The sequence below is a fragment of the Pseudomonas sp. GW821-FHT10B02 genome (assembly GCF_059415665.1).
Genome location: NZ_JBWKNR010000001.1, coordinates 567,666 through 625,336, shown reverse-complemented (window position 1 = coordinate 625,336; position 57,671 = coordinate 567,666). Strand labels below are relative to the sequence as shown.

At 61.8% G+C, this 57,671-nt stretch carries 47 protein-coding genes and 1 riboswitch (2 of these 48 cut by a window edge); of the genes, 21 read left to right on the top strand and 26 right to left on the bottom strand.

All coding sequences use genetic code 11. The features are described 5' to 3' along the window. The 6 genes from AC07OF_RS02875 to putP all read right to left on the bottom strand — a co-directional run. Window positions 1–728, bottom strand: partial view of a PIG-L deacetylase family protein gene (locus AC07OF_RS02875; RefSeq protein WP_495072557.1) — the 5' portion only. The gene continues 673 nt to the left of window position 1, outside the view; only the first 728 of its 1,401 coding nucleotides appear in the window; the start codon lies at window positions 726–728; its stop codon lies off the left edge, out of view. Beyond that, window positions 725–1,621 carry an antimicrobial resistance protein Mig-14 gene (locus tag AC07OF_RS02870; RefSeq protein WP_476446106.1) on the bottom strand — a complete coding sequence of 299 codons (897 nt, stop codon included), beginning with the start codon at window positions 1,619–1,621 and terminating at the stop codon, window positions 725–727. Before AC07OF_RS02870 ends, AC07OF_RS02875 begins: the two co-directional genes overlap by 4 nt. Next, on the bottom strand, window positions 1,621–2,751 hold the full coding sequence (locus AC07OF_RS02865) for a glycosyltransferase (protein WP_495072556.1): 1,131 nt from the start codon (window positions 2,749–2,751) through the stop codon (window positions 1,621–1,623). The genes AC07OF_RS02870 and AC07OF_RS02865 overlap by 1 nt, the downstream gene beginning before the upstream one ends. After that, window positions 2,735–4,492: a carbamoyltransferase family protein gene (locus tag AC07OF_RS02860; RefSeq protein WP_157194460.1), complete on the bottom strand. Its 1,758-nt coding sequence runs from the start codon at window positions 4,490–4,492 to the stop codon at window positions 2,735–2,737. The genes AC07OF_RS02865 and AC07OF_RS02860 overlap by 17 nt, the downstream gene beginning before the upstream one ends. A 162-nt stretch (window positions 4,493–4,654) precedes the next feature. Beyond that, entirely contained in the window at window positions 4,655–5,491 is an 837-nt protein-coding gene (locus AC07OF_RS02855) for a 23S rRNA (adenine(2030)-N(6))-methyltransferase RlmJ (RefSeq protein WP_038615287.1), read from the bottom strand. Window positions 5,492–5,617: 126 nt separating this feature from the next. Further along, entirely contained in the window at window positions 5,618–7,102 is a 1,485-nt protein-coding gene (putP, locus tag AC07OF_RS02850) for a sodium/proline symporter PutP (protein WP_128321594.1), read from the bottom strand. Between the two features lie 352 nt (window positions 7,103–7,454). Here putP and putA point away from each other — a divergent pair, with 352 nt between their 5' ends. The 8 genes from putA (at window position 7,455) to yccS (ending at window position 22,796) form a co-directional block, all read left to right on the top strand. After that, window positions 7,455–11,408, top strand: coding sequence for a trifunctional transcriptional regulator/proline dehydrogenase/L-glutamate gamma-semialdehyde dehydrogenase (gene putA, locus AC07OF_RS02845; RefSeq protein ID WP_157194461.1), 3,954 nt, complete (start codon window positions 7,455–7,457; stop codon window positions 11,406–11,408). 198 nt (window positions 11,409–11,606) lie between these two features. Further along, entirely contained in the window at window positions 11,607–13,409 is a 1,803-nt protein-coding gene (locus tag AC07OF_RS02840) for an acyl-CoA dehydrogenase (RefSeq protein WP_495072555.1), read from the top strand. A 33-nt stretch (window positions 13,410–13,442) separates the two neighbouring features. Then, window positions 13,443–14,885, top strand: a complete 1,443-nt coding sequence (locus tag AC07OF_RS02835; RefSeq protein ID WP_495072554.1) for a TldD/PmbA family protein — start codon at window positions 13,443–13,445, stop codon at window positions 14,883–14,885. Next, complete coding sequence (locus AC07OF_RS02830) at window positions 14,885–16,216, top strand: TldD/PmbA family protein (protein WP_495072553.1); 1,332 nt, start codon at window positions 14,885–14,887, stop codon at window positions 16,214–16,216. Before AC07OF_RS02835 ends, AC07OF_RS02830 begins: the two co-directional genes overlap by 1 nt. A gap of 101 nt (window positions 16,217–16,317) precedes the next feature. Continuing rightward, a complete protein-coding gene (gene mdtD / locus AC07OF_RS02825) occupies window positions 16,318–17,745 on the top strand; it encodes a multidrug transporter subunit MdtD (protein WP_157194465.1) in 1,428 nt (475 codons plus the stop codon). Between the two features lie 105 nt (window positions 17,746–17,850). Then, complete coding sequence (gene dbpA, locus AC07OF_RS02820) at window positions 17,851–19,188, top strand: ATP-dependent RNA helicase DbpA (protein WP_262405456.1); 1,338 nt, start codon at window positions 17,851–17,853, stop codon at window positions 19,186–19,188. 127 nt (window positions 19,189–19,315) lie between these two features. Then, window positions 19,316–20,497: a BaiN/RdsA family NAD(P)/FAD-dependent oxidoreductase gene (locus AC07OF_RS02815; protein ID WP_495072552.1), complete on the top strand. Its 1,182-nt coding sequence runs from the start codon at window positions 19,316–19,318 to the stop codon at window positions 20,495–20,497. A gap of 118 nt (window positions 20,498–20,615) precedes the next feature. Continuing rightward, a complete protein-coding gene (gene yccS / locus AC07OF_RS02810; RefSeq protein WP_157194468.1) occupies window positions 20,616–22,796 on the top strand; it encodes a YccS family putative transporter in 2,181 nt (726 codons plus the stop codon). On the opposite strand, the gene AC07OF_RS02805 is transcribed toward yccS, so the two are convergent. Further along, complete coding sequence (locus AC07OF_RS02805) at window positions 22,797–23,534, bottom strand: substrate-binding periplasmic protein (protein WP_157194469.1); 738 nt, start codon at window positions 23,532–23,534, stop codon at window positions 22,797–22,799. It lies immediately after the preceding gene. 240 nt (window positions 23,535–23,774) lie between these two features. On the opposite strand from AC07OF_RS02805, the gene AC07OF_RS02800 reads away from it, so the two are divergent. Beyond that, window positions 23,775–24,227 carry a GNAT family N-acetyltransferase gene (locus tag AC07OF_RS02800; protein ID WP_038615308.1) on the top strand — a complete coding sequence of 151 codons (453 nt, stop codon included), beginning with the start codon at window positions 23,775–23,777 and terminating at the stop codon, window positions 24,225–24,227. 97 nt (window positions 24,228–24,324) lie between these two features. Here the strand turns inward: AC07OF_RS02800 and AC07OF_RS02795 are convergent, their stop codons facing one another. The 9 genes from AC07OF_RS02795 to tkt form a co-directional block, all read right to left on the bottom strand. Then, the gene (locus AC07OF_RS02795; RefSeq protein ID WP_157194470.1) at window positions 24,325–24,621 is read right to left on the bottom strand and encodes a winged helix-turn-helix domain-containing protein; all 297 of its coding nucleotides are present in this window, start codon (window positions 24,619–24,621) and stop codon (window positions 24,325–24,327) included. Between the two features lie 17 nt (window positions 24,622–24,638). Continuing rightward, entirely contained in the window at window positions 24,639–25,139 is a 501-nt protein-coding gene (locus AC07OF_RS02790; RefSeq protein WP_038615312.1) for a YgjP-like metallopeptidase domain-containing protein, read from the bottom strand. A gap of 38 nt (window positions 25,140–25,177) precedes the next feature. Then, the gene (locus AC07OF_RS02785) at window positions 25,178–27,298 is read right to left on the bottom strand and encodes a putative bifunctional diguanylate cyclase/phosphodiesterase (RefSeq protein ID WP_157194472.1); all 2,121 of its coding nucleotides are present in this window, start codon (window positions 27,296–27,298) and stop codon (window positions 25,178–25,180) included. 217 nt (window positions 27,299–27,515) lie between these two features. Further along, window positions 27,516–28,580: a class II fructose-bisphosphate aldolase gene (gene fba, locus AC07OF_RS02780; RefSeq protein WP_045182031.1), complete on the bottom strand. Its 1,065-nt coding sequence runs from the start codon at window positions 28,578–28,580 to the stop codon at window positions 27,516–27,518. Window positions 28,581–28,682: 102 nt separating this feature from the next. Then, entirely contained in the window at window positions 28,683–29,015 is a 333-nt protein-coding gene (locus tag AC07OF_RS02775; RefSeq protein ID WP_038615317.1) for an MliC family protein, read from the bottom strand. A gap of 51 nt (window positions 29,016–29,066) precedes the next feature. Next, window positions 29,067–29,318: a hypothetical protein gene (locus AC07OF_RS02770; protein ID WP_128321612.1), complete on the bottom strand. Its 252-nt coding sequence runs from the start codon at window positions 29,316–29,318 to the stop codon at window positions 29,067–29,069. Further along, window positions 29,318–30,481 carry a phosphoglycerate kinase gene (locus tag AC07OF_RS02765; RefSeq protein WP_038615321.1) on the bottom strand — a complete coding sequence of 388 codons (1,164 nt, stop codon included), beginning with the start codon at window positions 30,479–30,481 and terminating at the stop codon, window positions 29,318–29,320. The genes AC07OF_RS02770 and AC07OF_RS02765 overlap by 1 nt, the downstream gene beginning before the upstream one ends. A gap of 12 nt (window positions 30,482–30,493) precedes the next feature. Then, window positions 30,494–31,561, bottom strand: a complete 1,068-nt coding sequence (epd, locus tag AC07OF_RS02760) for an erythrose-4-phosphate dehydrogenase (protein WP_157194473.1) — start codon at window positions 31,559–31,561, stop codon at window positions 30,494–30,496. Window positions 31,562–31,672: 111 nt separating this feature from the next. After that, window positions 31,673–33,670 carry a transketolase gene (gene tkt, locus AC07OF_RS02755; protein ID WP_157194474.1) on the bottom strand — a complete coding sequence of 666 codons (1,998 nt, stop codon included), beginning with the start codon at window positions 33,668–33,670 and terminating at the stop codon, window positions 31,673–31,675. 260 nt (window positions 33,671–33,930) lie between these two features. Here tkt and AC07OF_RS02750 point away from each other — a divergent pair, with 260 nt between their 5' ends. The 4 genes from AC07OF_RS02750 to AC07OF_RS02735 all read left to right on the top strand — a co-directional run bounded on the left by AC07OF_RS02750 (window position 33,931) and on the right by AC07OF_RS02735 (window position 38,483). Continuing rightward, on the top strand, window positions 33,931–34,926 hold the full coding sequence (locus tag AC07OF_RS02750) for an ArsR/SmtB family transcription factor (RefSeq protein WP_157194475.1): 996 nt from the start codon (window positions 33,931–33,933) through the stop codon (window positions 34,924–34,926). A gap of 19 nt (window positions 34,927–34,945) precedes the next feature. Further along, window positions 34,946–36,136 (top strand): methionine adenosyltransferase, encoded by a 1,191-nt coding sequence (gene metK, locus AC07OF_RS02745; RefSeq protein WP_045182013.1) that lies wholly within the window; start codon window positions 34,946–34,948, stop codon window positions 36,134–36,136. A gap of 142 nt (window positions 36,137–36,278) precedes the next feature. Then, a complete protein-coding gene (gene ligB / locus AC07OF_RS02740; RefSeq protein ID WP_495072551.1) occupies window positions 36,279–37,964 on the top strand; it encodes an NAD-dependent DNA ligase LigB in 1,686 nt (561 codons plus the stop codon). A 132-nt stretch (window positions 37,965–38,096) separates the two neighbouring features. Beyond that, complete coding sequence (locus AC07OF_RS02735) at window positions 38,097–38,483, top strand: DUF1090 domain-containing protein (RefSeq protein ID WP_157194477.1); 387 nt, start codon at window positions 38,097–38,099, stop codon at window positions 38,481–38,483. 74 nt (window positions 38,484–38,557) lie between these two features. Here AC07OF_RS02735 and AC07OF_RS02730 read toward each other — a convergent pair whose 3' ends face one another. Continuing rightward, window positions 38,558–39,007, bottom strand: coding sequence for a c-type cytochrome (locus AC07OF_RS02730; protein WP_495072550.1), 450 nt, complete (start codon window positions 39,005–39,007; stop codon window positions 38,558–38,560). 129 nt (window positions 39,008–39,136) lie between these two features. Here AC07OF_RS02730 and mltA point away from each other — a divergent pair, with 129 nt between their 5' ends. Next, window positions 39,137–40,288, top strand: a complete 1,152-nt coding sequence (gene mltA / locus AC07OF_RS02725; RefSeq protein ID WP_157194479.1) for a murein transglycosylase A — start codon at window positions 39,137–39,139, stop codon at window positions 40,286–40,288. A gap of 1 nt (window position 40,289) precedes the next feature. Here mltA and AC07OF_RS02720 read toward each other — a convergent pair whose 3' ends face one another. Together AC07OF_RS02720 and AC07OF_RS02715 are read right to left on the bottom strand one after the other, a co-directional pair. Next, window positions 40,290–40,676, bottom strand: coding sequence for an MAPEG family protein (locus AC07OF_RS02720; RefSeq protein WP_157194480.1), 387 nt, complete (start codon window positions 40,674–40,676; stop codon window positions 40,290–40,292). A gap of 25 nt (window positions 40,677–40,701) precedes the next feature. After that, window positions 40,702–41,535: an EamA family transporter gene (locus AC07OF_RS02715; protein ID WP_038615342.1), complete on the bottom strand. Its 834-nt coding sequence runs from the start codon at window positions 41,533–41,535 to the stop codon at window positions 40,702–40,704. Window positions 41,536–41,758: 223 nt separating this feature from the next. On the opposite strand from AC07OF_RS02715, the gene AC07OF_RS02710 reads away from it, so the two are divergent. Beyond that, window positions 41,759–42,994, top strand: coding sequence for a cation:proton antiporter (locus AC07OF_RS02710; RefSeq protein ID WP_157194481.1), 1,236 nt, complete (start codon window positions 41,759–41,761; stop codon window positions 42,992–42,994). Window positions 42,995–43,080: 86 nt separating this feature from the next. Here the strand turns inward: AC07OF_RS02710 and AC07OF_RS02705 are convergent, their stop codons facing one another. Further along, on the bottom strand, window positions 43,081–43,482 hold the full coding sequence (locus AC07OF_RS02705) for an acyl-CoA thioesterase (protein WP_038615346.1): 402 nt from the start codon (window positions 43,480–43,482) through the stop codon (window positions 43,081–43,083). A gap of 182 nt (window positions 43,483–43,664) precedes the next feature. Continuing rightward, a riboswitch (S-adenosyl-L-homocysteine riboswitch) is annotated at window positions 43,665–43,769 on the top strand. A gap of 21 nt (window positions 43,770–43,790) precedes the next feature. Here AC07OF_RS02705 and ahcY point away from each other — a divergent pair. From ahcY to rhlE2, 4 genes are all read left to right on the top strand, one after another. Beyond that, on the top strand, window positions 43,791–45,200 hold the full coding sequence (gene ahcY / locus AC07OF_RS02700) for an adenosylhomocysteinase (RefSeq protein ID WP_038615348.1): 1,410 nt from the start codon (window positions 43,791–43,793) through the stop codon (window positions 45,198–45,200). 96 nt (window positions 45,201–45,296) lie between these two features. Then, the gene (metF, locus tag AC07OF_RS02695; protein ID WP_495072549.1) at window positions 45,297–46,142 is read left to right on the top strand and encodes a methylenetetrahydrofolate reductase [NAD(P)H]; all 846 of its coding nucleotides are present in this window, start codon (window positions 45,297–45,299) and stop codon (window positions 46,140–46,142) included. A gap of 117 nt (window positions 46,143–46,259) precedes the next feature. Further along, window positions 46,260–47,045, top strand: a complete 786-nt coding sequence (locus tag AC07OF_RS02690; protein ID WP_157194483.1) for a substrate-binding periplasmic protein — start codon at window positions 46,260–46,262, stop codon at window positions 47,043–47,045. A 223-nt stretch (window positions 47,046–47,268) separates the two neighbouring features. After that, window positions 47,269–49,161 (top strand): RNA helicase RhlE2, encoded by a 1,893-nt coding sequence (rhlE2, locus tag AC07OF_RS02685; protein WP_495072548.1) that lies wholly within the window; start codon window positions 47,269–47,271, stop codon window positions 49,159–49,161. A gap of 63 nt (window positions 49,162–49,224) precedes the next feature. Here rhlE2 and AC07OF_RS02680 read toward each other — a convergent pair whose 3' ends face one another. The 3 genes from AC07OF_RS02680 to AC07OF_RS02670 form a co-directional block, all read right to left on the bottom strand. Beyond that, window positions 49,225–49,803 (bottom strand): YceI family protein, encoded by a 579-nt coding sequence (locus AC07OF_RS02680; protein WP_038615358.1) that lies wholly within the window; start codon window positions 49,801–49,803, stop codon window positions 49,225–49,227. Between the two features lie 33 nt (window positions 49,804–49,836). Continuing rightward, window positions 49,837–50,388, bottom strand: coding sequence for a cytochrome b (locus tag AC07OF_RS02675; protein WP_157194485.1), 552 nt, complete (start codon window positions 50,386–50,388; stop codon window positions 49,837–49,839). Between the two features lie 231 nt (window positions 50,389–50,619). Then, window positions 50,620–52,437, bottom strand: coding sequence for a flavin monoamine oxidase family protein (locus AC07OF_RS02670; RefSeq protein ID WP_495072547.1), 1,818 nt, complete (start codon window positions 52,435–52,437; stop codon window positions 50,620–50,622). A 190-nt stretch (window positions 52,438–52,627) separates the two neighbouring features. Between AC07OF_RS02670 and AC07OF_RS02665 the strand changes: the two genes are divergently transcribed. Both AC07OF_RS02665 and AC07OF_RS02660 read left to right on the top strand, forming a co-directional pair. Then, entirely contained in the window at window positions 52,628–54,034 is a 1,407-nt protein-coding gene (locus AC07OF_RS02665; protein ID WP_157194487.1) for an adenosylmethionine--8-amino-7-oxononanoate transaminase, read from the top strand. A 98-nt stretch (window positions 54,035–54,132) separates the two neighbouring features. Further along, the gene (locus tag AC07OF_RS02660; protein ID WP_495072546.1) at window positions 54,133–54,852 is read left to right on the top strand and encodes a 16S rRNA (uracil(1498)-N(3))-methyltransferase; all 720 of its coding nucleotides are present in this window, start codon (window positions 54,133–54,135) and stop codon (window positions 54,850–54,852) included. Here AC07OF_RS02660 and trhA read toward each other — a convergent pair. The 3 genes in view from trhA to AC07OF_RS02645 are tightly spaced (at most 55 nt apart) and all read right to left on the bottom strand, a layout consistent with a single transcriptional unit that may run on beyond the window. Next, window positions 54,849–55,466: a PAQR family membrane homeostasis protein TrhA gene (gene trhA, locus AC07OF_RS02655; RefSeq protein ID WP_157194489.1), complete on the bottom strand. Its 618-nt coding sequence runs from the start codon at window positions 55,464–55,466 to the stop codon at window positions 54,849–54,851. The two genes, AC07OF_RS02660 and trhA, sit on opposite strands and share 4 nt — an antisense overlap. A gap of 55 nt (window positions 55,467–55,521) precedes the next feature. Continuing rightward, window positions 55,522–55,989: a chemotaxis protein CheW gene (locus tag AC07OF_RS02650; RefSeq protein WP_157194490.1), complete on the bottom strand. Its 468-nt coding sequence runs from the start codon at window positions 55,987–55,989 to the stop codon at window positions 55,522–55,524. After that, a protein-coding gene (locus tag AC07OF_RS02645; protein ID WP_495072545.1) for an Hpt domain-containing protein crosses the window boundary here: on the bottom strand, window positions 55,982–57,671 show its 3' portion. It continues 3,635 nt past the right edge of the window; the window shows 1,690 of its 5,325 coding nt (coding positions 3,636–5,325); its start codon lies beyond the right edge, outside the window; it ends in the stop codon at window positions 55,982–55,984. Before AC07OF_RS02645 ends, AC07OF_RS02650 begins: the two co-directional genes overlap by 8 nt.

The window sequence follows — 57,671 nt, the reverse complement described above, 5'->3', positions numbered from 1 at the left end:
GCAATACTGTCCCAGGCGCGCAGCCGGCCCTTCAGGCGGGCGGACTCAGCCTTGGCCATGCCCATTTGCTGGTAGTGCTCAGCCTCGATCTCGCCAGCGGTCAGGGTCACCACCCAGGCTTCTTGCGCCTGGCTATAGAGGCCGAAAGCTGCCAGTTCGGCATCATCAGCATGGGGCGCGATGACCATGACGCGCTTCTGGCGCAGATCGTTGCCTGCAACAACCCACAACTGCCCTTCGCCAGATAGACGGCACCAGCGCCCACGCAAGCGCAGCCGCCCGGCAGCAAGCGACTCGCCAAGCCCGGTCAGGTTCAGGTAACGCAGGCCCGCGACGCCGCGCTCGAAAGCCTGGCAATCTTCACCGTTCAACACCACTGCCGGGTCCAGGAAACGACCCAACCAGCTACTTTTCAGGCGCAGTGCCAGGACCAGCGTTTCATCACCGACAAGCTGCAAAGGTGCCTGAAGCCGCACAACACCGTCGACCAGCTCGACCGGATGCGCCTGGCAATCCTGCGGGAACTGATACTGGTAGTCTTCGGCAGGCGAATAAAACAGGTGATCGGCAAACCAGGCTTCATGGGCAACCCACAGCAGTGGCAGCAGCAATAGCGGCAACCACCACTGGACGAAAATACCCAGGCCCAGCAACACCACCAGGCCAGCCAGCAACCCCAGCCGCTTGTTGCGCCGGTGCCGCTTGAGCAACTGCTGCTTGCGGCTCACACCTGAAACACCGGAACAGGGTTGCACCAGCGATCCTTGTACTCGCGATCAGCGCGGCCAAAGGAGAAACGCAGCGGCTTGTTGCGCGCCCGGGCATCTTCCCAGGCGGCCTGGGTATTGAGGAAACTCAATACGCTTCCAGGACTGAAAGCCTTGGTTTGCGGGTCAACGCCACCATTGATGTACTCGACGCTGATCCACTCAGGGGCTTCGACCCGGTAAACCAGCTGGATGGCGATGGGCGCATCGTCGAGGAACAGCACCGAACCGATCAGCAGCTCACGCAGACGCTCTATGACCTCAGCCATACGTTCGGCGCCAGTGGCCGGGAATTCCCAGCGGCGCTGAAACAGATCGCAGTAGATCGCAGCCAGTTCACTGCTGGAAAACTCAGAAACCGCACGCACCTGGCCGCCCGCCTCTTCCAGCAGGCGCAACTCGCGGCGCTGGTTGTAGCGAAACTTCTTCGACAGGTCTTCAGGCGTGCGCGCCATCGCCAGCGATTCAGTCTGCAGCTTGAGGTTGGCGAAACGCCCCTGGTTGAGCTCGGACAAGTAACGTCCGGCATGACGCAGCGGCGCCTGGGCATCGGCAGCCGCCGGCAGGATCAGCTCGGCATTGCCCAGGTCATACAAACCCTTCTTGCCCTGACGCTTGAGCACGTCCTTGGACAACGCCAGGTAACGGCCCCAGGTCGGAATCGCGGCCTTGAGCTCACCATTGTGTTCCCAGCCCAGGTAGCGCACCGGAATCTGCGCCAGCTCGGCCAGTTGCTCGACCACCAGCGGGTGGGTCGCGACGCTACCACCAAAGCGCTGCCAGGCCTGGGCGTAGGCAGGCGCATCGATCACACGCCAGCCGCGCTCGCGCCAGCCTTGAATATGATTGAGCATCAAGCCTCCGCCGTCAGCGCGCGCACAGCTGGCAACTGCCAGAAGGTATCGCGCACAGCGCTATCGGAAAAACGCTCACGCAGGCGCGCAAGCATGCGCTCGGCACACTCCTGGCGCTGCGCTTCATCCAGTACGGCCAGATGTTGCAAGCCTTGAGCCAGACGCTCGGCATCGGCCAGTGGAAACAGGATGCCGACACCCTCGACCACTTCCAGGGCACCGCCGCAGGCAGTGGCGAGTACCGGCACCCCGGCGACCATGGCTTCAAGCAGGACCATACCGAACGGTTCGTGGTCGGAGCTCAGGGCAAAAGCATCGAACGCCTTGAAATAGCGTCGCGCATTGGGCACCTGACCGAGAAAGTCCACCTGCCCGGCAATTCCCAGCTCGGCGGCCAGTGTTTTCAGCGACTGCTCCAGCCGCCCCTCACCCAGGATAGCCAGGCGGGCACCCGCCGGCAGACACGGCAGCGCGAGGGCAAAGCCACGCAACAGGGTGGCCTGGTCCTTGTCCGGATGCAAGCGACCGACATTACCGACAATCCAGGCCTGCGAATCCAGCCCCAACGCTTGGCGGGCATCGGCTGCAGGCACCAGCGCGGCCTGCAGCGCCTCGATGTCGATACGGTTGTAAAGGGTCTGGATGCGCTCAGCCGGCCACTTCGGCAAGCATTTGCGCATGTCATCGCGCACCGCGTCGGAGACGCCAAGCAGACTCAGGCGCTGACGGAACAGGTTGGCAAACAGCTGACGACTGCCGCGCTGGTAATCACCAAATGCATGATGCACACCAATCACCGGCAGGCGGCTACCGAGCAAGGCGATATAGATCGGCTTGAAGCGGTGAGCGATACAGAAGCTGAAATTGCGCGTGGCGACGATCCGCCGCAATGCGCGGATCGCCCCCAGCTTCAGGCCACGGATGGCCTTGGAGCTGAACTCGAGGAAGATCACTTCATCAGAGGCGCAGCCGGCGGCCACCTGAGGGTCGGCAGCGCCGGTAAGGAACACCGTGGTGACCTTGTAGCCGCTGCCGTTGAACAGGCTGGCGTACTGCCGCGCACAGTCCAGGAACGGACCGTCATAGCCGTGGCAGAACTGCAGGACGCGTTTTTCAGCCCTGGACGTCATAACTGTTCGCGCCGTCCTTGACTACCAGAATGTCTTCCATGATCAGGTACTGCAGATCCGAGCCGAAGAACATGTTCAGGGCATCGGTCGGCGAGCAGATCATTGGCTCGCCACGACGGTTGAGCGAGGTATTGAGCGACACGCCGTTGCCGGTCAGGTCTTCCAGTGCCTTCATCATGTCGTAATAGCGCGGGTTGTACTCACGCTTGAGCACCTGGGCCCGCGAGGTACCGTCTTCGTGGACGACTTCCGGCACGCGGGTCTTCCACTCTTCGGCGACTTCAAAGGTGAAGGTCATGAAGGGCGCCGGGTGATCGATCTTGATCATCTGCGGGGCGACGGTGTCGAGCATCGACGGGCAGAAAGGCCTCCAGCGCTCGCGGAACTTGATCTGGTGGTTGATGCGGTCGGCGACGCCAGGAACGCTCGGGCAACCGATGATCGAACGACCGCCCAGCGCGCGCGGACCGAACTCCATGCGGCCCTGGAACCAGGCCACCGGGTTGCCATCGACCATGATCTTGGCGATCTGCTCCGGCATGTTCTCGAGCTTGCGCCATTTCGGCTGGCTCGGGTGACGGGCACAGGCGGCAATCACGTCCTCGTTGGAGTACGCAGGGCCGAGGTAGACGTGTTCCATCTTCTCGACCGGCACTCCGCGGGCGTGGGAAACGTATGCAGCCGCACCGACCGCGGTACCGGCGTCGCCGGAAGCCGGCTGGACGAACAGTTCCTTGAGGTCAGGACGGGCAATGATCTTCTGGTTGAGCTTGACGTTCAGTGCGCAACCGCCAGCGAAAGCCAGCTTGCCGGTTTCCTTGAGGATGTCGCCCAGGTAGTGGTCGATCATCTGCAGGGAGATTTTCTCGAACAGCGCCTGCATGCTGGCGGCGTAGTGGATGTACGGCTCGTCGGCGATGTCGCCTTCGCGCTTGGGACCCAGCCACTCGATCAGCTTCGGCGAGAAGTAGAAGCCTTTGCCTTTCTCTTTGTAGCGGCGCAGGCCAATGACGTTGGCGTAGTCGGTATTGATCACCAGCTCGCCGTTCTCGAAACTGGCCAGACGCGAGAAGTCATATTTGCTGGCGTCGCCATACGGGGCCATGCCCATGACCTTGAATTCGCCGTCGAGCATCTCGAAACCGAGGAATTCGGTGATCGCGCCGTACAGGCCGCCCAACGAATCCGGATCGAAAAATTCCTTGATCTTGTGAATCTTGCCGTTTTCGCCATAACCGAAGAAGGTCGTGGCGTACTCGCCCTTGCCGTCAATGCCGAGGATCGCGGTTTTTTCCTTGAAACCCGAGCAGTGGTAGGCGCTGGAAGCGTGAGCGAGGTGGTGCTCGACCGGTTCGATCTTGACCTTTTTCGGGTCGAAGCCCAGTTGCTCCAGGCACCAGACGATCTTCTTGCGGTAGCGCTTGTAGCGACGATTGCCCATCAGGATCGCGTCGAGAGCACGGTCCGGGGCGTACCAGTAGCGCTTGGCGTAGTGCCAGCGGGCCTCACCGAACAGGCTGATCGGGGCGAACGGAATGGCCACCACGTCAACGTCGGAAGGCTTGATGCCAGCCTGCTCCAGGCAGAACTTCGCCGATTCGTAGGGCATGCGGTTCTTTGCATGTTTGTCGCGCACGAAGCGCTCTTCTTCAGCGGCGGCAATCAGCTTGCCGTCGATGTACAGGGCCGCGGAAGGATCATGGCTAAGGGCGCCGGACAGGCCAAGAATCGTCAATGCCAAGGGTCTAGCCTCTTCAATCTGTAAATATGCGCCCTGGCCCCTTGGGGCGAGCGGCAACGAAAGAGCGGGATTATAACGTAAAGTGTAGGAGCGGGCTTGCCCCGCGATTCAGCACACCTGATACACCGCAATCGCGGGACAAGCCCGCTCCCACTCCAAAACCTATTCAGCGATCAGCCAGTCCATGCGCCAGCTACCCTGGGTCTGCGCCAGCACCTGGGACAACCACGGCAGCAGTTCACGCAACTCCTCCTCAAGCCCCCATGGCGGGTTGGCAATGGCCAGGCCCGAACCATTGAGACCCTGCGGGCTGTCCTGGGGATGCACGTACAGCTCAACGCGCAGCAACTTTGGCGCGCCAGTGCTGGTCAGGTCCTGATAGAAGCGCACCAGCTGGCGCTGATCCTTGATCGGGTACCAGATTGCCGCGACGGTCTGGCGCATGCGACTGATTGCCTCTTTCAAGGCGACTGTGCAGCGCTTGAGCTCGTCAGCCTGCTCGAACGGCGGATCGATCAGCATCACTGCGCGCTTTTCCTGCACCGGCAGCAGCGCCCGCGGCACATGCCAGCCCTCACCCAGGTGCACGGCGACGCGCGGGTCTTTCTTCATGTTGTCCTTGAGCATGCGCCCGTCTTCGGGGTGCTTCTCGTTGAGCAACACGCGGTCCTGCTGACGCGCCAGACGCCGGGCAAGTTCGGGCGAGCCCGGGTAATAGCGCAGCTCGCCGTCGGGGTTCATCTTGCGCAGGATACGCAGATAGTCAGCGGTAACCTCTGGCAGGTCATCACGCCCCCAAAGCCGGCCGACACCTTCGATCCACTCGCCGGTACGCGTCGCCTGGTCGCCCTGCAAGTCATACAGACCGAGGCCAGCGTGAGTGTCGAGGTAGGCGAACGGCTGCTCCTTGCGCGACATCAGCGCAATAAGGCGGGTCAACACAAGGTGTTTGAAGACGTCGGCGTGGTTGCCGGCGTGAAAGGCGTGACGATAGTTCATGGCAACTCCTGCAAGACCGTGCAGTTTACCTTGTCATGCCGACGGCGTCAGGCGCCGGCTGCCAAAACCACAACGGCCCGGACTCTTGCGAGGCCGGGCCGTTGTCAGACAGCAATCTAACCGCGATTACTTGCCGGCGTGGTACGCCGCATCTGCAGTTTCGAAACGCGCGACCATCGCCTTGCTCGGGCTACCGAGCTTGCTGAATACGAAGATTGCCAGGCTGGCCAGAATGAAGCCCGGAATGATTTCGTACAGACCCATGGTGTCGAATTTCTTCCACAGGATAACGGTCACGGCACCGACGATGATGCCAGCCAGCGCACCATTGCGGGTCATGCCTTTCCACAGTACCGAGATCAGCACCACAGGACCGAAGGCGGCACCGAAACCGGCCCAGGCGTAGGCAACCAGGCCCAGAACGCGGTTCTCAGGGTTGGCAGCCAGGGCGATGGCGATCAGCGCAACGGCCAGCACCATCAGACGACCGACCCACACCAGCTCGACCTGCGATGCATTCTTGCGCAGGAAGGTTTTGTAGAAGTCTTCGGTCAGGGCGCTGGAGCACACCAGCAGCTGGCAGCTCAGGGTACTCATGACGGCAGCCAGGATGGCCGACAGCAGCACACCGGCGATCCATGGGTTGAACAGGATCTTGGCCAGCTCGATGAACACACGCTCGTGGTTCTCGGTAACCGGACCGGCAACATCAGGATGCGCCGAGAAGTAGGCGATACCGAAGAAGCCAACGGCACAGGTACCGGCCAGGCACAGGATCATCCAGGTCATGGAGATGCGGCGGGCATTGGCGATGGATTTCACCGAATCGGCAGCCATGAAACGCGCCAGGATGTGCGGCTGGCCGAAGTAGCCCAGACCCCAGCCCATCAGCGAGATGATGCCGATGAAGGTTGCACCCTTGAACATGTCGAAGTTGCCAGCACCCTGGGCTTCGATGGCCAGGAAGGTGGTATCGACACCGCCGGTAGCGATCAGCACGATCACCGGGGTCAGGATCAGGGCGAAGATCATCAGTGTCGCCTGGACGGTATCGGTCCAGCTCACCGCCAGGAAACCACCGACGAAGGTGTAGGCGATGGTTGCGGCCGCACCGGCCCACAGCGCGGTTTCATAGGACATGCCGAAGGTGCTCTCGAACAGACGAGCGCCAGCTACGATGCCGGAAGCGCAGTAGATGGTGAAGAACACCAGGATAACGATGGCAGAGATGATCCGCAGCAGGCCGCTGTTGTCTTCGAAACGGCTGGCGAAATAGTCCGGCAGGGTCAGCGCATCACCGTTGTGCTCGGTCTGCACGCGCAGACGGCCAGCAACGAACAACCAGTTCAGGTAGGCACCGACGGTCAGGCCGATGGCAATCCAGGCCTCCGACAGACCCGACATATAGATGGCGCCCGGCAGGCCCATCAGCAACCAGCCACTCATGTCCGAGGCGCCAGCCGAAAGCGCGGTTACCACGCTACCGAGGCTGCGGCCACCGAGGATGTAGTCGGAGAGGTTATTGGTGGAGCGATAGGCCATGAAGCCGATCATCACCATTGCTGCGATGTAGATCACAAAGGTGATCGTGATTGGATTGCTAAAACTCATTGTTGCGCCCTGGCGTTTGTTTTTATGTAGTGACAGCCTCAGAGAGGTTGCACCCAGGCCGCGAATGCTATGCAACAACGCAAAGTAGGTGCAACCTGTTTTTGCATTCAAGTTGCACCTCATCGGTTTTTTTGCGTAACAGCGGTTTTTTGCTCCCTTTCGGAGCAAGAACCTTCGTTTAAAGAAGAAAATGCACCATAAACGCCCATTTTCTCCATGGGGTTTTACCCACCGGACGAGTTGCACTTTTTTCCTACATTATTTGGGTTGCACTAGGTTGCACCCGAATTCGCGCACGGCTAATCTTGGCGCCAGCTTAAGCCACAGCCTGTGGCAATAATGAGGATAAGAAATGGCGACGACCACCCTTGGGGTCAAACTTGACGACCCGACCCGTGAGCGACTCAAAGCAGCTGCGCAGTCCATCGACCGCACGCCGCACTGGTTGATCAAACAGGCAATCTTCAATTACCTGGAAAAGCTCGAGGGTGGTGCCACCCTGACCGAACTCAACGGTCAGTCGATCATCAATGGCGATGAAGCCGGTGAAGTGCTGGGCGATCACAGCCACCAGTGCTTCCTCGAATTTGCCGAAAGCATCCTCCCGCAATCGGTACTGCGTTCGGCCATCACTGCCGCCTATCGCCGTCCCGAGCCGGAAGTGGTGCCAATGCTGCTGGAGCAGGCGCGCCTGCCTGCGGCCATGGCCGAGGCCACCAACAAGCTGGCCGCCGGCATCGCCGAAAAACTGCGTAACCAGAAGAGCGCTGGCGGCCGTGCCGGTATCGTCCAGGGCCTGCTGCAGGAGTTCTCCCTGTCGTCGCAGGAAGGTGTGGCCCTGATGTGCCTGGCCGAAGCCCTGCTGCGTATCCCGGACAAAGGCACCCGCGATGCCCTGATCCGCGACAAGATCAGCACCGGCAACTGGCAGCCGCACCTGGGCAACAGCCCGTCGCTGTTCGTCAACGCCGCCACCTGGGGCCTGCTGCTGACCGGCAAACTGGTCTCGACCCACAACGAATCCGGCCTGACCTCCTCGCTCAGCCGCATCATCGGCAAGAGCGGCGAGCCGATGATCCGCAAGGGCGTCGACATGGCCATGCGCCTGATGGGCGAGCAGTTCGTCACCGGCGAAACCATCGCCGAAGCCCTGGCCAACGCCAGCAAGTTCGAAGCCAAGGGCTTCCGCTACTCCTACGACATGCTCGGCGAAGCCGCACTGACCGAGCACGACGCGCAGAAATACCTGGCCTCCTACGAGCAGGCGATCCACTCGATCGGTAAAGCCTCGCACGGTCGCGGCATTTATGAAGGTCCGGGCATCTCGATCAAACTCTCGGCTCTGCACCCGCGCTACAGCCGTGCCCAGTACGAGCGCGTGATGGATGAGCTGTACCCGCGCCTGCTGTCGCTGACCCTGCTGGCCAAGCAATACGACATCGGCCTGAACATCGACGCCGAGGAAGCCGACCGCCTGGAGCTGTCGCTGGATCTGCTCGAGCGCCTGTGCTTCGAACCGCAGCTGACCGGCTGGAACGGTATCGGCTTCGTGATCCAGGCTTACCAGAAGCGCTGCCCGTACGTGATCGACTATGTCATTGACCTGGCCCGCCGCAGCCGTCATCGCCTGATGATCCGTCTGGTGAAGGGCGCCTACTGGGACAGCGAGATCAAGCGCGCCCAGGTCGAAGGCCTGGAAGGCTACCCGGTCTACACCCGCAAGGTGTACACCGACGTGTCCTACATTGCCTGCGCACGCAAGCTGCTGTCGGTACCGGAAGTCATCTACCCGCAGTTCGCTACGCACAACGCCCACACCCTGTCGGCCATCTACCATATCGCCGGGCAGAACTACTACCCGGGTCAGTACGAGTTCCAGTGCCTGCACGGCATGGGTGAACCGCTGTACGAACAGGTTGTCGGCAAGGTTGCCGATGGCAAGCTGAACCGTCCGTGCCGCGTCTACGCACCGGTCGGTACCCACGAAACCCTGCTGGCCTACCTGGTTCGCCGCCTGCTGGAAAACGGCGCCAACACCTCGTTCGTCAACCGTATTGCCGACCAGTCGATCTCGATCCAGGAACTGGTTGCCGACCCGGTCGCCACCATCGAGCAGATGGCGACCCAGGAAGGCAACACCGGCCTGCCGCATCCGCGCATTCCATTGCCGCGTGACCTGTACGGCGCCGAGCGGGCCAACTCCGCCGGTATCGACATGGCCAACGAACATCGCCTGGCGTCGTTGTCCTGCGCCCTGCTGGCCACCGCGCACAACGACTGGAAAGCCGCACCGATGCTTGGTTGCGCTTCCAGCAACGAAGCCGCTGCGCCGGTACTGAACCCGTCCGATCACCGTGACGTGGTCGGTCATGTCCAGGAAGCCACCGTTGCCGACGTCGACAACGCCATCCAGTGCGCCCTCAACGCTGCTCCGATCTGGCAAGCCACTCCGCCAGCTGAGCGCGCTGCGATCCTGGAGCGCGCCGCCGACCTGATGGAAGCCGAAATTCAGCCATTGATGGGCCTGCTCGCCCGTGAAGCCGGCAAGACCTTCGCCAACGCCATCGCCGAAGTCCGTGAAGCGGTCGACTTCCTGCGCTACTACGCGGTGCAGGCCCGTAACGACTTCAGCAACGATGCCCACCGCCCTCTGGGCCCGGTGGTCTGCATCAGCCCGTGGAACTTCCCGTTGGCAATCTTCAGCGGCCAGGTCGCCGCAGCCCTGGCAGCCGGTAACCCGGTACTGGCCAAGCCTGCCGAACAAACCCCGCTGGTCGCCGCCCAGGCCGTGCGCCTGCTGCTCGAAGCCGGTATCCCTGAAGGCGTGGTGCAGTTGCTGCCAGGTCGCGGTGAAACCGTCGGTGCGCGCCTGGTCGGTGACGATCGGGTCAAAGGCGTGATGTTCACCGGCTCCACCGAAGTCGCCCGCCTGCTGCAACGCAACATCGCCGGCCGCCTGGATGCCCAGGGCCGTCCGATTCCGCTGATCGCCGAAACCGGTGGCCAGAACGCGATGATCGTCGACTCCTCGGCACTCACCGAACAAGTCGTCATCGACGTCGTTTCCTCGGCTTTCGACAGCGCCGGTCAGCGCTGCTCGGCACTGCGCGTGCTGTGCCTGCAGGAAGACTCGGCCGACCGCGTGATCGAGATGCTCAAGGGCGCCATGGCCGAAAGCCGTCTGGGTAACCCGGAGCGCCTGAACGTGGACATTGGCCCGGTGATCGACGCCGAAGCCAAGGCCGGTATCGAGAAACACATCCAGGGCATGCGCGACAAAGGCCGCTCGGTGTACCAGGTTGCCATCGCCAATGGCGAAGAGATCAAGCGCGGCACCTTTGTCATGCCGACCCTGATCGAGCTGGAAAGCTTCGACGAGCTGCAACGCGAGATCTTCGGCCCGGTCCTGCACGTGGTGCGCTACAACCGCAAGAACCTCGACCAGCTGATCGAGCAGATCAACGCTTCCGGTTACGGCCTGACCCTGGGTGTTCACACCCGGATCGACGAAACCATCGCCAAGGTCATCGACACCGTCAACGCCGGTAACGTCTACGTCAACCGCAACATCGTCGGTGCCGTGGTCGGCGTTCAGCCGTTCGGTGGTGAAGGCCTGTCCGGCACCGGTCCGAAAGCCGGTGGCCCGCTGTACCTGTACCGCCTGCTGTCGACCCGTCCGGCTGATGCGATCGAGCAATCGTTCCAGCGCACCGACGCCGGCAACACCCCGGACACCCGTCTGCGCGACGAGTTGAGCAAGCCACTGCAAGCGCTTAAAGCCTGGGCTGCAAGCAACCAGCTGAACGAGCTGGGCAGCCTCTGCGAGCAGTTCGCCAAGCAGTCGCAAAGCGGTATCAGCCGCCTGCTGGCCGGACCGACCGGTGAGCGCAACAGCTACACCATCCTGCCGCGCGAGCATGTGCTGTGCCTGGCTGAAGTCGAGGCCGACCTGCTGACCCAGCTGGCTGCGGTTCTGGCCGTGGGCAGCTCGGCGGTGTGGCCGGAAGGCGAACTGACCAAGACCCTGCGCAACCGTCTGCCGAAAGACGTACAGGCACGCATCAAGCTGGTCGGTGACTGGACCAAGGATGAGGTGGTGTTCGATGCCGTCCTGCACCACGGCCATTCCGACCAGTTGCGCGCAGTCTGCGAGCAAGTGGCCAAGCGTGCCGGTGCCATCGTCGGCGTCCATGGCCTGTCGTCGGGCGAAACCTCGATTGCCCTGGAGCGTCTGGTTATCGAGCGGGCGTTGAGCGTTAACACTGCTGCTGCAGGTGGTAACGCGAGCTTGATGACTATCGGCTGATAGGCATCACTCAATCGCGGGGCAAGCCCGCTCCCTCAGGTTTGTGATAAGCCGGTGGGAGCGGGCTTGCCCCGCGATGCTTTCAGGCTGTGGTTTCTTCCGAAGCTGGTTCTACCCTCCTATCACCCACATCTATTTCACTGTGCAGTGCCTGCACCCCTGCCTAGACTCGACGCATCCCCAGACAGGAATGCCGTCATGTCCGAGACCCTGCTCAGCGCCCGCAACCTGGCCTTCGAACTCTACGAAGTGCTCGACGCCGAGGCCCTCACCCAACGCCCACGCTTTGCCGAACACAACCGCGAAACCTTCGATGCCGCGTTGAACACGGCGCGGACCATTGCCGAGAAGTATTTCGCGCCACACAACCGCAAGGGCGACGAGCACGAGCCGCGTTACGAGAATGGCGAAGCGCTGCTGATACCCGAAGTCAAACCCGCAGTCGATGCCTTCCTCGAAGCCGGTTTCCTCAACGCCACCCGCGACTTCGAGGCCGGCGGCATGCAGTTGCCGACGCTGCTTTCGCAAGCCTGTTTTGCCCATTTCCAGGCGGCCAACGCCGGGACCACGGCTTATCCGTTCCTGACCATGGGCGCCGCCAACCTGATCGAAAGCTTTGGCAGCGATGAGCAGAAACGCCTGTTCCTGCAGCCGATGATCGAAGGCCGCTTCTTCGGTACCATGGCCCTGACCGAACCTCACGCAGGCTCATCCCTGGCCGATATCCGCACCCGCGCAGAGCCCGCCGCTGATGGCAGTTACCGGCTGCGCGGCAACAAGATCTTCATCTCTGGCGGCGACCACCCGTTGTCGGAAAACATCGTGCACATGGTCCTGGCCAAGCTGCCGGACGCGCCGCCCGGGGTGAAAGGCATTTCGCTGTTCATCGTGCCCAAGTTCCTGGTCAATGCCGATGGCAGCCTGGGCCCACGCAACGACGTACTGCTGGCCGGGTTGTTCCACAAGATGGGCTGGCGCGGCACCACCTCGACAGCGCTGAATTTCGGCGACAACGGACAGTGTGTCGGCTACCTGGTGGGCAAGCCGCACCAGGGTCTGGCCTGCATGTTCCAGATGATGAACGAAGCGCGCATCGGCGTCGGCATGGGCGCGGTGATGCTTGGCTATGCCGGCTACCTGTATTCGCTTGAATACGCGCGCCAGCGTCCACAAGGACGCCTGCCGGACAACAAGGACCCGGCCACCGCCGCGGTACCGATCATCGGCCATAGCGATGTAAAGCGCATGCTGCTGACCCAGAAAGCCTACGTCGAAGGCGCCTTCGACCTGGGTCTGTACGCGGCGCGGCTGTTCGATGAAACCCAGAGCGGCGAAACCGAGACGCAGCGTCAACACGCCCATGAGTTGCTCGATTTGCTGACCCCGATCGTCAAATCCTGGCCGTCGGAGTTCTGCCTCAAGGCCAACGAACTGGCGATCCAGATTCTCGGTGGCCACGGTTATACCCGCGAATACCCGGTCGAACAGTATTACCGTGACAACCGTCTGAACCCGATTCACGAAGGCACCCATGGCATCCAGTCGCTCGACCTGCTCGGCCGCAAGCTGGCGCAGAACGGTGGCGCCGGGCTCAAGCAACTGGTGCGCCTGATTGCCGGGACCTGCGCGCAGGCGCGCGCATTCGCCAGTCTGGATCACCTGCGCACGCCGCTGGAGCAATTGCAGATCCGCCTGCAGAGCGTAACGCTGGGGCTGCTCGGCGACCTGGCCCAGGGTCAGGTCAACCTTGCCCTGGCCAACTCGGCGCTGTACCTCAAGGCCTTTGGTCACTGCGTGATCGGCTGGCGCTGGCTGCAACAGGCGATCCATGCCGAACAGGGGCTGGCCTTGGGCAACCCGGCCGACCACGATTTCTACCAGGGCAAATTGCAGGCCGCGCGTTATTTCCTGACCTGGGAAGTGCCGGGCTGCCATAATGAGCTGGCATTGCTCGAGGCCCGCGACGATACCTGCCTGAGCATGCGCGACGAGTGGTTCTGAGGGGGAACCACCGTACACACGGAGGTTTCTTGCATGTTCGAGATGACTGCATTGCTGCGCCAGCGCTTTGCCGCCCTGCGCAGCGGTGCCGAGTTTTTTTCCCTGCGCTATGTGCAGCAGTCCCAGCAGCAACTGTCAGTGCGCAAGAACGTTGCCGAGCCGCCGTTCTTCTTCCGCGATGAAGGGGCCATGCTGACGGTCCGACTCAAGGGTGTGGAAGCCTACGCCGCCACTGCCGATCTGTCCCAGGCAGGCCTGCAGCGTGCCCTCGAGCAGGCCGAGCGACTCGCCGCGCAGATTGGCGCCCGTGCGCTGCTTGACCTCAGCGAACAGCCGGTAGCCACAGAGCACAGCGACTATCGCTCGCCAAACCTCGAACAGCCCTTGCCATCCCTGGCCGACTGCTATGACCTGCTCGCTGGTGAGTCGAACAGCGTGCCCGCCGACAGCCGCCTGGTGAACTGGCAGGCCAGCCTTGGCATCAGCAATGTCGAACAGATTTACCTGAACACCGCCGGTGCCGAACTGCGCCAGGCTCAGCGCTTTATCTATCCAGGCTTCGCGGTCACCGCCTTCGATGGTCAGGACAGCCAGAGCCGCACCCTGGGCCGGGAGAACTTCGGCCAGCAGGGTGGCCTGGACGTCATCGAGCGCTGCGGCCTGGTTGGCGCTGGCGTCAAGGTCGCCGACCAGGCGCTGCAACTGCTGCTGGCGCCCAATACCCCGAGCGGCGTGCGCGATCTGCTGTTGATGCCGGACCAGATGATGCTGCAGATCCATGAGTCCATCGGTCACCCGCTGGAAATGGACCGCATCCTTGGCGACGAGCGCAACTACGCCGGCACCAGCTTCGTCAAAGCCAGTGACTTCGGCACCCTGCAATACGGCTCGAAACTACTCAACGTGACGTTCGACCCGACCATCGGCGAAGAACTGGCCAGCTACAGCCATGACGACGACGGCAGTACCGCCAGCAAGCAGTTCCTGATCCGCGACGGTTTGCTGCTGCGCCCGCTGGGCGGGGCCCTGTCGCAGTTCCGCTCGGGCCTGGACGGCGTCGCCAACAGCCGCGCCTGTGGCTGGAACCGGGCGCCTATCGATCGCATGGCCAACCTCAATATCGAGCCAGGCGACCAGAGTCTCGAGCAGCTGATCGGCAATATCGAACACGGCATCCTGATGCGCACCAACCGCTCCTGGTCCATCGATGATGCACGCAACAAGTTCCAGTTCGGCTGCGAATGGGGCCAGTTGATCGAAAACGGCGAGCTCAAGGGCGTGGTCAAGAATCCCAACTACCGAGGGATTTCCGCACAGTTCTGGGGCAACCTCAGCGCGGTTGGCGACGCCAGCACCTTGCAGGTTCTCGGCACGCCGAACTGCGGCAAGGGCGAGCCGAACCAGGTGGTGCGGGTCGGGCATGCCTCACCTGCCTGCGTATTCAGCCAGATCGACGTATTCGGAGGAGACGCCTAATGGCTGCCACCCCCCTGCAAAGCTTCCAGAGCCTGGTCGCCAGCCTGCAAGAGCAGGTTCGCGCCCCCGAACACTTCACCCTGAGCTACAGCGCCGAACACTCGCAGTTCATTCGCTTCAACCATGCCAAAGTGCGCCAGGCCGGTGAGGTGCAGCAAGCCAGCTGCGCCCTCAAGCTGGTCAAGGACGGGCGCCAGGCTGAGCTACAGTTCACCCTCGGCAACGATGCCGACGTCGATCAGCAGCGCCTGGCCGAGGCTATCGAGCAACTGCGTCAGACCTTGCCATTGCTTGAAGCCGACCCTTACCTGCAGCTCAACGACAGCGCCTGGCAAAGCCATAACGTGCAGGACCAGGCGCTGCCCGAGATTGACCAGGTGCTGATGCAGATCGAGCAGGGTGCCGGGGAACTGGACCTGGTCGGTATCTACGCCGCAGGCCCGATCTGCCGGGGTTTTGCCAGTTCGTTCGGCGCATTTGGCTGGCACCAGGCCAACAGCTTCAACTTTGACTGGAGTCTGTTCCATCGCAACGGCCAGGCAGTCAAAGCCAACTATGCCGGGCAACACTGGGACAACGACGCCTTTGCCCTGCGCCTGCGCCAGGCACGCGAACAGCTGGAATACCTCGGCCGCCCGCTCAAGACCCTGGCACCCGGCGAGTACCGCGCGTACCTGGCCCCGGCGGCAGTCGATGAAATCATGGGCATGCTCTGCTGGGGCGGTTTCTCATCCCAGTCTTTGGCAACCAAGAACAGTCCGCTGCAACGCCTGTATGCCGGTGATGCGCGCCTGAATCAGCAGGTCAGCATTGCCGAACAGGTCAGTGGCTCGCTGAGCCCGGCGTTTTCCGACGAGGGCACGCCGCGCAGCGATTTGCGCCTGATCGAGCAAGGCCAGGGGCTCGACCGCCTGATCTGCGCCCGCAGCGCCGTCGAGTTCGAACTGGCCGCCAACGGTGCCGACAGCCATGAGTCACCTTGCGCCCTGAGCATGGCCGCTGGCGACCTCGAACAGCGCGACGTCCTCAGTCGCCTGGGCACTGGCCTGTACATCAGCAACCTCTGGTACCTGAACTTCTCCGACCTGCCGGCCGCCCGTATGACCGGCCTGACCCGCTTCGCCACGTTCTGGGTCGAGGACGGACAGATCCAGGCACCGGTCAGCACCATGCGCTTTGACGACAGCGTCTACAGTTTGTTGGGTTCACAGCTGGAAGCTCTGACCGCAGAGCGCGAGCTGATTCTGTCGACCAGTACTTACGGGCAGCGGCAGACCAGTTCGAGCCATTTGCCTGGAGCACTGGTAAAGCGCCTGACGTTGACATTGTGATGAGCCCATCGCCGGCAAGGCCGGCTCCCACCAATTTGCATCGACCTCTGTGGGAGCCGGCCTTGCCGGCGATGAGGCCCTAAAGGACACCTGAGCAAACCATGCCCAACCGCGCCCCGCTGGACCCTGTCACCGCCCGCTGGATCCCCTGGGTCGTAGCCATCGCCTTCTTCATGCAGTCGCTGGACGGCACCATCCTCAACACTGCCCTGCCGGCCATGGCCCGGGATCTCGCCGAAGACCCGCTGCGCATGCAGTCGGTGATCATCGCCTACATGCTCACCGTAGCCCTGCTGATCCCGGCCTCGGGCTGGATCGCCGACCGCTTCGGCACCAAACGGATCTTCTTCGGCGCCATTCTGCTGTTCAGCTTCGGCTCGCTGCTCTGCGCCCTGGCCGAAAGCCTGAGCATGCTGGTGGCGGCGCGGGTGGTCCAGGGCCTGGGCGGTGCCTTGATGCTGCCGGTCGGAAGGCTGGTAGTGCTGCGCGCCTACCCGCGCTCGGAGCTGGTGCGGATCATGAGCTTCATCACCATCCCTGGGCTGCTTGGTCCGCTGCTGGGCCCGACCATGGGCGGCTGGCTGGTGGAAATCCTCAGCTGGCACTGGATCTTCCTGCTCAACCTGCCGGTCGGTGTCATCGGCTGTTACGCCGTGTGGCGCTTCATTCCCGACCTGCGTGGCAGCGAGCGCACGCGTTTCGACGGCGTCGGCTTTGTGCTGTTCGGTGCCGCCATGGTGCTGATCACCATTGCCATGGAAGGCCTGGGCGAACTGCACCTGCCGCACCTGCGGGTGATGTTGCTGCTGTTCGCCGGCATGGCCTGCCTGGCGGCTTACTGGCTGCGCGCAGGCAGCGTCGAAAATCCGCTGTTTTCGCCCAGGCTGTTTCGCACCCGGACCTTTTCCGTCGGCATCCTCGGTAACCTGTTCGCCCGCCTGGGCAGTGGCGCCCTGCCGTTTCTGGTGCCACTGCTGCTGCAGGTGGCGCTGGGTTACTCGCCGGCACAGGCCGGGATGAGCATGATTCCCCTGGCGGCGGCAGCGATGCTGGCCAAATCCATCGCCCGGCCACTGATCGAACGCTTCGGCTACCGCACCATCCTCACCGGCAACACCCTGTTGCTCGGCCTGTTGCTGGCCAGCCTGGGGCTGGTGGACGAGCAAACGCCCTATGCCCTGCTGCTGTTCCAGCTGGGTCTGCTCGGCGCGGTCAACTCCATGCAGTTCACGGCGATGAACACGGTGACCCTGATCGACCTCGACGACGCCAGCGCCAGCAGTGGCAACAGCCTGCTGTCGGTGGTGGCGCAGCTGTCCCTGAGCCTTGGCGTGGCGTGCGCCGGTGCACTGCTCGGCGGTTTCACGGCGTCGGGCAGTGCCGAAGGTATCGAGAGCACGCTGGGCGCGTTTCAGCTGACCTTCCTGACGATCGGTCTGATGGCCATGCTGGCCGCCGCGATCTTCATGCAGCTGTCGAGGACGGACGGAAGGCGTGCCCCTCGTCCGGAACCGGAGATCGAGCCTTAGGGCTAATGGCGTCGAGGCTGGTACACTGCGCGACATTTTGTTTTGCAGGCCCGCCTCGTGACCACCATTGCCACCGCCTTCGCCACCTTGCCGCTGTCCGCCGCCATGCTGGCCAACCTGGACGCCCTCGGCTACGCCCAGATGACCCCGATCCAGGCCCAGAGCCTGCCGGTAATCCTCAAGGGCATGGACCTGATCGCCCAGGCCAAGACTGGCAGTGGCAAGACCGCTGCATTCGGCATCGGCCTGCTCAACCCGATCAACCCGCGTTACTTCGGTTGCCAGGCCCTGGTCCTGTGCCCGACCCGCGAGCTGGCTGACCAGGTGGCCAAAGAGCTGCGTCGCCTGGCCCGCGCCGAAGACAACATCAAGATCCTGACCCTGTGCGGCGGTGTGTCCCTGGGCCCGCAGATTGCTTCGCTGGAACACGGCGCGCATATCATCGTCGGCACCCCGGGCCGCATTCAGCAGCACCTGAGCAAAGGCACCCTGGTACTCGACGGCCTCAACACGCTGATTCTCGATGAAGCCGACCGTATGCTCGACATGGGCTTCTACGACGCCATCGCCGACATCATCGGACAAACCCCGAAACGCCGTCAGACCCTGCTGTTCTCGGCGACCTACCCGTCGGGCATCAAGCAGCTGGCCTCGTCCTTCATGCGCGACCCGCAGACCGTCAAGGTCGAAACCCTGCACGCCGACAGCCAGATCGAACAGCACTTCTACGAAATCACTCCAGAGCAGCGCATGGAGGCGGTCACCAAAGTGCTTGGCCACTTCCGCCCGCAATCGTGCGTAGCGTTCTGCTTTACCAAGCAGCAATGCCAGGAGCTGGTCGAGCACCTGCAGGCCAAGGGCATTTCCGCTCAAGCGCTGCATGGCGACCTCGAGCAGCGCGACCGTGACCAGGTCCTGACCCTGTTCGCCAACCGCAGCCTGTCGGTGCTGGTGGCAACCGACGTGGCCGCCCGTGGCCTGGACATCGATGCCCTGGACATGGTCATCAACGTCGAACTGGCTCGCGATGCCGAGATTCATGTGCACCGCGTTGGCCGTACCGGCCGTGCCGGTGAGAAAGGTCTGGCCATCAGCCTGGTCGCCCCGGCCGAAGGCCACCGTGCCCAGGCCATCGAAGACATTCAGAAAGCCGCGCTGCGCTGGGAACAGCTGGACAGCCTCAAGGCCCAGAACGGCGCTCCACTGCTACCGACCATGAGCACCCTGTGCATTGCTGCCGGCCGCAAGGACAAACTGCGCCCGGGCGACATCCTCGGGGCCTTGACCGGCGACGCCGGATTGCCGGGCACCCAGGTGGGCAAGATCGCCATTTTCGACTTCCAGGCCTTTGTTGCGGTGGAACGCGCGGTCGCCAAACAGGCGCTGCAGCGCCTGAACAATGGCAAGATCAAGGGCCGGTCGCTGCGGGTGCGCATCGTCTGAGCTGTTTGTTGAATTTGCGGGCCTCATCGCCGGCAAGGCCGGCTCCCAAAATGTTCTGTGCATACAGTACCTGTGGGAGCCGGCCTTGCCGGCGATAGCTTCACCACCGATCTTTGAGGATTTTGCAGTGCGTTCCACCGAAGTGATCATCATTGGCGCTGGCGCCGCCGGCCTGATGTGTGCCCTGACTGCCGCCGGTCGCGGCCGCCGGGTGCTGCTGCTCGACCACGCCAACAAACCGGGCAAGAAGATCCTGATGTCCGGGGGTGGCCGCTGCAACTTCACCAACATGTACACCGAGCCTGCCAACTTCCTCTCGCAGAACCCGCACTTCTGCAAGTCGGCCCTGGCCCGCTACACCCAGTGGGATTTCATCGAGATGGTCAGCAAACACGCTGTGCCCTATCACGAGAAAAAACTCGGCCAGCTGTTCTGCGATAACAAATCCAGCGACATCCTCGACATGCTCCTGCGCGAATGCGCTAACGCCGGCGCCGAGCTGCGCATGGACACCCGCATCGATCAGATCGAGAAGGTCGACGGCGGTTACCTGCTGGAGACCAGCGCCGGACAATTCCAGTGCCAGTCGCTGGTGATCGCCACCGGCGGTCTGTCGATCCCGACCCTGGGCGCGACCGGCTTCGGCTATCAGGTTGCCCGCCAGTTCGGCCACAGCCTGCTGCCGACGCGCGCCGCGCTGGTGCCGTTCACCATTACCGAGCCGGTGCTCAAGGGCATCTGCACCGAGCTGTCCGGTAGCTCCGTGGACTGTATCGCCAGCTGCAACGGCAGCAGTTTCCGCGAGAATCTGTTGTTCACCCATCGCGGCCTGAGCGGGCCGGCGATCCTGCAGATTTCTTCGTTCTGGGAAGCCGGCGACACGGTCGAGATCAACCTGCTGCCAGACCACGACGCCTTGACCTGGCTGCAACAGCAACAAGCCGAACGCCCCAACAGCGAACTGAAAACCCTGCTCGGCGAGGTCTTCACCAAGAAGATGGCCAACCTGCTCAGCGAGCACTGGTTCATTTCCAAGCCGATGAAACAGTACACCCCGGCGGAACTGGCGCAGGTCAGCGACAAGCTCGGCGCCTGGCAGGTGGTACCGGCGGGCACCGAAGGCTACCGCACTGCCGAGGTGACCCTGGGCGGCGTCGATACCCGCGAAGTGTCGTCCAAGACCATGGAGTCGCTGAAAAGCCCCGGCCTGTACTTCATCGGCGAAGTACTCGACGTCAGCGGCCACCTCGGCGGCTTCAACTTCCAGTGGGCCTGGGCATCGGCGTACGCGGCCGCGCAGTTCGTCTAACCTTCGCGGTAGAATCAGCGCATCAAGGAACAAATTTTGCTGGTCAGGTGACAGCCGTAACACGCTTGCTGTCTGATCAGCTCAATTTCGATCATCGCCCAAGGCCTGCCTACCCGACATGTCATCCTCCTCGTTCAGCCAATCGTTGCGCCGTCTCTGGGCTCTGGACAAATTCAGCTATGCCATCCGCGTACTCATCGCCCTGACCGGCAGCATGTTGCTGTGCTGGTATCAGGACGAGATGAGCCTGCTGATCCCGCTGTTCCTGGGCATCATCGCCAGCGCCCTGGCCGAGACCGATGACAGCTGGCAAGGGCGCCTGAACGCCCTCGCGGTTACCCTGGTGTGTTTTACCGTTGCCGCACTGTCGGTGGAGTTGCTGTTCCCCTACCCGCTGATTTTTGTCTGCGCCCTGGCCCTGGCCAGTTTTGCCCTGACCATGCTCGGCGCCTTGGGCGAACGCTACGGCGCCATCGCCTCGGCCACGCTGATTCTCTCGGTCTACACCATGATCGGCGTGGACCAGCGCGGCGGTGAGGTCAGCGACTTCTGGCACGAACCGCTGCTGCTGGTAGCGGGTGCCGCCTGGTACGGGCTGCTCTCGGTGCTCTGGCAGGCACTGTTCTCCAACCAGCCGGTGCAGCAAAGCCTGGCGCGCCTGTTCCGTGAACTGGGACGCTATCTGAAACTCAAGGCCACCCTGTTCGAACCGATCCGTCAGCTGGATGTGGAAGCCCGGCGCCTGGAACTGGCGCAGCAGAATGGCCGCGTGGTGGCCGCGCTCAATGCGGCCAAGGAAATCATCCTGCACCGGGTCGGCAATGGCCGGCCGGGCTCGAAGGTCAGCCGTTACCTGAAGCTGTACTTTCTCGCTCAGGATATCCACGAGCGCGCCAGCTCGTCGCATTACCCCTACAACGCCCTGACCGAAGCCTTCTTCCACAGCGACGTGCTGTTTCGCTGCCAGCGCCTGCTACGCCAGCAAGGCGTGGCCTGCCAGCAGTTGTCCGAGTCGATCCAGCTACGCCAGCCGTTCATCTATGACAGCGGTTTTACCCAGGCCCTGGAAGACCTGAATGCCTCCCTGGAACACCTGCGCATGCAGAGCAACCCGGCCTGGCGCGGGCTGCTGCGCTCGCTGCGGGCCCTGGCCGCCAACCTGGCAACCCTCGACCGCCTGCTCAGCGATGCCAGCAACCCCGACAATCTCGCCGATGCCAGCGACAGCAGCCTGCTCGACCGTTCGCCGCGCAACCTGGCGGATGTCTGGAACCGCCTGCGCCAGCAACTGACCCCGACTTCACTGTTGTTCCGCCATGCCCTGCGCCTGCCGCTGGCACTGTCGATCGGCTACGGCATGGTCCACCTGATCCACCCGACCCAGGGTTACTGGATCATCCTCACCACCCTGTTCGTCTGCCAGCCCAACTACGGTGCGACGCGGCGCAAGCTGGTGCAGCGGATCATCGGCACCGGCATCGGCCTGACGGTAGGCTGGGCGCTGTTCGACCTGTTTCCGAGCCCGATCATCCAGTCGCTGTTCGCCGTCGCCGCCGGGGTGGTGTTCTTCGTCAACCGCACCACCCGCTATACCCTGGCCACTGCGGCGATCACCCTGATGGTGCTGTTCTGCTTCAACCAGGTCGGCGATGGCTACGGGCTGTTCCTGCCACGCCTGTTCGATACCCTGGTCGGCAGCCTGATCGCGATTCTTGCGGTGTTCCTGTTCCTTCCCGACTGGCAGGGCCGGCGCTTGAACAAAGTGCTGGCCAACACCCTGAGCTGCAACAGCACCTACCTGCGCCAGATCATGCAGCAGTACGCCCAGGGCAAGCGCGATGACCTGGCCTACCGCCTGGCCCGGCGCAACGCCCACAATGCCGACGCGGCGCTGTCGACCACCCTGGCCAACATGCTCATGGAGCCTGGGCATTTTCGTAAGGAGGCGGATGTCGGCTTTCGCTTTCTGGTGCTCTCGCACACCTTGCTCAGTTACCTGTCAGGTTTGGGTGCGCATCGTGAAACCACACTGCCGACCGATGTTCACGAGCAGCTGATCGATGGTGCCGGGGCCAGCCTGGCCAACAGCCTGGATGAGATTGCCGAAGGCCTGGCCAGCAAGTTGCCGGTGGCTATCCACAGCGATGCTGAAGAAGCGCTGGCCATCGCGCTTGAGCAGATGCCCGAAGAACTGGAAGAAAACCAGCGCCTGGTGCAGACCCAACTGGCGTTGATCTGTCGTCAACTGGGCCCGCTGCGCACCCTGGCTGCACACCTGATCAAAGATGCGCCGGCCTGATCAGAATCCGTAGTGTTTGAGTAACCGCTGGTAGCTGCCATCGGCCTTCATCTCACCGATGGCCCGGTTAAAACCGGCAACGATCTGCTGATGCTCGGGAGCCTTCAGGCTCACCAGGATATGCAGGGTGTTTTCGCTGAGCGGCTTGTCGATGAACTCGACGCTGTCACGTACCGAACGCGATTCGCGCTGCAGGAAGTAACGGGCGACGTATTCGTCCTCCAGGGTTAATCCCACCCTGCCGGCGGCAAGCATGCGCACGGCGACCGAAAAATTGCGTACCGGAATCTTTTGCAGCTGTGCATCGGCGTCAAACGCGGGCGAATAGGCATAGTCCCTGACAACTGCCACAGGATAAGGGTACAGATCGTTCAGGGACTTGAACCTGAGCGAATCGCCCTTGCGCTTGAGCAAGCGGATGCGATTGGTCAGGTAAGCGCTGGAAAACGTCCCGATCCGGGTCCGGCTCTCATTGAACCAGGCGTTGATCAACACGTCGTAGCGCCCTTCCTCCACCCCCAGCAGCGCCCGCGCCCAAGGCACCTGCTCGAATTCGCTGGTGTAACCGGCACGGTGCAAGGCGGTGGTGACAATCACCGTGGCCAGGCCGCCACCTGGCATACCGGCGTCAGTAAAGGGTGGCCAACTGTCGGCAACCAGACGCAGCTTTTCAGCCTGCGCGGTGTTGAACAGCAACAGCATTCCAAGCAAAGCCAAGGCTCGAAGCGGTGCAGCCATGCTCAAATCCTTTAGTAGACGCGCCATTACGCGTCGTTGATATCAATTGCTTGAGAGGTACCGCTGTCAGCGCGTTTTCGCAGGTTACACAAAGATGAAGCCTCAAGGCAGAAACAATGATATCAAATGGCCTTCATTTTGAGTGTCGTCACACCCTGTGTTGACTTATGGCAATTTCGCCCTCGTCCTTGCCGATAGCATCTGCGATGATCAAGCCAATCAACTGTTCGAGAACCACCTATGTCCATCGACTGGATCTGTAAACATCACAGCGACCTTGGCAAGGAACAACTCTATGCCATTCTGCGGCTGCGCACCGAAGTCTTCGTCGTGGAACAAAAGTGTGCCTATCAGGAAGTCGATGGCCGGGACCTGGAGGGCGATACCCACCACCTGATGGCCTGGCAGGACGACGAGCTGCATGCCTACTTGCGGCTGCTCGATCCGGAGTCCCAGGGTGGCGATGTGGTGATTGGCCGGGTAGTCAGCGCAGCGTCGGCGCGCGGTAAGGGACTTGGCCATGAACTGATGGAAAAGGCCCTTGAGCAGGCCGAGAAGCACTGGCCCGGCGTGCCGGTGTACCTGTCGGCACAGGCGCACCTGCAGGACTACTACAAGCGCTATGGCTTTGTTGTGGTGGGCGAGGAGTATCTTGAGGACGACATCCCGCATATCGGCATGCGGCGCGGCTGAAACCTGGGGCTGCTTCGCAGCCAATCGCTGGCAAGGCCAGCTCCCACAAGGATTGTGCAGAACCTTGTGGGAGCTGGCCTTGCCAGCGATCGGGCCCTCAGGGATAGCCCAGCACTTCGCGAATGGTACGCAAATGCTGGATGATCCACTGCTTGTCGATCGCCCCCCAGTCGCGAATCCGGTAATGCCCGGCATGATTACGCGCTCCCGCCTGCTGCTCGAACTCACAGACAATATCCAGGTCAGCCAAGGCAGCGATGGTGTCCTGGGCCGTGCGCCGCGGCATGCCGGTCGCCTCCATCAGCGCCGGCACACTGGCGGCGGTCTGGCTGTCGATCAGCCAGGCAACATACAGCCGGCGGTAGAAACTGGTCTTGGTCTTGCTCACGTCCATTGGCAAATCCTTGGGGCTCACGCGCTGCCAGGCAGCTCGCGGTAAGTCAGGTAAACACGCAGGTCGAACTCCAGTTGATGGTAGCCCGGCTGCATGTGTTCGCAGAGCTGGTAGAAGGCCTTGTTGTGCTCGCTTTCTTTCAGATGGGCCAGCTCATGCACGACAATCATTTTCAAAAACTGCGGCGCCGCCTCCCTGAACAACGAGGCAATGCGGATTTCCTTCTTCGCCTTCAACTTGCCGCCCTGCACCCGCGACACCGCCGTGTGCAGGCCCAATGCGCGGTGGGTAAGGTCAAGGCGGTTATCGAACAACACTTTGTCCAGGTTCGGCGCATTGCGCAGGTACTCCTGCTTGAGCCCCTGGACATAGCTGTACAGCGCCTTGTCACTCTGCACATCATGACGCTGCGGGTAACGCTGCTGCAGGTAATCGCCCAGACGATTGCTGGCAATCAACTGGCGGACCTGATCTTGCAGGGTGGACGGATAGGCTTGCAGGTACTTGAGCGCAGTCATGGTCGCAAAGCAGAGGGGTAAAAACGCAGTGTACCCAACTACACCGGATGCCAGTCAAAAAAGCGTGGAAACTCGCTGGCGTGCGCTGCGGTCATCGGATGCGCCAGTAAAAACCCTTGCACGTACTCACAGCCATTGGCCCGCAGCCAGTGCACTTGTTCAGGCGTTTCGACGCCTTCAGCAATGACACTGATGCCATACGCCCGGCACAGTTCAATCACACAGCTGACCAGCGCGGCATCCGCTGTCGAGCCCGGTAGCCGCGCCACCAGATGCCGATCGAGCTTGAGCGTGTCGATGGGCAGATCACGCACCATACGCAGCGAACAATCACCGGCGCCAAAATCATCCAGCGCGATACGCACACCCAGTGTATGCAGGCGCTGCAGCTGTTTCATGGCATCGTCGAGGTTGTAGCGCAAAGTGGTTTCGGCAATTTCAACTTCCAGCTGGGCGGGCTGAAGTTCCTGGCTGAAGATCACCCGCGCCAGCTCTTCTACCAGGTTGGGCATGCTGAACTGCACCTGGCTCAGGCTGATGCTCAGCACCACCCCGGCATCGTAACGTTCGTACCAGGCCCGGCGTTGGGCCGCCCCGTTCTGGTAGATCCAGCTGGCCAGACGCGTAATCAGCCGGGCCTCCTCCAGCAGCGGGATGAACAAGCCCGGAGGTACGTCCCCGACACTCGGATGACGCCAACGCAACAACGCCTCGAAGCCCCGCAACCGGCCATCGGCCAAGGCCACCTGGGGCTGGTAGACCAGGCTGAACTCCTTATGTTCGATTGCGCTGCGCACACTGTCTTCGAGCATCAGCCGCGATCGTGCGCGACCGTTCAGGTCCTGATCGTAGTACCGATACTGCTGGCGTCCCGACTGCTTGGCTGCATACATCGCAGCATCCGCGGCCCGCAGCAACCCGTCCAGACTGGACCCGCACTCGGGATAAGTGGCGATCCCGATGCTGACCCCAAGCGTTACTTCCAGACCGTCGATCTCCTGATAGATCGACATGCGCTCAATCAGTTTTTCGGCAAAACGCGCAGCTTGTTCGGGGCAATCCAGGGCGTCGAGCAGCGCGGTGAATTCGTCGCCGCCCATGCGCGCAAGAATCGCGCAGGAGCCCAGGCAATCCTTGAGCTGCTCGGCGACCCAGTTGAGCACCCGGTCACCGGCTTCGTGCCCCAGTGAGTCATTGATGCGTTTGAACCCGTCCAGATCCAGGAACAACAAGGCCTGAGGCCGGTCTGCGCGCTCGTTGCGCAACAACGCACTTTCGGCCGCCTGATAGAAACCACGCCGATTGAGCAGACCGGTCAATGGATCGGTGATCGCCTGGTACTCGAGTTGCTGATGCAGATTGCGCACCACCGACATATCCAGCACCGTAATCACCAACGCCCGCTGCTCGCTGGGTAACGGCGCACACGACAGGGCCACCGGAATCGGATGCCCGCCGGCCGTACGCAGGACAGCATCGTGAATACGCAGGGTGTCCCGCGCCAGATAAGCCTGATAGAACGCCGACTCACGCCACACACCCGATCCGGGCGACAGCACGAAATCCAGCACCCCCTTGCCCTGCAAATGTTCGAACGATGCATCCAGCAAACTGGAAATGGCCGGGTTGGCAAAGCGGATCAGGCCGTCTTCGGCCACCACCAGGATGCCCTCGGCGGCGTTTTCCAGCACCGATGCGTTGAATGCCCGTTCGGCCTCCAGGTCATGGCTCAGGCGCTGCAGCGAACGCCGGTTGCGCTGTTGCTCCAGCAAGGCCTGGACCTTGGGCTTGAGGATCTGCGGGTCGAAGGGTTTGAACAGGTAGTCCACCGCGCCACTGGCATAACCCTTGAGCACAGCCGCCTGGGACTGCTCATTGGCGGTCAGGAAAATGATCGGGGTAAGCCGTGTACGCTGGCTGCCGCGCATCAGGCGGGCGACTTCGAAGCCATCCATGCCTGGCATCTGCACATCCAGCAGCACCAGATCGACTTCGTGCTCAAGCAATGCGCTCAGGGCTTCCGTTCCGGAGCTTGCAGTGATTACTTGCCAGTCCTGACGGGCCAGCAGGGCACGCATGCTGATCAGATTTTCAGGGTAATCATCGACGACCAGTAAAACCGAGCCGCCATCGTTTGTGTGAGGTTGCGCGCAATCCATGCTGCTTCTCTTGTGAAACTGACATCGAATTTCGGTCGAAACCCGAAACTAACTCTAGACCTGGCCGCCATAAATCTGAAGTCATCAGATTGCCATCATCCGTGGAAAGTTCCGTAAGCCGACTAACGGTCTGTCTACTCAGGCCAATACCACCCTGTACTTGGCGCGAGAGGCATAAAAAAACCCGCATCGCTGCGGGTTTTTTCTAGCCCGGGTCTTAGTTGACCTTGGCGGCCAGCTCACCTTTGAGGTAACGCTGGAACATGCCTTCCAGGGAGATCGGCTTGATCTTGGAGGCATTGCCGGCAGTACCGAAGGCTTCATAACGAGCAATGCACACATCACGCATGGCCGTTACGGTGGCACCGAAGAACTTGCGCGGGTCGAACTCGCTCGGGTTCTGCGCCATCAGGCGGCGCATGGCACCGGTGGAGGCCAGACGCAGGTCGGTGTCGATGTTGACCTTGCGCACGCCGTACTTGATGCCTTCGACGATTTCTTCAACCGGCACGCCGTAGGTTTCTTTGATGTCGCCGCCGTACTGGTTGATGATTGCCAGCCACTCTTGCGGAACCGAGGAAGAACCGTGCATCACCAGGTGGGTGTTAGGGATGCGCTTGTGGATTTCCTTGATACGGTCGATCGCCAGGACATCACCGGTAGGTGGCTTGGTGAACTTGTAGGCGCCGTGGCTGGTGCCGATGGCGATCGCCAGGGCATCGACCTGGGTCTTCTTGACGAAGTCCGCGGCTTCTTCCGGGTCGGTCAGCATCTGGCTGTGGTCCAGAATGCCTTCGGCACCGATGCCGTCTTCTTCGCCAGCCATACCGGTTTCCAGCGAGCCCAGGCAACCCAGCTCACCTTCAACCGAAACGCCGCAGGCGTGAGCCATGGCCACGGTCTGCTGGGTGACACGGACGTTGTACTCATAGTCGGTCGGGGTCTTGCCGTCTTCACCCAGGGAACCGTCCATCATCACCGAGCTGAAGCCCAGCTGGATCGAACGCTGGCAGACGTCAGGGCTGGTGCCGTGGTCCTGGTGCATGCACACCGGGATGTGCGGGAACTCTTCGATGGCAGCCAGGATCAGGTGGCGCAGGAACGGCGCGCCAGCGTATTTGCGGGCACCGGCCGAGGCCTGGACAATCACCGGGGAGTCGGTCTTGTCGGCGGCTTCCATGATGGCGCGCATCTGCTCGAGGTTGTTGACGTTGAAAGCTGGTACGCCGTAACCGAACTCGGCGGCGTGGTCCAGCATCTGGCGCATGCTAATGAGTGCCATTGTGTATCTCTCTCCCGACAAGCGTCGTTTTAATCGTGCAAGCCTGCCGCAGTGGCGGTTGCTATTCAAGTAGTGTGGGCCGCCATCACGCGGCCCGGCCAGTCACGGCGCCTTGCAGCCCCGCCCTATCAAATCGTTGGTGGCGACCCAGTACACCAGGCCTTCGTCACCCTTGCTGTGAAACGCCAGCACGCCATCGCTGTACAACGAACCCGAGGCGCCCGGTTCGGCGTTGAGCCGGTACACCTGGTCACCGCCACCCAGACGGACGTCCAGGCTTTGCTGGCTGCTGTCGGCAAAGCGCCAGAGCACTTCGGCCTGGCTGTCACACACCCAGCGCGTCCAGTTGTCTGACGGCGCCGACGCCGGTGAAGACGTGAAGCTTGCGCATCCGCCCAGTACTGCCAGGGCCATCAAGGCCACGACACCTTTCATCCAATATCCTCTAGCAGACCACAAACTGGCCGGTAGGTTGCCATCAACCGATCAAGGGCAACCCTGAGCCCGGCGCTGATGTTCGTCGTCATACTTTTCCAGGCCATCCGGGCCGAGCCGCTTGTTGATCACCGGGACGGTTTCCGCCTGCCATTCAGACTGATAGCAGCCGCCTTTCGGCGCACCGGGCTTATCGGCCGAAGGCTCCGGGGTGCTCGAGCAAGCGCCGAGCATCCCGACCAGGACAAACACAGGCAATCGCTTGACCATCAGGTCGCTCCCTTTGCCAGGCGCTGAGCGGATCAGGCCTTGGCCCGTTGTTCCAGTACTTCCACGGCTGGCAGGACCTTGCCCTCGACGAACTCGAGGAATGCACCGCCACCGGTAGAAATGTAGGAGATTTGCTCGGCAACGCCATATTTGTCGATGGCCGCCAAGGTATCGCCACCACCGGCGATGGAGAACGCAGCGCTTTCGGCGATCGCCTGGGCCAGCACCTTGGTGCCGTTACCGAACTGGTCGAACTCGAACACGCCAACCGGGCCGTTCCACAGGATGGTCTTCGACGACTTCAGCAGCTCGGCGAAGTTGGCCGCGGTTTGCGGGCCGATGTCGAGGATCATGTCGTCTTCGGCAACATCAGCCACCAGCTTGACGGTGGCGGCGGCGCTTTCAGCAAACTCCTTGGCAACCACCACGTCCACCGGCAGCGGCACGTTGACCTTGGCGGCGATGGCCTTGGCGGTATCGATCAGGTCCGGCTCGTACAGCGACTTGCCGACCGGGTGACCGGCAGCGGCCAGGAAGGTGTTGGCAATGCCACCACCGACGATCAGCAGGTCGCAGATCTGGCTCAGGCTGTTCAGGACGTCGAGCTTGGTCGACACCTTGGAGCCGGCAACGATGGCCGCCATTGGCTTGGCCGGCGCTTTCAGGGCCTTGCCCAGGGCGTCCAGTTCGGCAGCCAGCAGCGGGCCTGCGGCAGCGACTTTGGCGAACTTGGCGACGCCATGAGTCGAGCCTTCGGCACGGTGAGCGGTGCCGAACGCGTCCATCACGAACACGTCGCACAGGGCAGCATACTTCTGCGCCAGCTCGTCGGCGTTCTTCTTCTCGCCTTTGTTGAAGCGTACGTTCTCGAACAGCACGATGTCGCCGGCCTTGATCTCGACACCGTCGAGGTACTCGGCAACCAGCGGTACTTCGCGGCCCAGGGCCTTGCTCAGGTAGTCGGCAACCGGCTTGAGGCTGTTCTCGGCCGAGAACTCGCCTTCAGTCGGGCGGCCCAGGTGCGAGCAGACCATCACGGCCGCGCCTTTTTCCAGCGCCAGCTTGATGGTCGGCAGCGAAGCCAGGATACGCGCATCGCTGGCAACCACACCGTCCTTCACTGGGACGTTGAGGTCTTCGCGGATCAGTACGCGTTTACCTTGCAGATCGAGGTCGGTCATCTTCAACACGGTCATGAATGCAGTCCTTCAGGGCTGTTTACAAGTGGAGCGGGTTTGATTGACGACGTGCAGAAAATGATCGGCAACGTCGAGCATACGGTTGGCAAACCCCCATTCGTTATCGAACCAGGCCAGCAGGTTGACCAGCCGGGGGCCGGAAACGCGGGTCTGACTGGCATCGACAATCGCCGAATGGGGGTCATGGTTGAAATCACAACTGGCGTGCGGCAATTCAGTGTAGGCCAGCAAGCCCTTGAGCGGTCCGCTCAGGGCCGCATCACGCAACACCTGGTTGACCTCGGCCGCGCTGGTGTCGCGGGCGGTCTGCAAGGTGATGTCCAGGCACGACACGTTGACGGTCGGCACGCGTACGGCTTTGGCCTGAATTCGCCCGGCAAGTTCCGGGAGCAGGCGCTCGATACCGCGGGCCAGCCCGGTAGACACCGGAATCACCGACTGGAACGCCGAGCGGGTACGGCGCAGGTCTTCATGGTGATAGGCATCGATGACCGGCTGATCGTTCATCGCCGAGTGGATCGTGGTGATCGACACGTACTCAAGGCCGAAGGCCTGGTCGAGCACGCGCAGCAGAGGCACACCGCAGTTGGTGGTGCAGGAGGCGTTGGAAACCAGGCGCTCGCTGCCATCCAGGCAATCCTGGTTGATGCCGTAGACAATCGTCGCATCGACGTCCACTTCACTGGCCATCGGTTGCGAGAACAGCACCCGCGGTGCACCGGCGTCGAGGAAGCGCTGGGCGTCGGCACGGGTGTTGTAGGCGCCGGAACACTCCAGTACCAGGTCGACGCCGAGCGCCGCCCAGTCGATGCCTTCCGGGGAGGCACTGCGCAAGACTTTTACGCAGTCGCCATTGATATGCAGACAGTCGCCATCGACCTTCACCTCACCGGGAAAACGCCCGTGGGTGGAGTCGAAGCGTGTCAGGTATTCGATACTGGCCTGATCGGCCAGGTCGTTCAGTGCGACGATCTCGAAGCCCGCCTTCGCTCCCCGTTCAAAGAGTGCGCGCAAGACGCAACGACCGATACGGCCGTAGCCGTTGAGTGCAACTTTGTAAGGACGCGGTTGGGGCATGGGATGCTCACGGAACAGAAGCGTTATCTGCAAATCGCGGGGCAAGCCCGCTCCCACATCAGATACCTGTGGGAGCGGGCTTGCCCCGCGATCAATCCAGCACAGCCAGGATCAGTCTTCCAGCAGCTCTTCAGCAGTACCCAGGATGTTTTCCAGGGTGAAGCCGAACTCTTCGAACAAAGCAGCCGCCGGGGCCGATTCGCCGTAGGTGGTCATGCCGATCACGCGACCTTCGAGGCCGACGTACTTGTACCAGAAGTCGGCATGAGCCGCTTCGATAGCGATACGTGCGCCGACCTGCAGAGGCAGGACCGATTGCTTGTAGGCGGCGTCCTGAGCATCGAACACGCTGGTGCACGGCATCGAAACGACGCGGGCCTTGCGGCCTTGCTCGGTCAGCTTGTCGAACGCCTGAACGGCCAGGCCGACTTCGGAGCCGGTGGCGATCAGGATCAGCTCAGGCTCGCCTGCGCAGTCTTTCAACACATAGCCACCACGGCTGATGTCGGCAATCTGGCCAGCATCACGGGTTTGGTGCTGCAGGTTCTGACGCGAGAAGATCAGCGCCGAAGGGCCGTCCTTACGCTCCAGCGCATGCTTCCAGGACACCGCCGACTCGACGGCGTCGGCTGGGCGCCAGGTATCCAGGTTCGGCGTGCTGCGCAGGCTGGTCAGTTGCTCGATCGGCTGGTGCGTCGGGCCGTCTTCGCCCAGACCGATGGAGTCGTGGGTGTAGACGTGGATCACACGCTGCTTCATCAGCGCCGACATGCGTACGGCGTTGCGGGCGTATTCCATGAACATCAGGAAGGTCGCGCCGTAAGGCACCAGACCGCCGTGCAGGGCAATGCCGTTCATGATCGCGGTCATGCCGAATTCGCGCACGCCGTAGTACATGTAGTTGCCGCTGGCATCTTCAGCGCTGACGCCCTTGCAACCTTTCCACAGGGTCAGGTTGGAGCCGGCCAGGTCTGCCGAGCCACCGAGGAATTCCGGCAGCAGTGGGCCGAAGGCATTCAGGGTGTTCTGGCTGGCTTTACGGCTGGCGATGGTTTCGCCTTTGGCCGCGACTTCAGCGATGTAGGCAGTGGCCTTTTCGGCGAAGTCTGCTGGCAGTTCGCCGCTCAGACGACGCTTGAGTTCGCTGGCCAGTTCCGGGAAGGCGGCAGCGTAGGCGGCGTAGCGCTTGTCCCACTCGGCTTCAACGGCTTTACCGGCTTCCTTGGCGTCCCACTCGGCGTAGATGTCGGCCGGGACTTCGAACGGACCGTGGTTCCAGTTCAGCTCTTTGCGCGCCAGGGCGATTTCGTCGTTGCCCAGCGGAGCACCGTGGCAATCTTCCTTGCCCTGCTTGTTCGGCGAACCGAAACCGATGATGGTCTTGCAGCAGATCAGGGTCGGCTGCGCGCTCTTGCGTGCAGTGTCGATGGCGGTGCGGATTTCGTCGGCGTCGTGGCCGTCGACATTGCGGATCACCTGCCAGTTGTAGGCTTCGAAACGCTTCGGCGTGTCGTCGGTGAACCAGCCTTCGACTTCGCCGTCGATGGAGATGCCGTTGTCATCGTAGAAGGCAATCAGCTTGCCCAGGCCCAGGGTACCGGCCAGGGAAGCGACTTCGTGAGAAATGCCTTCCATCATGCAACCGTCACCCAGGAACACATAGGTGTGGTGGTCGACGATGTTATGGCCAGGGCGGTTGAACTGGGCACCCATGACCTTTTCGGCAATGGCGAAACCAACAGCATTGGCCAGACCCTGGCCGAGCGGACCGGTGGTGGTCTCGACGCCTGGGGTGTAACCGAACTCCGGGTGGCCCGGGGTGCGGCTGTGCAACTGACGGAAGGCCTTGAGGTCGTCGATGGTGACGTCATAGCCAGTCAGGTGCAGCAGCGAATAGATCAGCATCGAGCCGTGACCGTTGGACAGCACGAAGCGGTCACGGTCAGCGAAGTTCGGGTTGCTTGGGCTGTGTTTCAGATAGTCGCGCCAAAGAACCTCGGCGATATCCGCCATGCCCATAGGGGCACCTGGATGGCCGCTGTTGGCCTTTTGCACGGCATCCATGCTGAGGGCACGAATGGCGTTGGCACGCTCACGACGGCTGGGCATCGCTTATCTCCTGGGGCTTGAATTAATTACGAAACGAAAAAAGGCGGCCATTTTCGCCCAGGCACGCCCCCGGGGGCAATGACGGATGGTCGATGCAGCATGATTTTCCTGTGATTGAGCGAAGAATCAGGCGTTAAGCCGGGAAAACAGCAGGATCGGTCGTGTCGTCCTGCGACGAATTGCCCCGCTTATCGTGCAATATCAAAACTTTTTGATATTGCTCTTGCGACGCTGCCACAGCCTGACTAGACTGCCGTCCCATGAATCTACCTGTGCCTGCAATCCGTCCCGAGCAAAGCGAAGACCTGGCTGCCCTGTGCAAAGCCAGTGGCGACCCGCTGCGCCTGAACGTATTACGGGCACTGGCCAGCGACTCTTTTGGCGTGCTGGAGCTGGCGCAGATCTTCGCCATCGGCCAGTCGGGCATGAGCCACCACCTCAAAGTGCTGGCCCAGGCCGGACTGGTGGCAACCCGCCGCGAAGGCAATGCGATCTTCTATCGTCGCGCCCTGCCCGATGGCCTGCGCCTGGGTGGCAAGCTGCATGCGGCGCTGCTCGAAGAGGTCGATGGCCTGAGTCTGGCGGATGAAGTGCAGGCGCGCATCGGTCAGGTCCAGCAACGCCGGGCCGCCACAAGCCAGGACTTCTTCCTGCGTGTCGAAGAGAAGTTTCGCGCCCAGCAGGACCTGATTGCCGGGCTGCCGCAGTACCGCGAAAGCCTCCTGGCGTTGCTCGACAAACTCAGCTTTGCCGCTGACGCCTGTGCCCTTGAAGTGGGCCCTGGCGATGGCGAATTTCTTCCCGAACTGGCCCGGCGGTTTGTTCGGGTCACCGCACTGGACAACAGCCCGACCATGCTCGAGCTGGCACGCCAGGTCTGTCAGCGCGAAGACCTGGCTAATGTGAACCTGCAGTTGGCCGATGCACTCAGTGCAACGGATGTGGAAGCCGACTGCGTAGTGCTGAATATGGTCCTGCACCATTTCAGCGCCCCGGCCGAAGCCCTGCGGCAGCTGGCCAACCGTGTGAAAGCAGGCGGCAGCCTGCTGGTAACAGAGTTGTGCAGCCACGACCAGAGCTGGGCCAGAGAGGCCTGTGGCGATATCTGGCTGGGCTTTGAGCAGGACGACCTGGCCCGCTGGGCCAGCGCTGCGGGACTGGCTCCCGGGGACAGCCTGTATGTGGGCTTACGTAATGGTTTCCAGATCCAGGTCCGCCATTTTCAGCGACCGGCTGGCGACACTCAACATCGGTAAATTTTAGGAACCCGTCGAGATGAGCGAATACTCCCTTTTCACCTCCGAGTCCGTGTCTGAAGGGCATCCGGACAAAATCGCCGACCAGATTTCGGACGCCGTGCTGGACGCCATCATCACCCAGGACAAATACGCACGCGTAGCCTGCGAAACCCTGGTGAAAACCGGTGTAGCGATTATCGCAGGTGAAGTCACCACCTCGGCCTGGGTAGACCTGGAAGAGATCGTCCGCAAAGTCATCGTCGACATCGGCTACAACAGCTCCGACGTCGGCTTCGACGGCGCCACCTGCGCCGTGATGAACATCATCGGCAAGCAATCGGTAGACATCGCCCAAGGCGTTGACCGCAGCAAGCCGGAAGATCAGGGCGCTGGCGACCAGGGCCTGATGTTCGGTTATGCCAGCAATGAAACCGACGTGCTGATGCCAGCACCGATCTGCTTCTCGCACCGTCTGGTGGAGCGTCAGGCCGAAGCACGCAAGTCCGGTCTGCTGCCGTGGCTGCGTCCGGATGCCAAGTCGCAGGTCACCTGCCGTTACGAAGGCGGCAAAGTGGTCGGCATCGACGCCGTGGTCCTGTCGACCCAGCACAACCCTGAAGTCTCGCAGAAAGACCTGCAGGAAGCGGTGATGGAGCTGATCGTCAAGCACACCCTGCCTGCCGAACTGCTGCACAAAGACACCCAGTTCCACATCAACCCGACCGGCCAGTTCATCATCGGCGGCCCGGTGGGTGACTGTGGTCTGACCGGTCGCAAGATCATCGTCGACAGCTACGGCGGCATGGCCCGTCACGGCGGTGGCGCGTTCTCCGGCAAAGACCCGTCCAAGGTTGACCGTTCCGCCGCTTACGCCGGTCGCTACGTGGCCAAGAACATCGTCGCCGCAGGCCTGGCCGAGCGCTGCGAGATCCAGGTTTCCTACGCTATCGGCGTAGCCCAGCCTACCTCCATCTCGCTGAACACCTTCGGCACCGGCAAGATCTCCGACGACAAGATCGTCCAGCTGGTACGTGAGTGCTTCGACCTGCGTCCGTACGCAATCACCACCATGCTCGACCTGCTGCACCCGATGTACCAGGAAACTGCCGCCTACGGTCACTTCGGCCGTATCCCGCAGCAGAAGACTGTCGGCGACGACACCTTCACCACCTTCACCTGGGAACGTACCGACCGCGTCGACGCCCTGCGCGCTGCTGCTGGTCTGTAAGCCCCGAGGCTGCAAGCAAAAGCCCCAGCCGAGCGATCGGCTGGGGCTTTTTCATGACATATCGACTGACAACTGACGACGCTGCCCTGAGCATCCATTGCCTAGGCTAGGGGTTCCATACCGCCAAGCAAGGATGCTGGCCATGTTGCTCAAACTGCTCGTTTACCTTCTGCTTACCCTGCACTTATCCACAAGCCATGCCGAGGAATGCCCCGCCTGGCCAATCGACCAGGCGCGCAACGAGACCGATCGGTTGCGTGAGACCCTGGCCAACTGGGATGAGCATTACCATCGTCTGGGCCTCTCACTGGTGGCAGACGAGATCTACGACCAGAGCCGACAGCGCCTGAAACATCTCCAAGGTTGCTTCAACCTGCAGACCGTCGACAACCCGCTCGCCAGTGCCCGCGGGCCGATAACCCATCCCATCGCGCACACTGGCGTCGACAAGCTGGCCGACGATCAGGCAGTCGCTCAATGGATACACGGCAAACAGAACATCTGGATTCAGCCCAAGGTGGATGGTGTCGCTGTCACCCTGGTGTTTCGCCAGGGCAAGCTGCTGCAACTGCTCAGCCGTGGGAATGGCGTTCACGGGCATGACTGGAGCCGGCACATTCCTTATCTCGATGGCATAACCCGGCAACTTTCCCAGCCACTCGATCTCACCCTGCAAGGCGAACTGTACTGGCGCCTCGACGACCATGTGCAGTCGGCTGCCGGAGGTCTTAACGCTCGCGGCACTGTGGCCGGATTGATGTCGCGCAAACAGTTGAGCACCGAGCTGGGCGGCGGAATCGGTCTGTTCGTCTGGGACTGGCCCGAAGGCCCGAACACCCAGGCCGAGCGCCTGGCCAGGCTGGCAGCGCTGGGTTTCGCCGACAGCCAGCGCTACAGCGTTGCTATCGCTACTCATGACGAAGCGGCCCACTGGCGCCAGCACTGGTACCGCTCGCCGCTGCCCTTCGCCACCGACGGCGTAATCCTGCGCCAGGACAGCCGCCCACCCGCCGAGCGCTGGCAGCCTAACGCGCCCTATTGGATCGCTGCCTGGAAATACCCCTTCGCCCAGGCACTGGCCGAGGTCCGTGAGGTACGTTTCCGGATCGGACGCACCGGCAAGGTCACGCCTGTGCTGCTGTTAAAGCCGGTTATGCTCGATGACCGGCGCATCACCCAGGTCAGCCTGGGCTCATTGCCACGCTGGCGGTCCCTGGACATCCGCCCGGGTGACCAGGTGGCGATCAGCCTGGCCGGGCTGACCATCCCGCGCCTGGAGCAGGTGGTGCATCGCAGCGTTCATCGCCAGCCGTTGGCGCCTCCGGCAATCGGGCAATTTCATGCCTTGAGCTGCTGGCAGGCCAGCCCCGGTTGCGAAGAACAGTTCATCGCCCGACTCGCCTGGCTAAGCGGCAAGCAGGGGCTGGATATACCGCGAGTGGGCGTTGCGACCTGGCGCAACCTGGTGCAGGCGGGCCTGGTCAACACCCTGGCCGACTGGCTGACCGTAACCGACGACCAACTGCGCCAGCTACCCGGTTTCAGTGCAGCCAGTGCCGAACGGCTGTTGCAAGGCTTCGACAGTGCTCGCTCCCGCCCCTTCCAGCAGTGGCTGCACGCCTTGGGGATACCCGCACCACGCGACGCTGATCTGAGCGCGGGCTGGTCTTCACTGGCGGCCAGGACTGCCGAGCAGTGGTCTCGCGAATCCGGTATCGGAACCACGCGCGGCGAACAACTGCTGGCTTTCTTCAGGCATCCGCACGTGCAGGCGCTGGCTGCGCAACTGTTGACTCAAGACATCGAAGGATTCCCGAACGCCCTCTAAAATCAGGCATCTGCAGCTGTAGGATTTTTCCTCCAGTGCAATTGAAAAGCCTACCAAGGGTTCCTTAATTGAGGAAATCAGGGCAGGATTCCCCCAACTTTTTGCTGCCCTGCCCCGACCAAGGAGGCCCCCATGAAACTTTTCTCTCAACTCGTATTGCTGACCGCTATCGGACTTGCAGCGACTTCGCTACAGGCCGCCGAGTCAGATCAAGTCCTGACGGGTTGCGCTGCAAAGAAGGCGGATATTCAACAGCAGATCGACAAGTCCATTAACCCTTTCGAAAAAGCAGGTCTTGAGAAAGCGCTGAGTGAAGTCAACGAGCACTGCACCGATGCCGGCCTGAAGAAAGAGCGCGAACAGAAAGTGCTCGACGCCCGTCACGAAGTGACACAGCGCACCAAGGACCTGGACAAGGCCATGAAGAAGGGCGACGCCGAGAAGATCAACAAGCGCAAAGACAAGCTGGCTGAATCCAAGAAGGAACTGCAGCAAGCGCTGGACGAACTCGAAAAGTAAGTCGCTGGACTAATCGCGGGGCAAGCCCGCTCCCACCGGCCCGGTAGGAGCGGGCTTGCCCCGCGATTGTGTATTCAATGGTTACGAAATTCGGTATGACAAGCTTTGCATGCTGCTTCAACCTTGTCGGTCGGCGCGGCCAGATCCGTAGCCTTCAGCGGCTGGGTGCGAGTGACAGCGACCAACTCACCGGTAGCCACTTCCAGCTGGCGAGCCAGGTCCTGGAAGCGTGCCTGTTTCTCCCAGACCTCTGCACGAGCGCTGGTTTCATCGTCCTCGCGAACCTGCGGAAAATGCTTCCACGGCTCACGGGACAAGTTGTCGAGCTTGACCGCGCCGTCGGCGAACTTCTGCCCGTCAAAGGCCAGCCGCCCACGCAGCATGCCGCCCAGGTCTTCACTGGTCTTGAGCATCTGTTTGAAAATGGTCTTGCGCTGGCCCAGCGGCGAGTTGGGATCGACACCGCCACAGGCGGTCAGGGTCAGGCAGGCCAGCAGTACAACAGAAAGGCGCTTGAGCATCATGGTAACGTCGGCTCACGGAAAAAAGGCGGCCAGTATCCTCGCCTCATCGCCAAAGACCAATACCCTTAATAAAACTACGGGTTGCCTGGACAGCTGAAGCCCAGGCAAACCGCCAAGGAAACCCTGTTCATGAAATTTTCCCTGCGCCATCTGGGATGGTCACTCTCGGTACTGGCGCTGCTCGCCGGCTGCAACGGCGGCGGTCCGGAAAAACCCAAGCCTCACGCGCTCGCCACCTACGTCAGCAGTACCTGGAAAGACCTGCCGCAGGTCAGCGACAGTGATCTGCTGGCCGGCTTCGAAGCCTGGCGCAGCGCCTGCGAACGCCTCAAGCGCGACGCAATATGGGCCAATACCTGCGCGGCAGCAGCCAAAATACCTGGCGACAGCACCGAGGTGCGCAACTTTCTCCAGGCCCAGCTGGACGTCTACAGCATGCGCTCGGGCGAAAACAACGCCAACGGCCTGATCACCGGTTACTACGAACCGGTCTACCCCGGCAGCCTGACCCAGACCGACAGCGCGCACGTCCCCGTCTATGGCGTACCGGACGACATGATCGTGGTGGCCCTGGACAGCGTCTACCCGGAGCTCAAGGGCAAGCGCCTGCGCGGCCGCATTGAGGGCCGCACCCTCAAGCCTTACGACACCGCCGAAGTGATCAATCAGCAAGGCGTACCGGCACCCGTTCTGGCCTGGCTCACCGACCCCATGGACCTGCAGTTCCTGCAGATCCAGGGGTCCGGGCGGATCCAGCTCGACAACGGCCGCCAGCTGCGCGTTGGCTACGCCGACCAGAACGGCCACCCCTATCGCCCAGTGGGTCGCTGGCTGGTCGAACAGGGGCAGCTGAAAAAAGAAGAGGTCACCATGGGCAGCATTCATGCCTGGGCCCAGGCCAACCCGACACGGGTACCCGAACTGCTGGCGAGCAACCCCAGTTACGTGTTCTTCAGCACCCGCCCGGACAGCAACGAAGGTCCACGCGGTTCGCTCAACGTGCCGCTGACAGCGGGCTATAGCGTAGCCATCGACCGCAAGGTGATTCCACTGGGCAGTCTGCTGTGGCTCTCCACTACCCGCCCCGATGGTGCCCCGGTGATACGCCCGGTTGCCGCTCAGGACACTGGCGGCGCGATCACCGGCGAAGTGCGCGCCGATCTGTTCTGGGGTACCGGTGCCGAAGCGGGCGAGCTCGCAGGCAACATGAAGCAACAGGGGCAGATCTGGTTGCTGTGGCCTAAAGGCGCGGCGTTGCCCGAAGTGCCCAAGGTGCCCTGAGTCAGGCCGAGACCACAAAGAACGAAACGATCAGACCCAGGCCGACGAACCAGACCAGCGAACGCAAGGCGGCCCAGTCGGCCAGGTAGCAAATGATGTAGAGCAGGCGGCTGGTGATGTACAGCACCGCCAGTACGTCCTGGGTCACCTGCTCGGCATTGCCGACGATGTCGGCGATGATCACTGCCGCGGCAAAGGCCGGAAAGGCTTCAAAACTGTTCAACTGGGCGGCATGGGCACGCCGCGGCAAGCCTTCGAGCTTGTCGAGAAACGCCCGCGGATCGTGGTTCTGCCGCAGATTGAAACGACCGCTGCCGAACTTGGCGATGCTGGTACACAGGATCGGCAGAATCAACGCAATCAGTACACACCACAAAGCAACGGTCATGGCTAAATCCTTGTCGGTTGGAACATCAAAGTTTCATGATCAGCATGCCGATCAGCACCAGGGCACAGGCTAAGAGCCTCGGACCGCCAAAAGGTTCTTTGAGGTAGCGCATGCCGAACAGCACCACCAGTATCACGCTGACTTCACGCAACGCCGCGGCTTCGGCCACCGACCCCAACTGCATCGCCCAGAGCACCAGGGCATAGCTGAGCAACACGCATAAACCGACCGTCAAGCCGAGCCGCCACTGCAGGCGCCAGAACAGGATGAAGGGCGCGCGCCGGGCGACACTGGCCAGCAACGGGAACGGCCAGGCACTGAGCAGCGTCAACCAGACAAGATAGTCCAACGGTTGCGACCAGAGCCGGATCGCCTGGCCATCGAACCAGGTGTAGCAACCGATGCACAGCCCGATCAGGGCCACCACCGGCAACATCGACCAGGGCAGACGATCGCCGCCACCGCCTTGCCAGAGCAGACAGGCCATGCCACAGGGGATCAGCAGAATGCCGATGATCTGCTGGCTGCTTAAGGTCTCACCGGCGAAGGTCAGTGTCAGCGCCAGCACGACCAAGGGTGAGAGGCCGCGCATCAACGGATAGACCAGTCCCAGGTCACCGACCCGATAGGCCTGGATCAACAGAAAGCGATAGAACTGCTCGAACAGCGCAGAAGCCAGTAACCACGGCCAGACTTCGGCGGGCGGGAACTGCACGAAAGCAACCATCACCAGGGCAAACAGCAACGCCACCGCGTCCATGCTGGCGATGACCAGCAGGCGCTCGCCGCTGAATTTGATCAGGGTGTTCCAGGTTGCATGCAGCAGTGCGGCAACCAGTACCAGAGAAGTGGCTAACACGCGAAGGTCCTTGGCAGTGCAGGTCGGGTCATCAATGGCCAGCCGCTATCTAAGCATTTCCCTCGGCGCCGCGTCGCGCACATTCGAGCAGCGTGGAAACGAAATCGGCACATTGCGGTCAACGCATGCAGTCAAAAAACTGTGTCCCCAAGCCATCGCCAGACCATCCAAGGGCTGCCCGATGGGATCGGGTGCCAAATCGAAAGCCATTACAGGACCCGGAATGCTTGAGCTTGTTGCTGCGTTTATCTGTCTGACGACCCTCCTCACTTATCTGAACTACCGCTTCATCGGCCTGCCGCCGACCATCGGCGTGATGGTCACTGCGCTGTTCTTTTCCCTGTTGCTGCAAGGCCTGAGCGTCATTGGCTACCCGGGACTGGAAGAACGTGTGCAAGGCTTGATGAGCCAGATCGACTTCAACGACTTGCTGATGCACTGGATGCTGTCGTTCCTGCTGTTTGCCGGCGCCCTGCACGTCAACCTCGCCGACCTGCGCAGCTACCGCTGGCCGATCGGCCTGCTGGCCACTGTTGGTGTACTGATCGCCACCGTGGTCATCGGTTTTCTCGCTCACTGGATCTTCGCGCTGTTCGGCTGGCACGTCAGCCTGCTCTACTGCCTGCTGTTCGGCGCACTGATTTCGCCGACCGACCCCATTGCGGTACTCGGCGCACTGCGGACCGCCAATGCCTCGAAACCGCTGAAAACCACGATTGTCGGTGAGTCGCTGTTCAATGACGGCACCGCGGTGGTGGTGTTTACCGTATTGCTGGGCATTGCCCAGCTGGGCGAAACCCCGAGCATCACCGAAACCGCCATCCTGTTCGCCCGCGAAGCCATCGGCGGCGCGCTGTTCGGCGGGCTGATCGGCTACGTGACCTACCGCATGATCAAAAGCATCGAGCAGTATCAGGTCGAAGTCATGCTGACCCTGGCCCTGGTCATCGGTGGCTCGGCCATGGCCTACGAACTGCACGTATCAGCACCGATCGCGATGGTGGTGGCCGGGCTGATCATCGGCAACCTGGGGCGCAACCTGGCGATGAACGACATGACCCGCCGCTATATGGACGGTTTCTGGGAACTGATCGACGACATGCTCAACGCCCTGCTGTTCGCCCTGATCGGCCTGGAGCTGTTGCTGCTGCCGTTCTCCTGGATGCACCTGGCGGCGGCCGGTGTGCTGGCCGTGGCAATTCTGCTGTCACGCCTGCTGACTGTGGCCCCGGCAATCCTCATGCTGCGCCGCTGGCGCACAGTGCCGCGCGGCACCGTGCGGGTACTGACCTGGGGTGGCTTGCGCGGTGGTGTGTCGGTTGCTCTGGCCCTGTCGTTGCCGCCGGGCACCGAGCGTGACCTGTTGCTGAGCATCACCTACATCGTGGTGCTGTCGTCGATCCTGTTGCAGGGGCTGACGATCGGGCGGGTGGTGCGCGGGGTTACCGAGCAGCCTTGAGATCGCAATCGCCGGCAAGGCCGGCTCCCACAAAAGCCCGATATATACAGGACCTGTGGGAGCCGGCCTTGCCGGCGATGGACTCATTACTCGACTGCTGAGTCCGGGAACTGATCCTGGACATACTTGATCTCGGTCCGCCCGTGGGCCGCCGGCAAGCCGTCTTCACCAAGGTTGACGAAGACCATACGGTCAACGGTCAGGATGCTCTTGCGGGTAATCTTGTTGCGCACTTCACATTTGAGGGTGATCGAGGTGCGGCCGAATTCGGTGGCGGTGATACCCAGCTCAATGATGTCGCCCTGGCGCGAGGCGCTGACGAAGTTGATCTCCGAGATGTACTTGGTCACCACACGCTGGTTGCCCAACTGGACGATCGCATAGATCGCTGCTTCTTCATCAATCCAGCGCAGCAGGCTGCCGCCGAACAACGTGCCGTTGGGGTTGAGATCTTCGGGCTTGACCCATTTGCGGGTGTGAAAATTCATATCTACTCCTGAGCGTCTTGCCATTCGATGAGGGTAATGATGGCAGAGGCGGCCCCCCTCCTCCATTTAACATCGACTATCGTCTCGATTAATCGACAGAAAACCTTGGGCAGATGCGCAGGCGCGGCTATAATCGCCATCGCTTTAAAACGGTCATCTGCACTTGATACCGTTCCCGCCACCTGTCCGAGGGGCGCTGCAGCAGGTTCAACCTGTCAGGCTCGGATGGGGCGTTGTCTGGCCAGGCCTGCCTGCCGACACTAAACGCACAACGGCGCCCATTCGCACACTACGAATGGAGGCTCTTCATGAGCGCTGTAAACACGCCTGCCGGTTTTACCGATTTCAAAGTCGCTGACATCTCCCTGGCTGCATGGGGCCGTCGCGAAACCATCATCGCCGAATCGGAAATGCCTGCACTGATGGGCCTGCGCCGCAAGTACCTGCAAGAGCAACCGCTCAAGGGTGCCAAGATCCTCGGCTGCATCCACATGACCATTCAGACTGCCGTGCTGATCGAAACCCTGGTTGCCCTGGGTGCCGAAGTACGCTGGTCGTCCTGCAACATTTTCTCCACCCAGGACCAGGCCGCCGCCTCGATCGCCGCTGCCGGTATCCCGGTGTTCGCCTGGAAAGGCGAAACCGAAGAAGAGTACGAGTGGTGCCTGGAGCAAACCATCCTCAAGGATGGCGCGCCATGGGATGCCAACATGATCCTCGACGACGGCGGTGACCTGACCGAGCTGCTGCACAAGAAATACCCGGCCGTTCTCGAGCGCGTGCACGGCGTGACCGAAGAAACCACCACCGGCGTTCACCGCCTGCTGGACATGCTGGCCAAGGGCGAGCTGAAGATCCCGGCCATCAACGTCAACGACTCGGTCACCAAGAGCAAGAACGACAACAAGTACGGCTGCCGTCACAGCCTGAACGATGCGATCAAGCGTGGTACCGACCACCTGCTGTCGGGCAAGCAAGCGCTGGTCATCGGCTACGGTGACGTGGGCAAGGGCTCGGCTCAGTCGCTGCGCCAGGAAGGCATGATCGTCAAGGTCACTGAAGTCGACCCGATTTGCGCCATGCAAGCCTGCATGGACGGCTTCGAGCTGGTTTCGCCGTTCATCGACGGTATCAACAACGGTACCGAAGCAAGCATCGACAAAGCGCTGCTGGGCAAGATCGACCTGATCGTGACCACCACCGGTAACGTCAATGTCTGCGACGCCAACATGCTCAAAGCCCTGAAAAAGCGCGCAGTGGTCTGCAACATTGGTCACTTCGACAATGAAATCGACACCGCTTTCATGCGCAAGAACTGGGCCTGGGAAGAGGTCAAGCCGCAGGTACACAAGATCCACCGTACCGGCGCCGGCGATTTCGACCCGCAGAACGACGACTACCTGATCCTGCTGGCCGAAGGCCGTCTGGTGAACCTGGGTAACGCCACCGGCCACCCAAGCCGCATCATGGACGGTTCGTTCGCCAACCAGGTGCTGGCGCAGATCTTCCTGTTCGGCCAGAAATACGCCGACCTGCCAGCCGCTCAGAAAGCCGAGCGCCTGACTGTCGAAGTGCTGCCGAAGAAACTCGACGAAGAAGTGGCCCTGGAAATGGTCCGCGGCTTCGGCGGCGTGGTGACCCAGCTGACGCCTCAGCAGGCCGAATACATCGGCGTTACTGTTGAAGGGCCGTTCAAGCCACACGCCTACCGCTACTGATGGGCCAAAGCCGGTGTCGCTGCCAAGCGTCACCGGCTTTTTTCTGTACGCCAGCCGCAGGGCTGGCCTGCTTGATCGGTTTACCAGGATTTCGCCATGTCTCAGGAACGTCGTTACAGCTTCGAGTTCTTCCCGACCAAGACCGATGCTGGACATGAAAAACTGCTCGCCACTGCCCGCCAGCTGGCCAGCTACAACCCGGATTTCTTCTCCTGCACCTACGGTGCCGGTGGTTCGACCCGCGACCGCACGCTGAACACCGTGCTGCAGCTGGAAAGCGAAGTGAAGATTCCTGCCGCACCGCACCTGTCGTGCGTCGGTGACAGCAAGGAAGACCTGCGCAGCCTGCTGAGCCAGTACAAGGCCGCCGGCATCCAGCGCATCGTTGCCCTGCGCGGTGACCTGCCCTCGGGCATGGGCATGGCCAGCGGCGAGCTGCGCTACGCCAACGAACTGGTCGAGTTCATTCGCCAGGAAAGCGGCGATCACTTCCATATCGAAATCGCCGCCTACCCGGAGATGCATCCCCAGGCGCGCAACTTCGAAGATGACCTGAAGAATTTCGTGCGCAAGGCCAACTCCGGCGCCAACAGCGCCATTACCCAGTACTTCTTCAACGCCGACAGCTACTTCTACTTCGTCGAGCGCGTGCAGCAGATGGGTGTGGATATTCCTGTGGTTCCGGGGATCATGCCGATCACCAACTACAGCAAGCTGGCGCGCTTCTCCGACGCCTGCGGCGCCGAGATCCCACGCTGGATCCGCAAACAGCTGGAAGCCTATGGCGATGACGTCAACAGCATCCAGGCGTTCGGTGAAGAGGTCATCACCCGCATGTGCGAACAACTGCTGCAAGGCGGCGCACCAGGGCTGCACTTCTACACCCTGAACCAGGCCGATCCGAGCCTGGCGATCTGGAACAACCTCAAGTTGCCGCGTTGATCGACGCGCGACTGCCGCTGCCAGCAAATGCGGCAGGGTACTGAAAGGGTCTTGGCTTACGCCAAGGCCAGCGTACGGCTACTAGCCATAGCCGTGCGCACATCGTACTCTCCAGCCATGCCTGATTTCTCCCGCTTATTAACCGCCCTGCTGCTCACTTGCCTGAGTGCATTTGCCCACGGCGAGAAGCTGCGTATCGTCACCGAACCCTGGGCCCCCTACGTCTACGTGGAAAGCGGTCAGGCCAAAGGTATCGACTACGACGTCACTGTCGAAGTGTTCAAGCGCCTGGGCGTGGAAGTTGACTGGCAGTTCCTGCCCTGGAAACGTTGTCTGGCGATGATTGATCAAGGCCTGGCAGACGGCATCCTGGATATTTTCTACACCGAACACCGCGCCAATCAGCTCCTCTACCCCAACGAACCGTTGTCCGATGTGGAATTCGTGCTGTTCTATGCCAATGCCCGGCCCCATCCGGTCAACAGCCTGCAAGACCTGCGCGGCCTGACCGTCGGCACCTCTCCTGGCTACTCCTATGCGCCAGCGTTCAGCGATTCGCCACTGTTCACCCGCGAGCCGGCACCAACCCACGAAGCCAACTTCGGCAAACTGCAGCGCGGGCGTATCGACTTGCTGATCACCGACCGCCGCGTCGGACGCTACCTCAGCAAATATCTTGGCCTGGATCAGCAGATCAGCGAGTTGCCATTGGTGGTCAGCCGCCAGAGCCAGTACCTGGCGGTACGCCGCGATGTCGGCATGGACGCGCTGATTCAACGCTTTAACGCCGAGCTGAACCGTTTCAAGCAAGAGCCGGCCTATGCGGCCCTGAACGCCCGCTATGCCGGTGCCGAAGAAAACTTTCGAACCACCGTTGAGCAGCAGGAACGCAGCACGCCCTGAATGCTCTGTTATACTCGGGCCTTCCCGCCAGGCTTACGCCCGGACGCTCGGCCTTGCAAAAGGCATCCCGACGGCAGGACAGCGCGGCCAAGAGCCCGCCCGCCATACTCCGGATGTGCATTGAAGACCCTGCTGGACCGGACGCGATAGCATCACCCGATGCCCGTCGCGCCAGGCAAGATTATCCCATCGGGCTTAGCCCCCACTAAGAACAGGATTGCTCATGTCCTTTGCTTCCCTCGGTCTCTCCGAGGCTCTAGTCAGTGCCATCGAGGCTGCTGGCTATACCCAGCCCACTCCGGTGCAACAGCGGGCCATTCCCGCCGTGTTGCAAGGTCGCGACCTGATGGTTGCCGCCCAGACAGGTACTGGTAAAACCGGTGGTTTCGCCCTGCCGATCCTCGAGCGCCTGTTTCCAGGTGGTCACCCAGACAAATCCCAGCGTCATGGCCCTCGCCAGCCGCGGGTTCTGGTACTGACCCCGACGCGCGAACTGGCCGCCCAGGTGCATGACAGCTTCAAGGTTTATGCCCGCGACCTCAAATTCGTCAGCGCCTGCATCTTCGGTGGCGTCGGCATGAACCCACAGGTTCAGGCCATGGCCCGTGGCGTTGATGTGCTGGTGGCCTGCCCGGGCCGCTTGCTCGACCTCGCTGGCCAAGGCAGTGTCGACCTCTCCCACGTCGAAACCCTGGTACTGGACGAAGCCGACCGCATGCTCGACATGGGCTTCATCCACGATGTGAAGAAAGTCCTCGCACGCTTGCCGGCCAAGCGTCAGAACCTGCTGTTCTCGGCGACCTTCTCCAAGGACATCACCGACCTTGCCGACAAGCTGCTGCACAACCCCGAGCGCATCGAGGTTACCCCGCCGAACACCACGGTCGAGCGCATCGAACAGCGTGTCTACCGCCTGCCGGCCAGCCATAAGCGCGCCCTGCTGGCCCACCTGATCACCACCGGCGCGTGGGAACAGGTACTGGTCTTCACCCGCACCAAGCATGGCGCCAACCGCCTGGCCGAATACCTGGAGAAGCACGGCCTGACTGCCGCCGCGATCCACGGCAACAAGAGCCAGAATGCCCGCACCAAAGCCCTGGCCGACTTCAAGGCCGGTACCGTGCGCATCATGGTTGCCACCGATATCGCTGCCCGTGGCCTGGACATCGACCAGCTGCCGCATGTGGTCAACTTCGAGCTGCCCAACGTCGAAGAAGATTACGTGCACCGGATCGGTCGTACCGGCCGTGCCGGTCGCTCGGGTGAAGCGATCTCGCTGGTCGCTCCGGACGAAGAAAAGCTGCTCAAGAGCATCGAGCGCGTCACGCGCCAGAAGATCCCGGATGGCGACCTGATGGGCTTTGATGCCTCCAAGGTTGAAGCCGAGAAACCTGAAGTCCGCGAGCGTCCACAAAACAACCCGCGCGGTGGCCGTGGTCAGCGTGCTGACGGTACCAACACCGGCAACGGTGGCCGCAAGGACAAAGGCAAGGACCAGGGCAAGGAAAAAGGTCGCGACAAAGACAAGGAAAAAACCGTAGAGAAGTCTGCCGGTGGCCGCCAGGAACGCAAACCACGCGACAACAAAAAGCCGCGCCCGCAACAGTCCGCACAAGCCGGCGTACCATCGGTACCCGCTAATCGTGACCCAGAAGAGTTCCTGGATGACGAAGTGGACAACTTTGGTAACCGCGCCGACTACGTCAGCCCTTACCAGAACAAGGGCAACCAGGGTCGCAACCGTCGCCCTGGCGCACCTGCCCAGGCAGGTGCCGGTGCTAGTGGCCAGCCGCGTAGCGGTGGTGGCCAAGGCCGCAACAACAATGGCCCGCGCACCGGTACAGGTGGTTCGGCCAGCGGCGAGAAACGCGGCGGTTCGCGTAATGGCGGCAGTGGTCAGCCGCGCCGTGACGGCGGCGGAGCCCGCAATCGTCGTCCGAACAGTGACAATCAATCGGGCGAGCCAGCCGTGCGCAATCCGCGTGAAGGCCAGCCGCAACCGAAGATCATGCACAAAGAGTCGAAAATCGACCGTTTCCCGACTGCCGAACAGCTTGAGCAACTGCCAAGCCGTCCACGTGGCGAGAAACCTGCACTGCTGACGCGTAATCGCTGATCCAGTCATGCCGATACAAAAACGCCGCCCCTAGGGGCGGCGTTTTTGTTGGTGCGGCAACAATTACTTCTGCTTGATGCCTTCGATCGAGATATCCAGGTCCAGGGTCTGCGAAGTAGCACCCGGGCCTTTGATGCCGAAATCGTTCAGGTTCAGCGTGGTGGTAGCGTTGAAACCTGCACGCTCGCCGCCCCATGGATCCTTGCCTTCACCGTTGAAGGTAGCCTTGAAGGTTACCGGCTTGGTTACGCCGTGCATGGTCAGGTCGCCAGTCACGTCAGCGGTTTTCTCGCCAGTCGGCTTGACGCTGGTGGAGACGAACTTGGCCTCTGGGTACTTCTTCACATCGAGGAAATCTTTGCTGGCGATGTGCTTGTCACGCTCGGCGTGGTTGGACCACAGGCTGGCGGTTTTCAGGTCGACAGCGATCTTGCTGGCTTCAGGCTTGGCTGCATCCCAGCTGAAGGAACCGTCGAAGTCCTTGAAGGTACCGTGGATGAAGCTGTAACCCAGGTGGCTGATCTTCCAGTCTACGAAGGCATGCTGGCCTTCCTTGTCGATCTTGTAGTCTGCAGCCATGGCCTGGCCAGCCGAAAGCAGTGCGGTACCGAGCGCCAGAGCGGCAAAAGTCTTTTTCAACATGCGTCTATATCCCTTTGGAGTGGAGGTTGAACATCAAGCTTTGCGGCCCAGCATGCGCTTGAGGGTCGCGTCACGGTCGATAAAGTGGTGCTTCAGGGCAGCCAGGCCATGCAGACCGGCAAAAATCACCAGGCCCCAGGCCAGGTAGAAATGGATTACGCCGGCGACATCCGCCTGATCGGGCAAGTCGCTGACCAGCGCTGGCACTTCAAAAAGTCCGAACACCGGGATACCCACGCCATCGGCGGTGGAAATCAGGTAGCCGGCGATCATCACCGCGAACAGGCCAAGATAAAGCAGACCGTGCCCGGCTTTGGAAGCTATGCGTGTCAGCTTGCCGTGGTTCGGCAGCGCCGCTGGTGGCGGGCTGATAAAACGCCAGGCCACACGCGCCAGCATCACTGCCAGCAATACCAGGCCGATGCTCTTGTGCAGGTCGGGGGCTTCTTTGCGCCAGGGACTGTAGTAGTCCAGGCCCATCATCCACAGACCCAGCCCGAACAATCCGAACACTGCCAGTGCCACGCCCCAGTGCATGACGATGCTGACCAGGCCGTAGCGAGAAGATGAATTGCGCAGTTGCATTGCCGTGTTTCCCTGTAAGAACTGTGCTCAGACTAACAACTTATTTATCGAATTAAAGCGGAAAAATTTGCTTCGAAATATCGAGAAAAACGATGAATAGTGTGTAACAGCGTTATTAAGGAAACATTAACTGTAGGGGAAGGTGTAGCGACATCGCGGGGCAAGCCCGCTCCCACAGGATTGATTCTGATCCTGTGGGAGCGGGCTTGCCCTGCGATAAATGCAACGCAATTACTGCGCTTTAGCCTGCACGTTGGCCACTGGCTTCTTGACCGGCGCAGGTTTGGCGGCGGCCTTCTTCGCCTGCTCGGCCTTGGCCACCGGCTTTTTCACCGGTGCTGGCTTGGCTGCCGCCTTGGCGGGCGCTGCCTTGACCGGTGCGGGCTTGACCGGCTCTTCCTTGGCAACCGGGGGCACTACTGGCGCAGGTGCTGCAACCGGTGCCTGAGCAGCTTCCGCCGGCTTGGCCGCAGGTTTTTCAACCGGCTTGTCGTCACTGCCGAACATCCGCGAGAAGAAGCCTGGCTTGCTCGCTTCCTTCTTCACCGGCTCCGCTGCCTTGGCGGGCTTGTCGGACGACCCACCAAACAGATTGGAGAAGAAGTTGCCCTTGCTGGCCGCCACTGCAGTAGCGGCTGCTGCGGCTGGCGCCGCGCTGACCGGGTCAAAGGACTTGCCCGCCGCCAGGTCCTGGACCTGGCTGGCAGCACGCTGGCCACTGCGCAGCGCGCCTTCCAGAGTGCCCGGGTAAAGCGCATCGGTGTGCTCACCGGCAAAGGCGATACGCTGCACCGGACGCTCCCACAAGCGCCAGAATTTGCTGATCTGGCCCGGGCCATAGGCCAGGTAGGCACCGCCCATGTTGGCGTCGGTGCTGTAACGGCGGACTTCGTAACCGGTGAAGGCACCGCGGGCCTGCGGGTAGAACGCATGCATGCGGATCAACACCTGGTCGACCATCTGCTTGTCGCCGAAAGCCTGCAGCAGACGTGCGTTGTCACCGGACAGGTTGATGACGACGTTGGCGCCGCCTTTGAGCGCAGGCTCGACCCACAGCATGCCAAGACCGGTGTTGCTGTAGATCTCGCCGGACATGCGCGCACGGCTCTCCCACACAGGGTGCTTGAACTTCAGCAACAGCTGGTCACGCCAGCCATAGTTGGTGCCCTTCAAGGCGGCCAGGTGTTTGGTGTCCAGGCCGGGGGTCATCTGAATCTTGGCCAGCGCGCGCAGCGGCACGGCCAGGACCACGTAATCGGCCTGATAACCGACGCTGCCGACTTTGACAGTCACGCCGTCCTTGTCCTGGGTAATGGCACTGACCGGCGAGCTGGTCTTGATGGTCTTCAGTTGCTTGACGAACGCCTGGGCCAGCACCGGGCTGCCGCCTGGCAGGCGTGCGGCGCGCAGGTCACGGTCGCTGACACCGCGATAGACGCGGGTCTGCTGGGCGAAATAAAGCAGCGACAGGCGCGATGGCTCGTCGTAGCGGGTGCGGATCTGCTGGTTGACCAACTGACGCGCGGTGGTCGGCAGCTGCAGCTTGTCCAGCCAGCTGGACACGTTCAACTGGTCGAGGGCGAACAAGGTGCTGTTGGCCGCCGGGTTCTGCGGGTCGTCAATCGAGCGCGCCAGATCGTCGAGGGTCTTTTCATAGCGCTTGAGCGCCTCGGCGGTCGCCGGCTGCTTGGTCGCAAGGTCGGTCGAGCTGAAGTACTCGCCATCGATCAGGTAACCCGGTGTACGGACGAACTCCGGTGCCGGCAGGGTGCTGATCTTGAAAGTATCGAGATACTGGTTGAGGATCGGCTGGGCCTTGCTGTTACCGATCCATTCACTGGTGGCCAGCCCGGAACGCCCGCCCATCCCCGATTTGGCTTCGAGCAGGGTTACCTGCCAGCCCTTGCCCTGCAATTCATAAGCGGCAGTCAGGCCAGCCAGACCACCGCCGACGACGATTGCCGTCGGGGTTTTGTCCTTGGCCAGCGCAGCGCCGCTGAACAGTCCTATCATTACCAGCGCACAGGCGCGCAGCCACCCAGCAGACATGTTGGCGAACTCCGGATCAAAGCAGAAAGATGGGGGGATTCCCCCTGGAAAGAGTAGCCGAAGAATACGCGAGGCCAAGTCCCCCGGCTAGCGACGCCAGCGGCTGATTGCATGTCACGGGTTGTCCTCGACCGACGCATTGCATAGGCTTGCGCCGCATGTCCGCGCTGTCGTCGCCAGGAGAAGAGAAATGGGCCTCAACCAACAGTGGATGCAACGTGACCTGAAGGTCCTGTGGCACCCCTGCACCCAGATGAAAGACCATGAACAACTGCCGCTGATCCCGATCAAACGCGGCGAAGGCGTGTGGCTGGAAGACTTCGAAGGCAAACGCTACCTCGACGCGGTCAGCTCCTGGTGGGTCAACGTCTTCGGGCATGCCAACCCGCGGATCAACCAGCGCATCAAAGACCAGGTCGACCAGCTTGAGCACGTGATCCTCGCAGGTTTCAGCCACCAACCGGTGATCGAGCTGTCCGAACGCCTGGTGCAGATTACGCCCGAAGGGCTGACCCGGTGCTTCTACGCCGATAATGGTTCGTCCTGCATCGAAGTGGCGCTGAAAATGAGCTTTCACTACTGGCTCAACAAAGGCCTGCCAGAGAAGAAGCGCTTCGTCACCCTGAGCAACAGCTACCACGGCGAGACCATCGCAGCGATGTCGGTGGGCGATGTGCCGCTGTTCACCGAAACCTACAAGGCGCTGCTGCTCGACACCATCAAGGTGCCAAGCCCCGATTGCTACCTGCGCCCTGAGGGCGTGAGCTGGGAAGAGCACTCGCGCACGATGTTCGCGGCCATGGAGCAGACCCTGGCCGAGCATCACGACACGCTCGCTGCAGTGATCGTCGAGCCGCTGATCCAGGGCGCTGGCGGCATGCGCATGTACCACCCGGTGTACCTCAAGCTGCTGCGCGAGGCCTGCGACCGCTATGGCGTGCACCTGATCCACGACGAGATCGCCGTTGGTTTCGGCCGTACCGGGACGATGTTCGCCTGTGAGCAGGCCGGCATTCGCCCCGACTTCCTGTGCCTGTCCAAGGCCCTGACCGGCGGCTACCTGCCGCTGGCGGCGTGCCTGACCACCGACGAGGTGTACAACGCTTTCTACGACGACTACTCGACCTTGCGTGCCTTCCTCCACTCGCACAGCTACACCGGCAACCCGCTGGCCTGTGCGGCGGCACTGGCGACCCTGGACATCTTCGAACAGGACAACGTGATCGAGAACAACAAGGCCCTGGCCTCGCGGATGGCCAGCGCCACGGCGCATCTGGCCGATCATCCGCACGTCGCCGAAGTGCGTCAGACTGGCATGGCCCTGGCGATCGAGATGGTCCAGGACAAGGCCAGCAAGGCCGCTTATCCGTGGCAGGAACGGCGCGGCCTGAAAGTCTTCGAACACGCCCTGACACGCGGCGCCCTGCTACGTCCGCTGGGTAGCGTGGTGTATTTTCTGCCGCCGTATGTGATTACCCCGGAACAGATCGACTTTTTGGCCGAAGTGGCCAGTGAAGGTATCGATATCGCTACGCGCGACAGTGTCAGCGTGGCGGTCCCGGGTAATTTCCATCCAGATTTTCGCGATCCGGGCTAGCAAGCATCGCGGGGCAAGCCCGCTCCCACAGGCTTCACACATCCCCTGTGGGAGCGGGCTTGCCCCGCGATAGACCAACACATATTCCGAGTTTTGAAATGAGACTGTCCCGCTTCTTCATCGACGCCCCCCTGAGCCTCGGCGAGCACGACCTTCCCGAAGCCCAGGCCCACTATATCGGCCGGGTACTGCGCATGGCCGCTGGCGATGCCGTACAGCTGTTCGACGGCAGTGGCCAGGAGTTCCTCGGCCAGCTGCTCGAAGTCGGCAAAAAAAACGTGCGGGTGCAACTGCACGAGTCCTTCACCGGGCAGGCAGACTCCAGCCTCAAGGTCCACCTCGGCCAGGGCCTGTCGCGCGGCGAGCGGATGGACTGGGCGATCCAGAAAGCCACCGAACTGGGGGCCAATGTCATCACCCCGATCGTCAGCGAGCGCTGTGAAGTACGCCTCAAGGACGAACGCGCCGACAAGCGCCTGGCCCACTGGCGCCAGGTGGCAATCAGTGCCTGTGAGCAGTGCGGCCGCTCAAGCGTGCCGCAGATCAACCCACCGGTATTGCTGGCCGACTGGCTCAAGGCCTGTGATGAACAGCTCAAGCTGGTCCTGCACCCGGTGGCCGAGCCGCTGGTCAGCCACCAGAGGCCGCAGAACCTGGCATTTCTGATCGGCCCGGAAGGCGGTTTGAGCGAGGCCGAAGTCGAGCAGGCCAAGGCCGCCGGTTTTCATGCCGCGCGCCTCGGCCCACGGGTCCTGCGTACTGAAACCGCTCCGGTGGTGGCCTTGGCGGTTGCCCAGCAGTTGTGGGGCGACTTCTAAAGCACGTAGAAAAATACGGCGATGAAGTGCAACAGGCTGCCGGCGATAACAAACAAGTGCCAGATGCCATGCCAGTGGCGAAAGCGACTGTCATAGGCAAAGAAGATGATGCCGATGGTGTAGAACGCACCACCGGCCGCCAGCCAGGCAAACCCGGCAGCCCCGAGACTGGCCAGCAGCGGCTTGACTGCGACCAGCACGATCCAGCCCATCAGCGCATAGATGATGATCGACAACACCCGCGCTTCGGAGCGCGGTTTGATCTCCTGAAGCATGCCGATCACCGCCAGCCCCCAGACCACCCCGAACAGGCTCCAGCCCCACGGCCCGCGCAGGCTGACCAGGCAAAACGGCGTGTAACTACCGGCAATCAACAGATAGATCGACAGGTGATCGAGCTTGCGCATCACCACTTTGGCCTTGCCGCGCACACTGTGATAGATCGTTGAAATGCTGTAGAGCAACAGCAGGGTAAAGCCGTAGATCGCCAGGCTGACGATCTTCCAGGGATCGCCCTGCAGAACGGCCACCACCAGCAGCCAGACTGCGCCGATACAGGCCAGCACCGCGCCGACCAGATGCGTCCAGGCATTGAAACGTTCACCGTGATACATGCAACAGGGTCCTCCGAACGACGGCCAGGCTTCCTATCCTACCCAGGCAAATGTTTCAAACCAGCCCGGCGTCTTCCAGCAACTGTTCAAGGGCCGGCAGGTCGGGCACCCTGGCGACCTGATCGCCGACCTGCACTGCCGCCAGTTCCAGCGCAGCCAGGGGTACATCGACGTAGTTGAGCTGGCTGTCGAGCTTGCATGAGCGCGGAATGCCCTGCACCAGCACGGCAATGAAGCGCAAACGGCTGCCCCCCAAGGCGTTGAGCACGACGATGCGCGCCCGCTCCCCTACCCGTAGCTGTCCACCACAAGCCGCCTCGAAGCTGAGCAGCGGCAGACGCTGGTTACGCCAGTCGATCCAGCCGAGCATCCAGTCGGGCTGTTCAGGCGCCGGGGTGCCGGCCTGATAGCCGATCAGTTCAGCCACCGCGACGTTGGGCAGTACCAGGCAACGATCGGCCAACGCCAGCAGCAAGCCAGTCAAGCTGCTGCGACGGCCATTGCGGGCAGACTGTTCAAGCATGGCGGTTACTCCAAAGCGCAATACTCTGCAGCAACACCGACTCCTGATAGGGTTTGCCCAGGTAGTCGTTGACCCCGATGGACATCGCCCGGTCACGGTGTTTCTGCCCGGTCCGCGAGGTGATCATGATGATTGGCAGGTCCTTCAGGGCCGGGTCGTGACGGATCTGCGTGGCCACCTCAAAACCATCCATACGCGGCATTTCGATGTCCAGCAGCAACACATCCGGACGATGCTCCTGCAGCAGCGTCATCGCATCGACGCCGTCCTTGGCGGTCAGCACGTTCATGCCATGACGTTCAAGCAGGCGGCCGGTAACCTTGCGCACGGTCACCGAGTCATCGACCACCATCACCAGCAATGGCCGCTTCGGCGCCTGGTCGAGCTGTTGCGCCGGCAAACGTGCGGAGCTGCCCGCTTGTTGGGCGTGATGCTGCTGCAAGCCACGCAGCTGGCCTGGCAAGTCAACAATCAGCACTACCCGGCCATCGCCCAGCAAGGTCGCTCCGGATAACCCCTGGACACTGGCAAACTGCGGCCCGAGGCTCTTCACCACGATCTCGCGGCTGGCCGCCAGGCTGTCGACCTGAATCGCGAACTGTTGTTCATGAGAATGCACCAGCAACACCGGCAGCGGCAGGCTCTGGCCCAGCAGACGCGGTTGCACGGCACCTTGCAGCAGCTCACCGAGGTAACGCAGTTCGTAGCGACGCCCGGCGTATTCATAGTGCGGCGGATCAAGCTGATAGCAGGCTTCCAGCTCGGCCGGCGGCACGCGCACAATGCCTTCGATGGTGTTGAGCGGCACCGCGTACTGCTCTTCGCCGTACTGCACCATCAGCGCGCGGTTGACCGACACGGTAAACGGCAAGCGAATCAGAAAGCGCGCGCCCTTGCCCGGACTGGACTCGATCACCATCGAGCCACCGAGTTGCTTGACCTCTTCATGGACCACGTCCATGCCCAGGCCCCGCCCGGATATCTGGGTAATTTTCTCGGCGGTGGAGAACCCCGGCTGGAGGATGAACTGCATCACCTCATGGTCGCTGAGGACCGCCGCGGGGTCGAGCAAGCCACGCTTGATCGCCTTGCTCCGCACCGCGTCCAGTGGCACACCGGCGCCGTCGTCGGTCATTTCAATGACGATATCAGCGCCTTCGTGCAACAGGGTCAGTGAAATCAGCCCCTGCTCCGGCTTGCCGGCGGCCAGGCGGATTTCACGGGACTCCAGACCATGGTCGACGGCGTTGCGCAGCATGTGCTCCAGCGGCGCCACCATGCGTTCCAGCACGCTACGGTCCATCTCGCCTTCGGCATTGCCGACCACCAGCTCGACCTGCTTGCCGAGCTCGCTGGCCACCTGTCGCACCACCCGCTGCAGCCGTGGCACCAGACGCTCGAACGGCACCATGCGCGTGCGCATCAGGCCCTCTTGCAGCTCGCTGTTGACCCGCCCCTGCTGCTGCAGCAGGCTTTGCGCTTCCTGGGCACGCAGGGTCAGGGTTTCCTTGAGATCGAGCAGGTCGGAAGCCGACTCGAACAAGGCCCGCGACAGCTGTTGCAACTGGGAGTGGCGATCCATTTCCAGCGGGTCGAAGTCGTCATAGACCTGGCCATCGCCCTCCCCCTGCTGACGACTGAGGATCCGCCCCTGGGTTTCAGTATCCAGACGGCGCAACTGG

What these genes read in the sequence shown, in the direction of transcription:
- AC07OF_RS02870 (WP_476446106.1), bottom strand. Translation starts at nt 1,621, where the DNA reads ATGCTCAATCATATTCAAGGCTGGCGCGAGCGCGGCTGGCGTGTGATC.
- AC07OF_RS02865 (WP_495072556.1), bottom strand. Translation starts at nt 2,751, where the DNA reads ATGACGTCCAGGGCTGAAAAACGCGTCCTGCAGTTCTGCCACGGCTAT.
- AC07OF_RS02855 (WP_038615287.1), bottom strand. Translation starts at nt 5,491, where the DNA reads ATGAACTATCGTCACGCCTTTCACGCCGGCAACCACGCCGACGTCTTC.
- putP (WP_128321594.1), bottom strand. Translation starts at nt 7,102, where the DNA reads ATGAGTTTTAGCAATCCAATCACGATCACCTTTGTGATCTACATCGCA.
- putA (WP_157194461.1), top strand. Translation starts at nt 7,455, where the DNA reads ATGGCGACGACCACCCTTGGGGTCAAACTTGACGACCCGACCCGTGAG.
- AC07OF_RS02840 (WP_495072555.1), top strand. Translation starts at nt 11,607, where the DNA reads ATGTCCGAGACCCTGCTCAGCGCCCGCAACCTGGCCTTCGAACTCTAC.
- AC07OF_RS02835 (WP_495072554.1), top strand. Translation starts at nt 13,443, where the DNA reads ATGTTCGAGATGACTGCATTGCTGCGCCAGCGCTTTGCCGCCCTGCGC.
- AC07OF_RS02830 (WP_495072553.1), top strand. Translation starts at nt 14,885, where the DNA reads ATGGCTGCCACCCCCCTGCAAAGCTTCCAGAGCCTGGTCGCCAGCCTG.
- mdtD (WP_157194465.1), top strand. Translation starts at nt 16,318, where the DNA reads ATGCCCAACCGCGCCCCGCTGGACCCTGTCACCGCCCGCTGGATCCCC.
- dbpA (WP_262405456.1), top strand. Translation starts at nt 17,851, where the DNA reads ATGCTGGCCAACCTGGACGCCCTCGGCTACGCCCAGATGACCCCGATC.
- yccS (WP_157194468.1), top strand. Translation starts at nt 20,616, where the DNA reads ATGTCATCCTCCTCGTTCAGCCAATCGTTGCGCCGTCTCTGGGCTCTG.
- AC07OF_RS02805 (WP_157194469.1), bottom strand. Translation starts at nt 23,534, where the DNA reads ATGGCTGCACCGCTTCGAGCCTTGGCTTTGCTTGGAATGCTGTTGCTG.
- AC07OF_RS02800 (WP_038615308.1), top strand. Translation starts at nt 23,775, where the DNA reads ATGTCCATCGACTGGATCTGTAAACATCACAGCGACCTTGGCAAGGAA.
- AC07OF_RS02795 (WP_157194470.1), bottom strand. Translation starts at nt 24,621, where the DNA reads ATGGACGTGAGCAAGACCAAGACCAGTTTCTACCGCCGGCTGTATGTT.
- AC07OF_RS02790 (WP_038615312.1), bottom strand. Translation starts at nt 25,139, where the DNA reads ATGACTGCGCTCAAGTACCTGCAAGCCTATCCGTCCACCCTGCAAGAT.
- AC07OF_RS02785 (WP_157194472.1), bottom strand. Translation starts at nt 27,298, where the DNA reads ATGGATTGCGCGCAACCTCACACAAACGATGGCGGCTCGGTTTTACTG.
- fba (WP_045182031.1), bottom strand. Translation starts at nt 28,580, where the DNA reads ATGGCACTCATTAGCATGCGCCAGATGCTGGACCACGCCGCCGAGTTC.
- AC07OF_RS02775 (WP_038615317.1), bottom strand. Translation starts at nt 29,015, where the DNA reads ATGAAAGGTGTCGTGGCCTTGATGGCCCTGGCAGTACTGGGCGGATGC.
- AC07OF_RS02765 (WP_038615321.1), bottom strand. Translation starts at nt 30,481, where the DNA reads ATGACCGTGTTGAAGATGACCGACCTCGATCTGCAAGGTAAACGCGTA.
- epd (WP_157194473.1), bottom strand. Translation starts at nt 31,561, where the DNA reads ATGCCCCAACCGCGTCCTTACAAAGTTGCACTCAACGGCTACGGCCGT.
- tkt (WP_157194474.1), bottom strand. Translation starts at nt 33,670, where the DNA reads ATGCCCAGCCGTCGTGAGCGTGCCAACGCCATTCGTGCCCTCAGCATG.
- AC07OF_RS02750 (WP_157194475.1), top strand. Translation starts at nt 33,931, where the DNA reads ATGAATCTACCTGTGCCTGCAATCCGTCCCGAGCAAAGCGAAGACCTG.
- metK (WP_045182013.1), top strand. Translation starts at nt 34,946, where the DNA reads ATGAGCGAATACTCCCTTTTCACCTCCGAGTCCGTGTCTGAAGGGCAT.
- ligB (WP_495072551.1), top strand. Translation starts at nt 36,279, where the DNA reads ATGTTGCTCAAACTGCTCGTTTACCTTCTGCTTACCCTGCACTTATCC.
- AC07OF_RS02735 (WP_157194477.1), top strand. Translation starts at nt 38,097, where the DNA reads ATGAAACTTTTCTCTCAACTCGTATTGCTGACCGCTATCGGACTTGCA.
- AC07OF_RS02730 (WP_495072550.1), bottom strand. Translation starts at nt 39,007, where the DNA reads ATGATGCTCAAGCGCCTTTCTGTTGTACTGCTGGCCTGCCTGACCCTG.
- mltA (WP_157194479.1), top strand. Translation starts at nt 39,137, where the DNA reads ATGAAATTTTCCCTGCGCCATCTGGGATGGTCACTCTCGGTACTGGCG.
- AC07OF_RS02720 (WP_157194480.1), bottom strand. Translation starts at nt 40,676, where the DNA reads ATGACCGTTGCTTTGTGGTGTGTACTGATTGCGTTGATTCTGCCGATC.
- AC07OF_RS02710 (WP_157194481.1), top strand. Translation starts at nt 41,759, where the DNA reads ATGCTTGAGCTTGTTGCTGCGTTTATCTGTCTGACGACCCTCCTCACT.
- AC07OF_RS02705 (WP_038615346.1), bottom strand. Translation starts at nt 43,482, where the DNA reads ATGAATTTTCACACCCGCAAATGGGTCAAGCCCGAAGATCTCAACCCC.
- ahcY (WP_038615348.1), top strand. Translation starts at nt 43,791, where the DNA reads ATGAGCGCTGTAAACACGCCTGCCGGTTTTACCGATTTCAAAGTCGCT.
- metF (WP_495072549.1), top strand. Translation starts at nt 45,297, where the DNA reads ATGTCTCAGGAACGTCGTTACAGCTTCGAGTTCTTCCCGACCAAGACC.
- AC07OF_RS02690 (WP_157194483.1), top strand. Translation starts at nt 46,260, where the DNA reads ATGCCTGATTTCTCCCGCTTATTAACCGCCCTGCTGCTCACTTGCCTG.
- rhlE2 (WP_495072548.1), top strand. Translation starts at nt 47,269, where the DNA reads ATGTCCTTTGCTTCCCTCGGTCTCTCCGAGGCTCTAGTCAGTGCCATC.
- AC07OF_RS02680 (WP_038615358.1), bottom strand. Translation starts at nt 49,803, where the DNA reads ATGTTGAAAAAGACTTTTGCCGCTCTGGCGCTCGGTACCGCACTGCTT.
- AC07OF_RS02675 (WP_157194485.1), bottom strand. Translation starts at nt 50,388, where the DNA reads ATGCAACTGCGCAATTCATCTTCTCGCTACGGCCTGGTCAGCATCGTC.
- AC07OF_RS02670 (WP_495072547.1), bottom strand. Translation starts at nt 52,437, where the DNA reads ATGTCTGCTGGGTGGCTGCGCGCCTGTGCGCTGGTAATGATAGGACTG.
- AC07OF_RS02665 (WP_157194487.1), top strand. Translation starts at nt 52,628, where the DNA reads ATGGGCCTCAACCAACAGTGGATGCAACGTGACCTGAAGGTCCTGTGG.
- AC07OF_RS02660 (WP_495072546.1), top strand. Translation starts at nt 54,133, where the DNA reads ATGAGACTGTCCCGCTTCTTCATCGACGCCCCCCTGAGCCTCGGCGAG.
- trhA (WP_157194489.1), bottom strand. Translation starts at nt 55,466, where the DNA reads ATGTATCACGGTGAACGTTTCAATGCCTGGACGCATCTGGTCGGCGCG.
- AC07OF_RS02650 (WP_157194490.1), bottom strand. Translation starts at nt 55,989, where the DNA reads ATGCTTGAACAGTCTGCCCGCAATGGCCGTCGCAGCAGCTTGACTGGC.